Origin of the sequence: Mesorhizobium sp. Root552, assembly GCF_001427285.1 — a bacterium.
GTDB lineage: Bacteria > Pseudomonadota > Alphaproteobacteria > Rhizobiales > Rhizobiaceae > Mesorhizobium.
On sequence record NZ_LMFV01000056.1, the window covers coordinates 100955 to 156714 of the forward strand.

At 59.9% G+C, this 55760-nt stretch carries 57 protein-coding genes and 1 tRNA gene (1 of these 58 cut by a window edge); 20 read left to right on the forward strand and 38 right to left on the reverse strand.

Translation table 11 applies throughout. The features are described from left to right. From ASD50_RS18105 to ASD50_RS23280, 5 genes are all read left to right on the forward strand, one after another. Positions 1–1296: the 3' portion of a sigma-54-dependent transcriptional regulator gene (locus tag ASD50_RS18105; protein WP_056244184.1), read on the forward strand. The gene continues 60 nt to the left of window position 1, outside the view; the window shows 1296 of its 1356 coding nt (coding positions 61–1356); its start codon lies off the left edge, out of view; it ends in the stop codon at positions 1294–1296. Positions 1297–1509: 213 nt separating this feature from the next. Further along, on the forward strand, positions 1510–2487 hold the full coding sequence (locus tag ASD50_RS18110) for a tripartite tricarboxylate transporter substrate-binding protein (protein ID WP_056244186.1): 978 nt from the start codon (positions 1510–1512) through the stop codon (positions 2485–2487). Between the two features lie 90 nt (positions 2488–2577). Continuing rightward, positions 2578–3039 carry a tripartite tricarboxylate transporter TctB family protein gene (locus tag ASD50_RS18115; RefSeq protein WP_056244189.1) on the forward strand — a complete coding sequence of 154 codons (462 nt, stop codon included), beginning with the start codon at positions 2578–2580 and terminating at the stop codon, positions 3037–3039. 10 nt (positions 3040–3049) lie between these two features. Beyond that, positions 3050–4558 carry a tripartite tricarboxylate transporter permease gene (locus ASD50_RS18120; RefSeq protein WP_056244192.1) on the forward strand — a complete coding sequence of 503 codons (1509 nt, stop codon included), beginning with the start codon at positions 3050–3052 and terminating at the stop codon, positions 4556–4558. Positions 4559–4934: 376 nt separating this feature from the next. After that, positions 4935–5093, forward strand: coding sequence for a hypothetical protein (locus ASD50_RS23280; RefSeq protein WP_156465166.1), 159 nt, complete (start codon positions 4935–4937; stop codon positions 5091–5093). 128 nt (positions 5094–5221) lie between these two features. Here ASD50_RS23280 and ASD50_RS18125 read toward each other — a convergent pair. Continuing rightward, positions 5222–5307, reverse strand: a tRNA-Leu gene (locus tag ASD50_RS18125). A gap of 173 nt (positions 5308–5480) precedes the next feature. Between ASD50_RS18125 and ASD50_RS18130 the strand changes: the two genes are divergently transcribed. Both ASD50_RS18130 and ASD50_RS18135 read left to right on the forward strand, forming a co-directional pair. Further along, the gene (locus ASD50_RS18130; RefSeq protein WP_056244195.1) at positions 5481–6584 is read left to right on the forward strand and encodes an NADH:flavin oxidoreductase/NADH oxidase; all 1104 of its coding nucleotides are present in this window, start codon (positions 5481–5483) and stop codon (positions 6582–6584) included. 115 nt (positions 6585–6699) lie between these two features. After that, positions 6700–6939, forward strand: a complete 240-nt coding sequence (locus tag ASD50_RS18135) for a DUF2188 domain-containing protein (protein ID WP_056244197.1) — start codon at positions 6700–6702, stop codon at positions 6937–6939. Positions 6940–6996: 57 nt separating this feature from the next. On the opposite strand, the gene ASD50_RS18140 is transcribed toward ASD50_RS18135, so the two are convergent. From ASD50_RS18140 to ASD50_RS18165, 6 genes are all read right to left on the reverse strand, one after another. Beyond that, positions 6997–7764, reverse strand: a complete 768-nt coding sequence (locus ASD50_RS18140) for a YbaY family lipoprotein (RefSeq protein WP_056244200.1) — start codon at positions 7762–7764, stop codon at positions 6997–6999. A 107-nt stretch (positions 7765–7871) separates the two neighbouring features. After that, a complete protein-coding gene (locus tag ASD50_RS18145) occupies positions 7872–8348 on the reverse strand; it encodes a molybdenum cofactor biosynthesis protein MoaE (RefSeq protein WP_056244202.1) in 477 nt (158 codons plus the stop codon). Then, positions 8345–8596, reverse strand: a complete 252-nt coding sequence (moaD, locus tag ASD50_RS18150) for a molybdopterin converting factor subunit 1 (protein ID WP_056244204.1) — start codon at positions 8594–8596, stop codon at positions 8345–8347. Before moaD ends, ASD50_RS18145 begins: the two co-directional genes overlap by 4 nt. 4 nt (positions 8597–8600) lie before the next feature. Continuing rightward, positions 8601–9197, reverse strand: coding sequence for a CDP-diacylglycerol--glycerol-3-phosphate 3-phosphatidyltransferase (pgsA, locus tag ASD50_RS18155; RefSeq protein WP_056244207.1), 597 nt, complete (start codon positions 9195–9197; stop codon positions 8601–8603). A 109-nt stretch (positions 9198–9306) separates the two neighbouring features. Then, positions 9307–11349 (reverse strand): excinuclease ABC subunit UvrC, encoded by a 2043-nt coding sequence (uvrC, locus tag ASD50_RS18160; RefSeq protein WP_056244211.1) that lies wholly within the window; start codon positions 11347–11349, stop codon positions 9307–9309. Next, positions 11346–12110, reverse strand: a complete 765-nt coding sequence (locus ASD50_RS18165) for an SDR family oxidoreductase (RefSeq protein WP_056244214.1) — start codon at positions 12108–12110, stop codon at positions 11346–11348. The genes uvrC and ASD50_RS18165 overlap by 4 nt, the downstream gene beginning before the upstream one ends. A 405-nt stretch (positions 12111–12515) precedes the next feature. Here ASD50_RS18165 and ASD50_RS18170 point away from each other — a divergent pair, with 405 nt between their 5' ends. Then, on the forward strand, positions 12516–13178 hold the full coding sequence (locus ASD50_RS18170; RefSeq protein WP_056244771.1) for an outer membrane protein: 663 nt from the start codon (positions 12516–12518) through the stop codon (positions 13176–13178). Between the two features lie 62 nt (positions 13179–13240). Here the strand turns inward: ASD50_RS18170 and ASD50_RS18175 are convergent, their stop codons facing one another. The 6 genes from ASD50_RS18175 to ASD50_RS18200 all read right to left on the reverse strand — a co-directional run bounded on the left by ASD50_RS18175 (position 13241) and on the right by ASD50_RS18200 (position 18005). Then, complete coding sequence (locus ASD50_RS18175) at positions 13241–13837, reverse strand: glutathione S-transferase family protein (protein WP_056244216.1); 597 nt, start codon at positions 13835–13837, stop codon at positions 13241–13243. A gap of 119 nt (positions 13838–13956) precedes the next feature. Further along, positions 13957–14400, reverse strand: a complete 444-nt coding sequence (locus ASD50_RS18180) for a hypothetical protein (RefSeq protein WP_056244220.1) — start codon at positions 14398–14400, stop codon at positions 13957–13959. 65 nt (positions 14401–14465) lie between these two features. Beyond that, entirely contained in the window at positions 14466–15314 is an 849-nt protein-coding gene (locus ASD50_RS18185; RefSeq protein WP_056244223.1) for a 23S rRNA (adenine(2030)-N(6))-methyltransferase RlmJ, read from the reverse strand. Then, a complete protein-coding gene (locus tag ASD50_RS18190) occupies positions 15311–15937 on the reverse strand; it encodes a hypothetical protein (protein WP_056244775.1) in 627 nt (208 codons plus the stop codon). Before ASD50_RS18190 ends, ASD50_RS18185 begins: the two co-directional genes overlap by 4 nt. Positions 15938–16029: 92 nt before the next feature. Then, complete coding sequence (locus tag ASD50_RS18195; protein WP_056244225.1) at positions 16030–16479, reverse strand: DNA polymerase III subunit chi; 450 nt, start codon at positions 16477–16479, stop codon at positions 16030–16032. 20 nt (positions 16480–16499) lie between these two features. Beyond that, complete coding sequence (locus ASD50_RS18200) at positions 16500–18005, reverse strand: leucyl aminopeptidase (protein ID WP_056244228.1); 1506 nt, start codon at positions 18003–18005, stop codon at positions 16500–16502. A 314-nt stretch (positions 18006–18319) separates the two neighbouring features. Here ASD50_RS18200 and lptF point away from each other — a divergent pair, with 314 nt between their 5' ends. From lptF to rsmA, 6 genes are all read left to right on the forward strand, one after another. Then, positions 18320–19513 carry an LPS export ABC transporter permease LptF gene (gene lptF, locus ASD50_RS18205; protein WP_056244231.1) on the forward strand — a complete coding sequence of 398 codons (1194 nt, stop codon included), beginning with the start codon at positions 18320–18322 and terminating at the stop codon, positions 19511–19513. Beyond that, positions 19510–20598 (forward strand): LPS export ABC transporter permease LptG, encoded by a 1089-nt coding sequence (gene lptG, locus ASD50_RS18210; protein WP_200952436.1) that lies wholly within the window; start codon positions 19510–19512, stop codon positions 20596–20598. The genes lptF and lptG overlap by 4 nt, the downstream gene beginning before the upstream one ends. After that, positions 20598–23009, forward strand: coding sequence for an LPS-assembly protein LptD (locus tag ASD50_RS18215; RefSeq protein ID WP_056244236.1), 2412 nt, complete (start codon positions 20598–20600; stop codon positions 23007–23009). The genes lptG and ASD50_RS18215 overlap by 1 nt, the downstream gene beginning before the upstream one ends. 89 nt (positions 23010–23098) lie before the next feature. Next, on the forward strand, positions 23099–24028 hold the full coding sequence (locus ASD50_RS18220; protein WP_056244239.1) for a peptidylprolyl isomerase: 930 nt from the start codon (positions 23099–23101) through the stop codon (positions 24026–24028). A gap of 5 nt (positions 24029–24033) precedes the next feature. After that, positions 24034–25062 (forward strand): 4-hydroxythreonine-4-phosphate dehydrogenase PdxA, encoded by a 1029-nt coding sequence (pdxA, locus tag ASD50_RS18225; RefSeq protein ID WP_056244242.1) that lies wholly within the window; start codon positions 24034–24036, stop codon positions 25060–25062. Further along, a complete protein-coding gene (gene rsmA, locus ASD50_RS18230; RefSeq protein ID WP_056244244.1) occupies positions 25059–25880 on the forward strand; it encodes a 16S rRNA (adenine(1518)-N(6)/adenine(1519)-N(6))-dimethyltransferase RsmA in 822 nt (273 codons plus the stop codon). Before pdxA ends, rsmA begins: the two co-directional genes overlap by 4 nt. Before the next feature lie 27 nt (positions 25881–25907). Here rsmA and gmk read toward each other — a convergent pair whose 3' ends face one another. The 7 genes from gmk to fabD form a co-directional block, all read right to left on the reverse strand. After that, positions 25908–26564: a guanylate kinase gene (gene gmk, locus ASD50_RS18235; RefSeq protein WP_056244247.1), complete on the reverse strand. Its 657-nt coding sequence runs from the start codon at positions 26562–26564 to the stop codon at positions 25908–25910. 3 nt (positions 26565–26567) lie between these two features. After that, a complete protein-coding gene (locus tag ASD50_RS18240; RefSeq protein ID WP_056244250.1) occupies positions 26568–27458 on the reverse strand; it encodes a YicC/YloC family endoribonuclease in 891 nt (296 codons plus the stop codon). A 27-nt stretch (positions 27459–27485) separates the two neighbouring features. Continuing rightward, positions 27486–28682: an endolytic transglycosylase MltG gene (gene mltG / locus ASD50_RS18245; RefSeq protein ID WP_056244252.1), complete on the reverse strand. Its 1197-nt coding sequence runs from the start codon at positions 28680–28682 to the stop codon at positions 27486–27488. A 108-nt stretch (positions 28683–28790) separates the two neighbouring features. Continuing rightward, positions 28791–30053, reverse strand: a complete 1263-nt coding sequence (gene fabF / locus ASD50_RS18250) for a beta-ketoacyl-ACP synthase II (protein WP_056244256.1) — start codon at positions 30051–30053, stop codon at positions 28791–28793. Positions 30054–30087: 34 nt separating this feature from the next. After that, a complete protein-coding gene (locus ASD50_RS18255; RefSeq protein WP_006203723.1) occupies positions 30088–30324 on the reverse strand; it encodes an acyl carrier protein in 237 nt (78 codons plus the stop codon). Between the two features lie 199 nt (positions 30325–30523). Next, on the reverse strand, positions 30524–31261 hold the full coding sequence (gene fabG, locus ASD50_RS18260) for a 3-oxoacyl-[acyl-carrier-protein] reductase (RefSeq protein ID WP_056244261.1): 738 nt from the start codon (positions 31259–31261) through the stop codon (positions 30524–30526). Between the two features lie 53 nt (positions 31262–31314). Then, entirely contained in the window at positions 31315–32256 is a 942-nt protein-coding gene (gene fabD, locus ASD50_RS18265; protein WP_056244780.1) for an ACP S-malonyltransferase, read from the reverse strand. Positions 32257–32493: 237 nt separating this feature from the next. On the opposite strand from fabD, the gene ASD50_RS18270 reads away from it, so the two are divergent. Both ASD50_RS18270 and rpmG read left to right on the forward strand, forming a co-directional pair. Next, positions 32494–34392 carry an LTA synthase family protein gene (locus ASD50_RS18270; protein ID WP_413813906.1) on the forward strand — a complete coding sequence of 633 codons (1899 nt, stop codon included), beginning with the start codon at positions 32494–32496 and terminating at the stop codon, positions 34390–34392. A gap of 122 nt (positions 34393–34514) precedes the next feature. Continuing rightward, positions 34515–34682 (forward strand): 50S ribosomal protein L33, encoded by a 168-nt coding sequence (gene rpmG / locus ASD50_RS18275; RefSeq protein ID WP_006201775.1) that lies wholly within the window; start codon positions 34515–34517, stop codon positions 34680–34682. A 70-nt stretch (positions 34683–34752) separates the two neighbouring features. Here the strand turns inward: rpmG and lpxB are convergent, their stop codons facing one another. From lpxB to ASD50_RS18350, 15 genes are all read right to left on the reverse strand, one after another. Then, a complete protein-coding gene (lpxB, locus tag ASD50_RS18280; protein ID WP_056244265.1) occupies positions 34753–35940 on the reverse strand; it encodes a lipid-A-disaccharide synthase in 1188 nt (395 codons plus the stop codon). After that, the gene (locus ASD50_RS18285) at positions 35930–36829 is read right to left on the reverse strand and encodes an LpxI family protein (RefSeq protein WP_056244268.1); all 900 of its coding nucleotides are present in this window, start codon (positions 36827–36829) and stop codon (positions 35930–35932) included. The genes lpxB and ASD50_RS18285 overlap by 11 nt, the downstream gene beginning before the upstream one ends. After that, positions 36816–37649 carry an acyl-ACP--UDP-N-acetylglucosamine O-acyltransferase gene (lpxA, locus tag ASD50_RS18290; protein ID WP_056244271.1) on the reverse strand — a complete coding sequence of 278 codons (834 nt, stop codon included), beginning with the start codon at positions 37647–37649 and terminating at the stop codon, positions 36816–36818. Before lpxA ends, ASD50_RS18285 begins: the two co-directional genes overlap by 14 nt. 13 nt (positions 37650–37662) lie before the next feature. Further along, entirely contained in the window at positions 37663–38127 is a 465-nt protein-coding gene (fabZ, locus tag ASD50_RS18295) for a 3-hydroxyacyl-ACP dehydratase FabZ (RefSeq protein ID WP_056244274.1), read from the reverse strand. Next, positions 38120–39172, reverse strand: a complete 1053-nt coding sequence (gene lpxD, locus ASD50_RS18300; protein WP_056244275.1) for a UDP-3-O-(3-hydroxymyristoyl)glucosamine N-acyltransferase — start codon at positions 39170–39172, stop codon at positions 38120–38122. The genes fabZ and lpxD overlap by 8 nt, the downstream gene beginning before the upstream one ends. A gap of 74 nt (positions 39173–39246) precedes the next feature. Continuing rightward, positions 39247–41595: an outer membrane protein assembly factor BamA gene (bamA, locus tag ASD50_RS18305; protein ID WP_056244278.1), complete on the reverse strand. Its 2349-nt coding sequence runs from the start codon at positions 41593–41595 to the stop codon at positions 39247–39249. Between the two features lie 217 nt (positions 41596–41812). Next, entirely contained in the window at positions 41813–42955 is a 1143-nt protein-coding gene (rseP, locus tag ASD50_RS18310; RefSeq protein WP_056244280.1) for an RIP metalloprotease RseP, read from the reverse strand. Positions 42956–43050: 95 nt separating this feature from the next. Further along, entirely contained in the window at positions 43051–43866 is an 816-nt protein-coding gene (locus ASD50_RS18315) for a phosphatidate cytidylyltransferase (protein WP_056244785.1), read from the reverse strand. A gap of 11 nt (positions 43867–43877) precedes the next feature. Next, positions 43878–44597, reverse strand: a complete 720-nt coding sequence (locus ASD50_RS18320) for an isoprenyl transferase (RefSeq protein ID WP_082549736.1) — start codon at positions 44595–44597, stop codon at positions 43878–43880. Between the two features lie 41 nt (positions 44598–44638). Beyond that, positions 44639–45193 (reverse strand): ribosome recycling factor, encoded by a 555-nt coding sequence (gene frr / locus ASD50_RS18325; RefSeq protein WP_056244284.1) that lies wholly within the window; start codon positions 45191–45193, stop codon positions 44639–44641. An 86-nt stretch (positions 45194–45279) separates the two neighbouring features. Then, positions 45280–46002, reverse strand: coding sequence for a UMP kinase (gene pyrH, locus ASD50_RS18330; RefSeq protein WP_056244286.1), 723 nt, complete (start codon positions 46000–46002; stop codon positions 45280–45282). A 148-nt stretch (positions 46003–46150) separates the two neighbouring features. Further along, the gene (tsf, locus tag ASD50_RS18335) at positions 46151–47071 is read right to left on the reverse strand and encodes a translation elongation factor Ts (RefSeq protein ID WP_056244288.1); all 921 of its coding nucleotides are present in this window, start codon (positions 47069–47071) and stop codon (positions 46151–46153) included. Positions 47072–47188: 117 nt separating this feature from the next. Then, positions 47189–47971, reverse strand: a complete 783-nt coding sequence (gene rpsB, locus ASD50_RS18340) for a 30S ribosomal protein S2 (RefSeq protein WP_056244291.1) — start codon at positions 47969–47971, stop codon at positions 47189–47191. 217 nt (positions 47972–48188) lie between these two features. Continuing rightward, entirely contained in the window at positions 48189–48467 is a 279-nt protein-coding gene (locus ASD50_RS18345) for a DUF4031 domain-containing protein (RefSeq protein WP_056244294.1), read from the reverse strand. A gap of 15 nt (positions 48468–48482) precedes the next feature. Beyond that, a complete protein-coding gene (locus ASD50_RS18350; RefSeq protein ID WP_056244297.1) occupies positions 48483–49316 on the reverse strand; it encodes a cell envelope integrity EipB family protein in 834 nt (277 codons plus the stop codon). Between the two features lie 138 nt (positions 49317–49454). Between ASD50_RS18350 and ASD50_RS18355 the strand changes: the two genes are divergently transcribed. Genes ASD50_RS18355 through ASD50_RS18365 form a run of 3 tightly spaced genes read left to right on the forward strand, consistent with a single transcriptional unit; the run spans position 49455 to position 51951 of the window. Then, positions 49455–49919, forward strand: a complete 465-nt coding sequence (locus ASD50_RS18355) for a RidA family protein (RefSeq protein ID WP_056244301.1) — start codon at positions 49455–49457, stop codon at positions 49917–49919. An 11-nt stretch (positions 49920–49930) separates the two neighbouring features. Continuing rightward, a complete protein-coding gene (locus ASD50_RS18360) occupies positions 49931–50656 on the forward strand; it encodes a glycerophosphodiester phosphodiesterase (RefSeq protein WP_056244304.1) in 726 nt (241 codons plus the stop codon). A gap of 56 nt (positions 50657–50712) precedes the next feature. Then, positions 50713–51951, forward strand: coding sequence for a GNAT family N-acetyltransferase (locus tag ASD50_RS18365; RefSeq protein ID WP_056244793.1), 1239 nt, complete (start codon positions 50713–50715; stop codon positions 51949–51951). Here the strand turns inward: ASD50_RS18365 and ASD50_RS18370 are convergent. After that, complete coding sequence (locus ASD50_RS18370) at positions 51920–52255, reverse strand: DMT family transporter (RefSeq protein ID WP_082549747.1); 336 nt, start codon at positions 52253–52255, stop codon at positions 51920–51922. The genes ASD50_RS18365 and ASD50_RS18370 overlap by 32 nt on opposite strands. 74 nt (positions 52256–52329) lie before the next feature. On the opposite strand from ASD50_RS18370, the gene ASD50_RS18375 reads away from it, so the two are divergent. After that, complete coding sequence (locus ASD50_RS18375; protein WP_056244308.1) at positions 52330–52752, forward strand: HIT family protein; 423 nt, start codon at positions 52330–52332, stop codon at positions 52750–52752. A gap of 142 nt (positions 52753–52894) precedes the next feature. Here ASD50_RS18375 and clpA read toward each other — a convergent pair whose 3' ends face one another. Both clpA and clpS read right to left on the reverse strand, forming a co-directional pair. Further along, positions 52895–55354 carry an ATP-dependent Clp protease ATP-binding subunit ClpA gene (gene clpA, locus ASD50_RS18380; protein ID WP_056244311.1) on the reverse strand — a complete coding sequence of 820 codons (2460 nt, stop codon included), beginning with the start codon at positions 55352–55354 and terminating at the stop codon, positions 52895–52897. Between the two features lie 6 nt (positions 55355–55360). Further along, the gene (clpS, locus tag ASD50_RS18385; protein ID WP_056244313.1) at positions 55361–55687 is read right to left on the reverse strand and encodes an ATP-dependent Clp protease adapter ClpS; all 327 of its coding nucleotides are present in this window, start codon (positions 55685–55687) and stop codon (positions 55361–55363) included. Positions 55688–55760: the final 73 nt, after the last annotated feature.

Here is a 55760-nt window from a genome sequence, read left to right on the forward strand (position 1 = left end):
CAATCGCTTGATCTGGCAGGTTTCGCCGTGCGCGATCTGGCTAGTGCCGAACGCGCGCTCGATCTGGTCAATCCGGGCTTCAACGGCGTTGTCGTCACCGACATTCGAATGCCCGGCATGGATGGCATGACCTTCATGACCCGCATCCATGAAATCGACCCCGACATTCCCGTCATTATCGTTACGGGTCATGGCGACGTCCAACTGGCCGTGAAGGCGATGCGGGAAGGCGCCTACGACTTCATCGAGAAGCCCTTTACCACACAGAATCTTGCCGCGGTCGTCAGGCGTGCGCTCGACTGGCGAAGCCTTGTGCTCGAAAACCGGCTCCTGCGCGCGGTAGCCGGAAAGAGGGACGATATCGAAGGGCGGCTGCCGGGCCGCACCCCTGCGATGGTTGATCTCCGCTACCGTCTCCGCGCGGTCGCGGCCACAGATGCCGACGTGCTCATTGTCGGTGACACGGGAACCGGCAAGGAGGTTACGGCTCGCGCGCTGCACGACATCAGTTCGCGCGCGGGCAAGCCGTTCGTGGCGATAAACTGCGCGGCGCTTCCCGCCAATCTGATCGAAAGCGAGTTGTTCGGGCACGAGGCCGGCGCTTTCCCCGGCGCCATCCGCGCCCGCTACGGCAAATTCGAACACGCTCGCGGCGGCACCATACTGCTGGATGAGATCGGCATGATGCCTGACGATCTCCAGATCAAACTGCTGCGCGTTATCCAGGAGCGCGTGATCACGCGGCTGGGTTCCAACGAGCCTGTTCCTCTGGATGTCCGGTTCATCGCCACCAGCAAGACAGACCTGGAGCCGGAGGTTGCTGCGGGCCGGTTTCGCGCGGACCTGCTTTATCGGCTGAACGTCGTCACCTTGCGCCTGCCCTCTCTAACGGCAAGGCGCGAGGATATCCCGCTGCTCTTCCTCCAACTCGTGCGCGAAGCCGCAGCACGCTACCGTATCAACGAGATCGATGTGCCACCGCACGTGATCGCCGATATTTCCCGCCGTGAGTGGCCGGGAAATGTGCGCGAGTTGCGCAATGCGGCCGACCGGTATGTTCTCGGCCTCGACCTGAAAGCAGGGGAAGAAACCACGCCGGCATCTCCGGGTTCATGGCTTGCAGACCAGGTGGCCGACTTCGAAAAGAGCGTGATCTCCGGGGCGTTGCTTACCCACAAGGGCAGCCTGAAAGCGGTCTATCAATCACTGGGGATTTCGCGGAAGACACTTTACGACAAGATGCGCCGCTACGGCCTCGACAAGAGCCTGCCCGATTTCGATCTTCCACCGCAGTGATTGGCCAAGGTGCGAACGTGTGTGGATTCCCACACATGCATTTTCCGCCAATGTCACTTTTCCTACCCATCTCCACCAACAACTAGCGGCAAATACCGATTTGCCGCCTGTTTCGGTTTGCCGGAAGCCGAATGAGCTTTGCTTATGTGACCAACCATCATGGATGCAGGAGGTTTGCACCGGATGGCAAATGGAAGTCCCGGGAGGATCTAGATGAAGAAGCTCTTTGCCGCGCTTGGCGCGGTTGCCGCCCTTTCGCTCAGCACGACGTTTGCTGGAGCCCAAACTTATCCCGAGCGGCCTATCACAATTGTTGTCCCCTTCTCTGCCGGCGGACCAACCGACACCGTCACCCGCCTCGTCGCCGAAGCGATGTCGAAAGACCTTGGCCAGCAGGTCCTGGTGGAAAACGTCGGCGGCGCCGGCGGCACGCTCGGTGCCGCGCGCGTGGCCCAGTCCGAACCGGATGGCTATACGCTGCTGCTTCACCACATCGGCATGGCAACAAGCGCCACGCTATACCGCAAGCTGCCATACGACACGCTGAACGCCTTCGAATATGTTGGCCTCGTTACCGAAGTGCCGATGACGATCGTTACACGCAAGGACCTCGAACCGACCGACTTCAAGGCGTTGGTCGAGTACGCAAAAGCCAACAAGGATACCGTGACGGTTGCAAACGCCGGCATCGGTGCCGCTTCCCACCTCTGCGGCATGCTGTTCATGAGCGCCATCGACACGCCTCTGGTTACGGTGCCTTACAAGGGGACCGGACCGGCGATGACCGATCTGCTCGGCGGACAGGTCGACATCATGTGTGACCAGACCACCAACACGACCAAGCAGATCAAGGCCGGAACCATCAAGGCTTATGCCGTTACGACGCCGGAGCGGCTCGCCGTTCTGCCTGACGTGCCGACGACCAAGGAAGCCGGTGTCGACGGCATGGAAGTCTCCATTTGGCATGGCCTCTATGCGCCGAAGGGCACGTCCGCGGAAATCGTGGACCGTCTCTCCAAGTCGCTGCAGGTGGCCCTGAAGGATGAGAACGTGACTGCGCGGTTTGCCGAACTGGGCACCGCACCCTCCTCGCAGGAAGACGCCACGCCGGCGGGTCTCAAGGCGAAAGTGGAAAGCGAAATCAACCGCTGGAAGCCGGTGATCGAGGCTGCGGGTCAGTACGCGGACTGATAGCCGAAAGAGCGGGAGGCTCCATCGAGCCTCCCCTCGCCCATCCCTGAAATTCTGAGCCTTTCCTACGAATGGCGAACGGGGACCGTCATGAAATCCTATTCCATCGACAAGACGAACGGGCTTTGCGCCGCCTTCTTTATCGGCCTTGGCGTCTTCTTCGCGGCCCAGTCACTCGATCTCGACCTGGGCACCGCATTCCGCATGGGCCCGGGCTATTTTCCATTCATCCTTGCGCTGCTGCTGGTCCTGCTTGGCATCGTTGTGCTGATCAGCGCAATCAAGGAGGAAAGCGAACCGATCGGGCATATCGCCTGGCGGGGCATGTTCCTCATCCTGCCGGCTCCCATCTTCTTCGGGCTCACCGTGCGCGGTCTGGGCTTCGTACCTTCGATCTTCCTCACCAGCCTGATCGCCAGTTTCGCAAGCCAGAAGATGAAACCGCTGACCGCGCTGCTGCTTTCAGCAGGTCTCACTGTCTTTGCCGTCGCTGTCTTCAGCTACGCTCTTGGACTGCCATTCGAGCGGTTTGGACCGTGGACGAGATTCTGAGGACAAGCCAATGGATCTGTTTCACAATCTAGCGCTGGGTTTCGCAACCGCATCGACGCTCTGGAACTTGCTGTTCTGCCTGATCGGGGTGTTGCTCGGCACCCTGATCGGCGTGCTTCCCGGCATCGGCGCGACCGCAACCATTGCCATGCTGTTGCCGATTACGTTCCAGATCGGCGACCCTGTATCCGCCCTCATCATGCTTTCGGGCATCTATTACGGCGCCCAGTATGGCGGCTCGACGACAGCCATCCTCATCAACATGCCGGGCGAATCCTCGTCGGCGGTTACGGCGATCGACGGCTACCAGATGGCCCGCAAGGGCCGTGCAGGTGCAGCGCTGGCAATCGCCGCCATAGGCTCCTTCTTTGCCGGAACGGTCTCGACCTTCCTGGTTGCCCTGTTTGCGCCGCCACTGACGGCAATCGCGCTTCAATTCGGCGCCGCCGAATATTTCTCGCTGATGGTCGTCGGCCTCGTCTCGTCGATTGCGCTGGCGCACGGCTCGATCATCAAGGCGCTGGGCATGGTCGTTCTCGGCCTGTTGCTCGGCCTCGTCGGCACCGACATCTATTCCGGGACTCCGCGCTTTACGCTTGGCATTCGCGAATATGCGGATGGGTTGAACTTCGTGGCCGTCGCGGTCGGCGTGTTTGGCATCGCGGAAATCCTGCGCAATCTCGAAAACGAAAAAGGCCGCGACGTGCTGCTGGCCAAGGTCAGCAGACTTCTACCCTCGCGCGATGACATAAGGCGCATGGTCGGTCCGATCCTGCGCGGCACGGCGATCGGCTCGGCACTCGGCATATTGCCGGGCGGTGGCGCCATCCTGGCGTCGTTTGCCTCCTATACGGTCGAGAAGCGTGTCTCGAAAACGCCCGAGGAATTCGGTCGCGGGGCCGTCGAAGGTGTCGCTGGCCCGGAGTCGGCCAACAATGCCGGTGCGCAGACCTCGTTCATTCCGATGCTGACGCTCGGCATTCCGGCCAATCCGGTAATGGCGCTGATGATCGGCGCGATGATCATTCAGGGCATCGTGCCCGGCCCCAATGTGGCCACGGAACAGCCTGCCCTGTTCTGGGGCATCATCGCCTCGATGTGGATCGGCAACCTGATGCTGATCGTGCTCAACCTGCCGCTGATCGGCCTGTGGGTGAAGCTCCTGACGATCCCGTACTACGTGCTGTTTCCCATCATCATGGCGTTCTGCTCGATCGGTGTCTACAGCGTGAACTCCAACGTGTACGACCTCTATGCGGTCGCGTTCTTCGGGCTGCTCGGCTACGTTCTGTTGAAGCTGCGCTGCGAACCGGCGCCCTTGCTGCTCGGTTTCGTGCTCGGGCCATTGCTGGAGGAGAATCTGCGTCGGGCCATGATCCTGTCGCGCGGTGATCCGACGACGTTCGTTACACGCCCTATCAGTGCGATCCTGCTGGCAATATCGCTTGCCGTGCTGGTTATAGTGTTCCTGCCCAGCATCAAGAAGAAGCGCGAGGAAGTCTTCGTTGAGGAGGATTGACGATGCAAAGGCCGCGCAATTTCCAGTAGAGGGGCGAGGTCGCTCCTGTAATATTAACCTTAGCGGCTAAGATTAAGGTCGCATTTCTGTGGCATCCGGCCAGAGACTCTGACAAAACCGTGGCGGGGGCGCAGGGCATGCTTGCCGGAGCAAGGGGTATAGGGCTAACGCCAAGGGGTCTTGTGCCGGCCGCCTTGCGTCTCCACCGCGCGAACAACGGATCGGCCATGTTGTGCGGGCGACGGGGCGAACCCTAAATTTCAGACGCGTACGTCCTTGTTTAAGCGGCGCATTGCCGCACTACGGGCCGATTTCTTGAATGCAGCGGCGATATGTAATTCAGTGGAAACCGGACTATGACCGAAGGTGAATGGAAATGACTGTTGCGGTGATCCTGGTTCTGGCGCTGGTCGCATTCATTGCCGCGGGCCTCAGTGTCGGGTTCATTCAGACGTTGATCTGTGCGGCACTCATCGCGTCTGCGATAATGCTGACAACGCTGGTCGCCGTTTCGCTGACGCGCGAAGGCTACTGAGCTGACGCTGGAGGATGTCGTCGGGAGCCCGCCGAAGGGCGACTGCCTTGTAGCGCCGACCTTCGCGGATACCGTGTAGAACGACACGCGCTACAGGTCGACGCTTGTGTTTTCCCTGTTTTTCAATGTGGTGCGGACGACGGGGGTCGAACCCGTACGATCATGGATCGAGGGATTTTAAGTCCCTTGCGTCTACCAATTCCGCCACGTCCGCTTGCGGTCCTTTTCAATGGTGGCGCCCCGTGCGTCAAGCCCGCGTTCTTGTTCCATCGACCGGCAGGCCTTTGCCGGGTGGCCCAACAGTTTTAGCCCGCCGTCGGTGGCAGGCATCACCGTCGCCCACTACATTGCGCCACGATATTGCAAAGTGCGCATCCGGAGCTTTTCATGACGACCCCGCTTTTCCAGCCGATCACGCTCGGCAATCTGACTTTTCCCAACCGTATCGCGGTTGCGCCGATGTGCCAGTATTCGGCCGATGACGGGTCGGCGAGCGACTGGCATCTCCATCACTGGATGAACCTTGCCATGTCGGGCGCCGGGATGGTGACCGTCGAGATGACCGATGTCGAGCGGCGCGGACGCATCAGCCACGGCTGCCTCGGCCTTTATTCCGACGCCAACGAAGCGGCCGCCAAGCGTGCGCTCGATGCGGCCAAGCGCGTTGCCATGCCCGGCGCCCGTTTCGGCACCCAGCTCGCCCATGCCGGCCGCAAGGCCTCCAACCGCCGCCCGTGGGAAGGCGGCGGTCCGTTACAGCCGCATGAGGATCCCTGGCCCGTCGTGTCAGCCTCGGCGATAGCCTATGACAATGGCTGGCAAACGCCGCATGCGCTTACGGAAGACGAAATACTCGAGACGATCCGGCACTTTGCCGATGCCGCCAAACGGGCCGAACGGGCAGGCTTCGACTTCATCGAACTGCATGGCGCGCACGGTTACCTGATCTTCCAGTTTCTTTCTCCGCTTTCTAACCAGCGTACGGACCGCTGGGGTGGATCGCTCGAGAACCGCATGCGCTTTGCCGTGGAAATTGCAAAAGCGGTGCGCAAGGCGGCCCCTTCCCTCATGCTGGGGGCGCGGCTATCGGTAAAGGAATGGGTGGATGGCGGCTTTGACGTCGATGAAGCGATCGAGGTCGCCAGGGCGCTCAAGGCGGAGGGCGTCGCCTATATCTGCTGCTCCAGTGGCGGCAACTCACCGCTGCAGAAGCTGCCGACAGGCCCGGGTTACCAGGTGCATCTTGCCCAAGCGATCCGCAAGGGCGCCGACATTCCAACGCGTGCTGTCGGCCTGATTGCCGATCCCCAGTTCGCCAGCACCATCATTTCCGAAGGCTGCGCCGACATGGTCGCATTGGCTCGAGCATTTCTCGCCGATCCACGCTGGGGCTGGCGCGCTGCCGCAACTTTTGGCGAAGAAATCCATCCGGCACCGCAGTTGGCTCGCTCGGTGACGACCATGCAGCACTGGATGAAGGCGTCCGGCTGAACCGGACGCCATTTCGCCTCTGGTCCGATTTGGATTACTGTTGCAACCAACAGTTCGCCGTTTGCGTTTGGCAGGAGACACGTCGAGACTTTTTCACCCAGTCCGGAGGATCGAAATGGCGAAGCTTATCTACAAGATCGTCGAGCACGACGGCGGTTGGGCGTACAAGGTAGGAGAAACGTACTCGGAAACCTTCCCCACCCACGAAGATGCTCTTCGTGCCGCCGAGATCGCCTCCGCAGAACAACAGGTCGCAGGTTCATCAGATGGCATCCAGTACGAGGATGCCGACGGCAACTGGCACGACGAACTGGCCGATGGCCGTGATCGCCCGCAAACCGAAATTTCGGATTGAACGAACCCGGGAGGTCCGTCGTCGAATCCTTGCAGCCAGCTTTTCGTTTGAGCCGGATCAACCGGCCGGCACGAGCCGCAAGAGGTCGTGGCCGTCCTTGTCGACCATCGTCAGCGTGCTGCCGGCAAGCTTGTAAGACGCCACCCTGGTGAACGCCTGGAACAGGCCCTGTTCAGCTTTCATGAGTTCCGGTGCGCAGGCCATCATCGTCGCACCCGCCTGCCCGATAGTCATCTCCGAACCATCGATCTTCGCGTTGGCGAAATAGCCATTGCAAGGGCCCTTCCCCCCAATTCGACCGCTTTCGTCAATACGAAAAGTGGCGCGGGGCTCCGGCAACACGTCGATGCCGTCGATGAAATCCACCTTCCAATCCTTGCCGAAGATCGTTTCCGAGGTGGCGCTGCCATCTCCTGATACCTTGCGGACCATGATGATCTGCGGAGTATCTGCAAACGGATCGACCTGATGGCGGGTATCCGTAATGAACCAAAGCTGGTTGTCGACCGAGATGCGCGCCTGCAGCGCGTAAGTCATGTTCGGTTGAATGACTGACGGATCAAACTTGATTTCGAACTTAATCGGAACCTGACCCGCCGGGGAAATCTGCTGTTCGCCAATAATCGCAGCCGGAGCGTCCGCAAGCGAGACATCGGCAAGCTGAACCGTAACCTGTGCATTGGAGGGTAGCGCGATACGCTCGCGGTACGTGATTTCACCCTTCATGATCTTTTCCGATGCCACAGCATGATCCGGCGTCATCATCATGCCGACCACAAGGGGCATCAGCCCGAAGATCACCAATTCAGCAAGCTTTTCCAGCATATCCCGCCCTCATTTGCGAACACCAAAAACCTGGGTGCAAAAGAGCGGGCGAATGCGGAAAATCCAAGGCTGCCCCAAGGCATTCTTCGGGTAGTGCCAGCTTGCAGTCAGCGTTTCCAGCGTGCAAGGGCGTCCTCGTCGGCCTCCTTGGCATCGACCCAGCCACCCTCAGAGCCATCAGCCTGATGTTCCTTTTTCCAAAACGGCGCTTTGGATTTGAGGAAGTCCATTACGAAGCTCGCCGCCTCGAAAGCTGCCTGACGATGCGTCGAAGCCGCAACGACAAGGACGATGTTGTCGCCTGGGGAGATCTTGCCGTAGCGATGGATCGCGGCAAGCCCCTGCAAGGGCCATCGTTCAGATGCTTCGGTTGCGATCCGGGTGATTTCGGCTTGCGCCATGCCCGGGTAATGTTCGAGTTCCAAGGCAGCAAGACGGCCTGATTCATCCCGGCACAACCCCGAGAAAGTGACGATGGCACCGATGTCCGTGCGGCCCGCCGTCAGCTTCGCCACTTCCGCAGCAAGATCAAAATCTTCCGCCTGAATGCGGACGACCGGCTTGAAATCTGCCACGCTGTTCATCCCCCCGTCATTGGAGGAAAGAGCGCAATCTCCCTTGCAGCACCGAGTTTCTCGCGATGGTCGACATGCTCCTGATCGATGGCCACGCGGATCACATCAGGGTACTGCAATGCGTTCTCATACTCTTCGCCGAGAGACCGCAGCCACCGCAGCAGATCGGCAACCGTCTCTACGTCGCCCGGCAGGTCCACATCTTCCTGCGGCTTTCCGATCCGCTCGCGTACCCATGCAAAATAGATGAGCTTCATGGCATCACTCGTCGACGATGTGCTTCAAGCCTGCGCGGAAGTAATCATAGCCGGTATAAAGCGTAACCAGCGCCGCAACCCACAAAAGCACAAGACCGGTTTGCGTCGTGTATGGGAAAATCTTGTCGCCTGCAGGTCCGACCAGCAGAAAGGCGATGGACACCATCTGTATCGCGGTCTTCCATTTGGCAAGCTTGGTCACCGGCACACTCACCTTCAACGCGGCGAGATATTCACGCAATCCGGAAACCAGTATCTCACGGCACAGAATGATTATAGCTGCCCACAGCGACCAGCCGGCGATGCCGCCCCGCCAATCCGTGTCGGCTGCAAGCAGCAGCAGGCAGGTGGAAACGAGCAGCTTGTCGGCAATGGGATCAAGCATCCGGCCGATGTTCGAGGTTTGCTGCCAGGCACGCGCCAGATATCCGTCGAAATAGTCGGTGATGCTGGCGGCCAGGAAAATTGCCAGCGCCGACCACCGTGCGAAATCACTCGACTTCAGGTGCCCTTCCAGGAAAAAGCACAGGACCACCAGCGGCACCGCAATGATGCGGGCGTAAGTCAGCATGTTGGGCAGGTTGAATGCGCGTCTGGCCATGTTGTGCGGACTCTTGTTTTGCGTCTGACTACTCAAATCAGAAGGCGGTGTCAGGGGTCAACTGTCGAAAGCCGACTGGCCTATGAAAGAGGCGCAAATCTGACATCCGTCAGCGGTTCTCGTGGAAATGATCGTAGACCAACCGCGCCACGCGTTCGGAAATGCCTTCCACGGTCATGAGATCCTCAACCGCCGCTCGACTGACGGCCTTGGCCGTGCCGAAATGAAGGAGCAGCGCGCGCTTGCGCCCCGGCCCGATGCCACTGATCTCATCCAGTGGGCTCTTGATCATTTCCTTCTTGCGGCGGGCGCGGTGCGAGCCGATCGCAAAACGGTGCGCCTCGTCCCTCAAACGCTGGATGAAATACAATACGGGGTCGCGCACCGGCAATGTGAACGACGCTTTGTCCCTCTGGAAGAAGCGTTCACGGCCCGCTTCACGATCCTGACCTTTTGCAATGCCGATAGCGACAACCCGATCTTCAATACCGAGGTCCGCCAGAATTTTGCGCACCGCGGTCATCTGCCCCTGACCGCCGTCGATCAGGATGACATCGGGCCAAGCTGGAAAACCATCTGAGGCCGGTTCTTCCAAGGCCTCGCCTTGTTCGTCCCCATGTTCCTTCAGCAACCGGGAGAACCGACGCTCCATCACTTCGCGCATCATGCCGAAGTCGTCGCCCGGCGTAATGTCGGTCGAGCGGATATTGAACTTGCGATACTGGTTTTTGACGAAACCCTCTTGGCCCGCAACGACCATTGCGCCGACGGCGTTGGTGCCCATGATGTGGGAGTTATCGTATATTTCGATCCGCTGCGGCGCGTTTTCCAGCCCGAATGTCTCAGCAAATCCCGCCAGCAGCCGAGCTTGGGTAGACGTCTCGGCCAAGCGCCTGCCCAACGCCTCGCGGGCATTCTGCAAGGCATTGTCCGCCAAGTCCTTTTTCTCTCCCCGCTGTGGAACCGATATGGAGACTTTGCGCCCTGCCCGCGTGGTCAGGGCTTCGGCCAGCAGGTCCTGCTCATCGACAGCATGCGAAAGCAGCACGCTTCGCGGTGTCGGCTTGTCGTCGTAGAACTGGGCCAGGAACGACCCCAGCACTTCCGCCGCCTCAAGTGCGGGGTCGGCCTTCGGGAAGTAGGCGCGATTGCCCCAATTCTGCCCAGTGCGGAAGAAGAACACCTGGATGCAGGTCTGGCCACCTTCCTGGTGAATGGCGAAGACATCCGCCTCCTCGATCGATTGCGGGTTGATGCCCTGATGGCTCTGGACATGCGACAACGCCGCCAGACGATCGCGGTAGATAGCTGCCCGTTCGAAATCGAGTTCGTCGGACGCATGCTGCATAGCGACCGAAATTTCGGATTTCACCTTCTGGCTGCGACCGGACAGGAAGTCTTTCGCCTCTGATACAAGGGCTGCGTAGTCGGCGTGCGAAATCTCGCCCGTGCAAGGTGCCGCACAACGCTTGATCTGAAACAGAAGGCAGGGGCGCGTTCGATTCTCGAAGAAGGAGTCCGTGCAGCTTCGCAAGAGAAACGCCCGCTGAAGCGAATTGATGGTGCGGCCAACCGCTTGCGCGGAAGCGAACGGGCCGAAGTAGTCGCCCTTTCGCGAACGTGCGCCGCGATGCTTGTAGATGCCGGGCGACGGGTGATCATCCGTGATCAAGATGTAGGGAAAGGACTTGTCGTCCCGCATCAAGACATTAAAGCGAGGTCGCAACCGCTTGATAAGATTAGCTTCAAGAAGCAAAGCTTCAATTTCGGTTCGCGTAACAACGAATTCCATGGTCGCGGTTTCGCGAACCATTCGCCCGATGCGATTGGTGTGGAACCTGCCTTGCGCATACTGGGTTACGCGCTTCTTCAGGCTACGGGCCTTGCCGACATACAACACATCGCCGGTGGCGTTCATCATGCGATAAACGCCGGGCGCATTGGGCAGGCGCTTGACGAGCGTCTGGATGACCTCCGCGCCTACCTTGCCGTCAGCGTCGCCGGCATGGGAACTCCAATCTATGGCGGTGAAAGATACGTCAGGACCAGTAGGCGCTACAGCTTCGTCAACCGCATCATCGTCGAGATCGGTTTCCGGAAGATCGTCCGCTGCGGCACGGCCACGGGCCTTGCCGTTTTCGCCAATAGTCATTCTACAATGCCTGCCACATCCGGCGTCTGCCAAGCAAGATGCTGGCCGCCGTCAAGCGCAATCATCTGGCCGGTTACAGAATGCGCCTGCCAAAGGTAGCGGATGGTTGCCCCGAATTCGGAAAGGTCGGGGCTTTGCTTCAGCAGCAAGGCATCGACCTGTTTGCGGAAGTCGCTGTCATCTTGCCGCGTGTTCCTCAAGGTTGGCCCCGGCCCGATAGCGTTGACGCGAATGCGCGGCGCCAGCGCCTGCGCCATAGTTTGAGTCGCGGTCCAAAGCGCGGACTTCGACAGCGTGTAGGAAAAGTATCGTGGCGAGAGACGCCATACGCGCTGGTCAATGACATTCACGATCAAGCCGTCCGTGGCTTCCGGCAAGGCCTCGGCGAACTTTTGAGCCAAAAGCACCGGCGCCTTCAAATGAATGTCGAAATGACGATCCCATTCCGGCCAATCGAAGTCGAGCACCGAATCGTCCTCGAACAAGGACGCATTGTTGACCAGAAGCGATACCGGCCCCAACGCACGTTCCGCCTGCCAGACAACTTTGGCCACGGCAGACATGTCGGTGAGGTCGGCCACGACAACCGCTGCCTGCCCGCCGGCCTTCTTTATATCTGCGGCAAGAGCGGAAGCCTCATCTGCGGAGCTGTTGCTGTGAATGGCCACTGCGAATCCGTTCGCGGCAAGATCCTCGACAATTGCCCGGCCGATCCGCCGTGCGCCGCCCGTTATCAATGCAGTCCCAGCGAGTCGTGTCATTTTTCACTTTCCATATCTGGCCGAACCGCGCCCTGACGGCGCAGCTTTCCGACTAGATGCGTTCAGACACCGTTCGTTCCTGAGGCAGCAATGTGGCAAAAGCGGCCTTGCGGGATGTGATTCGGTTCATCACGGATGTTCGACATCGCCAATATAGAGGTCGCAACGCCTTGCACCAAGCGCCGTGCAGCAATCGCGGGCAAAGGCTCCTGACAGGGCTGTTGCCTCGATGCAACGTCAAGCTTCAGCCTCATTTGCGCCGGGGAATGACCCAAGTTCAGGTTCGGTTCCGCCGCATTTGATCACCAAATTCCGGAACCGATGAAAGACGGGATCGTTATCTCCCAGTTCGACCGCCTTTCAGGTCAAGGAAGCCAGTGTCTGTGGCTCAAGGAGTTAGAACCAATGACTACCAATCTCAAATTCGCAAAGCCGGCAGCCGTTGCCCTTGGGCTGATTGCCTTCGCTTCTGCGATCCCCGCATATGCCGCCGACGTTGTCATGGAAGAGCCGCCGGCGCCCGTGGCGCCAGTTGCCGAACTTCCCGTCGCCTCGTGGGCCGGTCCTTATGCCGGTGTGAACATCGGCTACGGCTTCAGCGGTCGCGTTGAAGAGCCGGGCAACACCATCAACACGGATGGTTTCCTCGGCGGCGCGTTCGTCGGCTACAACTACCAGATGGACAACTTCGTCGTCGGTGCCGAAGGCGACATCGGATACAACGGCGTAAAGGGCGACAATGCCGGCGTTGAATCCGAAGGTGGCGTTGAAGGCTCGCTGCGTGCGCGCCTCGGCTATTCGATCAGCCCCGACATCCTGCTCTACGGTACAGCCGGTGGCGCAGGCCAGAGCGTCAAGATCACCGACGCCGTCGGCAGCGATCGCAACACCATGTTCGGCTGGACTGCCGGTGTCGGCACCGACATCAAGCTGACCGACAATGTGTTCGGCCGCGTGGAGTACCGCTACACCGACTACGGCAGCCAGGACTTCAATACTGGTGCCGGTGCGCGCGACTTTGACGCCCGTGACAACCGCGTCACCTTCGGCGTTGGCATGAAGTTCTGATCTGACGATCGGAATGAAAACGAGAAGCCGGGGCTTTCACCCCGGCTTTTTGTTGTGCCGGCTCAGGAAGGGATGCATCCCTTCAACTCGGGAAACTTCTCATCGAAGCGCGCGGCCCAACGCGTCAGCCGTCCGCGCCCCTTCTCCCATTTGCCTTGAAATCGCAGCGAAAGATAACCCAGCGTAGCGCGCAAGGCGATCTGGCCGACCGTGATCTTCTTCGGCAGCTTGGGTGGGTTGGCATTGAGATGATCCAGCGAGCGGGTCACCTTTTCCCACTGCTTGTCGATCCAAGGCTGGAAAACAAACTGCTCGGGCCGCAGCCGCCGCTCGTAGACAATCGAGAGCGCGCAATCGCAGATGCCGTCGGCCAATGCTTCCAGAACCTCCGCTTCAGTCCGCTTTTCGGGATTGCGCGGAAACAGCGCATTCTTGGAAAGACGGTTCAGATATTGCGTGATCGCACGGCTGTCATAGACGACGGCGCCATCATCGAGCAGGAGTGTAGGAATTTTCCCGAGCGGGTTTGCCCCTACCAGCACCGTGGGCTGATCGTCCGTCTTGGTCGGAACGGCGTCTATGGCGATGCTGGCATAGGCGGCGGCCATCCGAACCTTGGCGCTGTAGGGCGAAGCTGAGGCGTAGAGCAGTTTGGGCATAGTCGTTTCCTGTTATTGGCAGCGGCACATTATTCCGCGCTTTGCTCAAAGCAACGGCCAATGACAGGAATTCAGCCGATTAGACGCTGAAACCGGACCTATCGGAACGTATTGGCGGTTCAGCGCAGGACGCGGCAGCCGCCGTTGTAGACCATCCAGCGGTCGAACCCGGAAACGCAGAACTCGACATTGTCGCCAATGGAGGCCAAGCCCTGCCCTTCCTCGATCAGATACCAGATGTCGCGATCGCGGCCGTCCGACAAGGTGACGGTAGCGCCGCAATAGTGGCGCGCAATCGGCCACCTTTCGCTCGCAGGCAGGCTGCGGTGCAAATGGATACGGCTGAAATCGGTGATCGCCACGTCCGGAAGGTTCGGCACGTTGTGGACCTGATGGTCGAACCGGCTTGTGATGCGGCTCAACACGGCGGGCATGTTGCAGACGCTCGCATCTCCTTCGTCGACATAGGTCGAAAGGTCGGCCGCGTGCGCTACCGACGACAGGGCCACGGGTGCGCAAAGGCAGGAGAATGCAAGGAATGCAGACTTTATGGCGCGGATCATATCAGCCTCTCGAAGCGATTTGGCCGCACTGTGAGGATTTCAGCGGTCGCGGTCAAGCGTCAGATTCAACCCGGCGTCAGCCACCTGACGGACCAGGGCGCTCCGGGCTCCTCAGCCAGTAATCCATGCAAGGCAGGAAGCGCGCCTCGCAGTTCTTCTTCCAGTGTGAAAGGCGGATTGACCACCACCATGCCACTGCCATCCAACCTCGGTTCCCTGCCCGATGGCCGGATATCGAAGCTGATATCGAGGATTTTGGGGATGCCGCTCTCGGCCAACCCTCGCCGAAACCCGGCAACTGCGTCGCGGTCCTTGATCGGATACCACAAGGCGTAGATCCCGCCCGGCCAACGCTGGTGCGCCTTGCTCAACCCATTCAACAAGCGATCGAATTCGCCGGCCTGTTCGAACGGCGGATCAACCAGCACAAGTCCGCGCTTTTCCTTTGGTGGCAGATGAGCGCCAAGGGCAAGCCAGCCATCGAGCTCAATCACCCTCACCTGAATGTCGCCGGCGAACACCGCCTTCAGCCGTGAAGCATCCTGCGGGTGCAGTTCGACGGCCGACAATCGATCCTGCTTGCGCAGCAAGTGGTGCACGACAAAGGGCGAACCCGGATAGTGCGCAAGTTCACCCTGCGGATTGGCTGCACGTACCGCGTCGAGATATGGGGCCAGGAACGCCGACAGATTCGGATCAAGTTCGGCGCCCATCACCCGGCCAACGCCGCCGTGCCACTCGCCGGTCTTGCCGGACTCCGGCGAAGACAGATCATACAGGCCGATGCCGGCATGGGTGTCGATCACCCGGAACGCCTTGTCCTTCTGTTTCAGGTATTCGACGATCCGGGCCAGTACCGCATGCTTGACGACATCGGCAAAATTTCCCGCGTGATAGGCGTGCCGGTAGTTCATTTCCCGTCGATGCCACCACCCCTGCCCCAACGCGGAGGCGGCGGTTGCGAATTCGGATTCTGCGGATTGCCCGAACGCTTCCGGCGAAATGCCAGCACGAGCCCGATGAAGCCGACTGCCATCAGGGAAATCCCGATCGGCTGGAAGCGCGCATCGACCTCGCCCGAACCAGCCCGCAAGACCAGATCGACCGCCTTGATATGCGGACCCTCGGCGTCGCCGCGGCCGACGTTGAACCGGTAGGTGCCGTCATGCACCACCGCGATCAGGCCGGCATCGTCGCGCGCAACCTTTTGAGCGACTTGCGGGCTCTTGTCGCGAATTTGCGACTCGCCCGCGAACCGAAGCGTCTCTGCAAGAACCGTTTTGCCGTTCTCCGAGGCTGTTATGGTCAGCACGGCTCCAACAGGGGCAAACAGATCGTTGGCGTCGGTTGTCAGGTCCAACAGAACGCGCACCGGTGCGTCGGTCGGCGACAGTTGAACCTCGACCGGCTCAAAGCGACCTTGGCGATAAACCGGCCATGTTCCGATCTCCCGGCCCGAGAAGTTGCTAACAGACCACGGATAGACAAAGCCCATCCCGAGACCAGCCAAAAGCACCAACAAGAAAAACAGACGCATCAGCTGTTCCCAGATCACCTACGAGCACGGGTGGAGGCTATCCACCTCAACCGGCACGATTTGTCCAGAAGCCTGACGCCGGTGTGCCGCAATCACGCCTTTCGTTCCCATCTGTTGTCCGCCGTTTGCTGCCAGTAAGTCACTGCATGGCCGGCCGACTTCATCGTTTTCCAATGCTGCCGGGCAGCTTCAACTTGTGTCGTATCGTGACCGTCGAACAGGAAAACCGCACGCTCATAGCCAGCAAGATCAGGCGGTTCGGCGCCATCTACCAGGAACCTGATCTGCGCGTCGTTCTGGTTGCCGTCGCCGGTGGTCAACAGGATCGGCTGCTCTTGTGGGAAGGCCTCGCGATCACTTGCATGGGCCAGGAAGGAATCGTCGCGGAACGTCCACAGATGCTGGTCGAGCGCATCGCGCCGGTCTTCGCTACCGGTTTGGACGACCGCGCGCCAACCACGACCGATACTGCGTTCCAGCAGGCCCGGAAGCGCATCTTCAAGCGTGGACTCCGTCAAATGGTAGAAAAGGATCTCGGTCATAACCGGCAATCAGCACAAAGTCATTGGCGTTCATAGTGGTCGCGAACGAGCCGATCGAGCAACCTGACCCCGAATCCCGAGCCCCACGACGTATTGATCTCGCTTGCCGGCGCGCCCATTGCCGTGCCGGCAATATCAAGATGCGCCCACGGCGTGTCCCTGACGAAGCGTTGAAGGAACTGGGCCGCCGTGATCGCGCCGCCATAGCGGCCGCCGATGTTCTTCATGTCGGCGTTCTTCGATTCGAGCAATTTGTCGTACTCGCTACCTAGCGGCATGCGCCAGAGCCTTTCCTGCGTCGCCGTCCCCGCTCCCACCAGCCGGTCTGCCAGTTCGTCGTCGTTGGAGAACAAGCCCGCATGATGCTGGCCAAGCGCGACCATGATGGCGCCTGTCAGCGTCGCCAGATTGACCATGAACCGTGGCTGGAAGCGGTCGTTACAGTACCAAAGCGCGTCGGCCAGAACGAGGCGCCCTTCGGCATCCGTGTTGAGTACTTCGATGGTCTGCCCGGACATCGAGGTCACGATGTCTCCGGGCCTTTGCGCATGCCCGTCGACCGAGTTTTCAACCAACCCGACGATGCCAACGACATTGGCCTTGGCTTTCCGCGCAGCCAGGGCGTGCATCAATCCTGTGACAGCCGCCGCGCCACCCATGTCTCCCTTCATGTCTTCCATGCCGGATGCGGTTTTTATTGAATTGCCGCCGGTGTCGAATGTCACGCCCTTGCCTACGAAAGCCACCGGCTTGTCCTTGGCGCCGCCGCCATTCCACTGCATGACGGCCAACCGCGCCCCGCGCGGAGAACCCTGGGCCACGCCAAGCAGGGCTCCCATCCCCAGCTTCTTCATCTCCTTTTCCGTCAGGATTTCGACCGCAACACCAAGTGCTTCGAGTTCCTTGATGCGCGTGGCAAACTCCACCGGCCCAAGGATATTGGCCGGCTCGTTGACGAGATCACGCGCAAGCAACACCCCGTCTACCGTTGCCTTGGCGGCGGCGAACGCCTTCCTGGCCGATGCAGGATCGGCACACATGATTGTTATCTTGGCGGATTTCTTCTTGGCATCGGCTGCATCACCGTCGCCGTTCGAGGCGCGGGTCTTGTATTTGTCGAAAGCATAGCCGCGGAGCAAACCGCCTGCGGCTGCATTGGCCGCATCGACACCGCTTACGACAGTATCCGGCAAATCGAGAATGATGGTTGCTTCGGCGGCTTTGCCGAGCGAACCCGCAATGATTCCGCCAAGCTTTGTCCAGGCATGTTCATCCAGGCCGGCAAGCTTGCCGACGCCTATCACTGTAATCTTGTCGAGTGGCGTGTCGTGCGGCGCCAGAATTTCCACCTGAGTCCCGAGCTTGCCGGAGAAATCGGCCGCCGCAAGCGCGCGTTCAACTGCCTTTACGGGCACATATTTCGACGTTTCGGGTCCGATGCCCGCCTCCTCGGCCGAAAACACGTACACAGCTCCCTTTTTGGGCGCTGCAAACCTGGAAAACGTCACGGAAGATATCGAAGCCATGAAGACCTGCTTGGCGGTTATTCTGAAGGGAACGCGACATTTCGTCGTTTTCCGTCATTTGGCAACCCGTGTTGCGCAAAGGCTTGCTAAGACCATGCTAAAGGACGTTTGGCCGTAACCCGACGCACGTTTTCGCCACAAGCCATCATTAACCATGAGCCTTCGCGCTTTCTTATCCATTCTCCGCGACATTGGCGCGGGCGAGAAAGCATGCTCCCGAGAGACCGGTGAATGCATTTGTTGAACAGGCATGACCGGACGGATAATCAGTTCTGAGGCGCGATGCCGGAAAGCCAATCGAGAATCCCCACTGCATGAAGGTTATCGAACGCTACATATTGCGGCGTGCGCTCGTGTTGTTCCTCGGCGCCTTGGTCTGGACGTTGGCAATCGTCTGGACGACGCAGGTATTGGCTCGCATAGACCTCGTGACCGATAGCGGGCAATCAGCTTTGACTTTCTTTGAGGTTGCCACCCTCATCCTTCCAACGGTCATACCGATTGTCGTTCCGTTCGCGCTTGCAGGTGCAGTTGCGCAAACCCTGAGCTCGATGAATGCCGATTCGGAACTTGTGGTGATAAATGCTTCGGGCGCATCCAGGGTCACCATCGTGAAGCCCATATTGATGGTTGCGGTGGCGGCGAGCATTCTCTGCTTCGTGGTTCAGAACGGCGTTGAGCCCTACGCTCGCCAGAAGAACCGTGACCTCGTTGCCAGCGCCCGCGCCGACTTCCTGTCGCTGGTGATTCAGGAAGGCACGTTCCGGAAGGTTGAAAACGGCCTGTTCGTGCAAATCGGCGAGCGCCTGCCCGGCAACCAGCTAGGCGGCATCTTTGTTGCCGATAGCCGGCAGGAAGGAACCGACCTGGTCTATTACGCCAAGCGCGGCGCCGTAATCGATCAGGGTGACGACAAGGCTTTGTTGATGACGGACGGCGTCATCCACCGCAAATCCGTCGACGGCAATGTCTCGTTGGTTCACTTCACCTCCTACGCATTCGATCTTTCCGCTTTCGGTTCCAACACGGGCGGTGTCGTGCGCCTGCCGAAAGACCAGACCACCCAGTATCTTCTCAATCCCGATCCCAACGATGACGCCTACAAGAAGGCTCCGGGCACCTATCGCAGCGAGATCAACAAGCGTTTTTCGGAATGGTTGTTTCCGATAACCTTCGCGCTGATCGCACTGGCGGTGGCCGGGGATGCCAGATCGCATCGCGAGGCTCGCATCCATCCTCTGGTTACGACCATCTGCATTGCCCTTCTTGTTCGCTGGATGGCGTTCTTTGCCGAAGGGCAATCGAGAACTGAACCGATATTCGGCTACCTGATGTATGTCATTCCTGTCGGGATGGCGCTCGTTTCGATCTGGTTCATCAGGACGCAGCGAGCGATGGAGCTCCCAATCGGATTGATCGATATGGTCGTCGGGTTGGTGGGCCGCGTCCTTGGCACGTTTGCTTCCTTCCGGTATCGCTCCGTCAATTCAAGACGAGGGTCGGCTTGATGGGCTGGACACTCGGACGATATTTCCTGTTTCGGTACGCCACCATCACGACGTGGTTCTTCCTGGGCATTTTTGCGCTGGTGTTCCTGATCGATTTTACGGAGCTCACCAGCCGGACGTCACGCATACCTGGATTCAGCTACCAGATCGGCGCACTCATTTCCGCGCTTCGCGTTCCGATGCTTGTCCTCCAGACCGTCCCCTTCGTCGGCTTGTTTGCCGCAATGGCGACGCTGGTTTCGCTTAATCGCAAGTATGAGCTGGTCGTGGCGCGCGCCGCCGGCATATCGGCCTGGCAATTCCTGCTGCCGGTTTGCCTTGGCGCACTATTGTTCGGCGTGCTGGCCGTAGGCGTCCTCAATCCCCTCGCCGCGCATGGCCTTTCCCGCTCTCAGCACATCGAAAGTCTCCTGCGTTCGGGTAGCTCCAATGCTGTCGATGAGGACTCCACACCCTGGATCCGGCAAAAAACCACCTCGGGCGACACCATCATCGGTGCCCGCGCCATCTTGAACCAGGGACTGGAGATGGCCGATGCCACCTTCTTCGTTCTCGACAAGAACGGCGATATCGTCGAACGCAAGGACGCCAAGCGCGTTTTTCTGCGCGACGGATATTGGGAACTCCATGACGTCAGCACCATGACGGATGCGGGAACCAAGCAAATCCAGAAGCTTGCCCAGATTCCCACCGACCTGAAGCCGGAGTTCGTTCAGGAAAGGCTGGCACGACCGGAAACCATTCCTTTCTATGACTTGCCGGGCAAGATTGAGGTTGCCCGCTCATTCGGCCTCAGTGCAAATGCCTTCGCGATGCAGTTCGATTCGCTAGTGGCCCTGCCTTTCCTTCTGGTGGCCATGACGCTGATCGCTGCGACGGTTTCGATGCGTTTTGCACGAATGGGCCAATCGGCAACGATGATTCTAGGTGGCGTTGTCGCCGGGTTTCTGCTTTATGTCGTTTCGGTTCTCGTCAAAGCATTTGGCGTGGCTGGTTTTGTGCCGACTTTGATTGCGGCATGGTTTCCAGTTGTTGTGGCAATGTTTTTCGGGGTAACGTTCCTTTTGTATAAGGAAGACGGCTAGTGAGGGGGGCGGGTTTGCAGAACGGACGGTCGAGCCGTTTCGCGCTCCTGTGTGGAGTGAGCGGGCTTGCATGCCTGCTCGCCGCTGGTGCCGTGACCGTTCCATCCTGGGCGCAGGAAGTGCCCGACTTGTCTGCGGAAATTCCGGCAAATGCGCAGATGCTGCTGGAGTCCGATACGCTTGTCTATGACAACGACGCTCAGACTGTCACGGCAGTAGGCGGGGTGCAGATCGACTACGGTGGCAACCGGCTGGTCGCCCAGCGCGTGGAATATAATCGCAAGACCCAGCGCCTCGTGGCGAGCGGCAACGTGCAGATCGTCCAGAGCGATGGGACGAAGATCAATTCCGAGCACATCGACATCACCGATGACTTCGCTGACGGCTTCGTCAACGCGCTGCGTGTCGAAACCGTAGACAAGACCTATTTTGCCGCGGAAAGCGCTGAGCGTATGGGCGGCGTTTTGACGACATTCCACAATGGCGTCTACACGGCCTGCGAACCTTGCGAAGACAAGCCCGACCAGGCCCCCATCTGGCGCGTGAAAGCGCGCAAGATCATCTGGAATGGGCAGAAAAAGACGGTTCGCTTTGAGGATTCCAACTTCGAGTTCTTCGGCTTCCCGATCGCCTATCTGCCCGCGTTCGAAATCGCAGACCCGACGGTCAAGCGCAAAAGCGGATTCCTCTTCCCTTCGGTCAGCTACAACACCGAACTCGGTGCTGGCGTCGGCATCCCCTACTATTTCGCGCTGTCGCCGACCTACGACCTGACGGTCAAGGGCAACTACTTCACCAAGCAGGGTTTTCTTGGCGAAGCGGAATGGCGTCAACGGTTCAACAACGGCCAGTACAGCTTGAAAATTGCCGGCATCCACCAGCAGGATCCGGATGCCTTCCGGACTACGAGGGATACGGTCGATAGCGGTGCTGCGGGAGACCCGAACAAGCTTCGCGGCATGATGGGCACCAAGGGCCAGTTCGCCATCAATTCGAGATGGGATTTCGGCTGGGACATCATGCTCCAGTCGGACAAGAACTTCGCCCGTACCTACAATATCGATGGGTTCAACGATTACGTCCACCGCTCCGAAGTGTATCTGACCGGCCTGAACGATCGGAATTACTTCGACCTGAGGGGCATGAAGTTCGAGGTTCAGGAGAACCTCCTGGACACCCATCCGCGGGCCAGGAACGACGAGCAGCCTTGGGTCCTGCCCTCATTCGACTACGCCTATATTCCGGATACTCCGCTTGCGGGCGGCCAGCTTTCGGTAAATCTCAACGCGCGGGCAATTCACCGCAGCAGTCTGGACACGGCTGACTCCCTCACCAACCCCGGCTTTTTCGAGAGCGTTCGCGGCATCGAAGGCGAATCCGGCCGTCTGACCGCCGAAGCGGAATGGAAGCGGTCGTTCGTCACCGATGGCGGCATGGTTTTCACGCCGCTGCTGGCATTCCAGGCCGATGGCAATTTCGTCAACGCTTCGTCGGCATCGCTCGCCGCAATCGACAATATGGCCTTGAACCCGGACATCAATACCAATGCGGACGTGCGTTCGTCGTTCTTCCGCAGCATGGCTACGCTGGGTCTCGAATGGCGCTTCCCGATCCTGTTCTCCAGCGTCGGCTCGTCACATGTATTCGAGCCAATGGCGCAGTTGTTCGTTCGCCCGAACGAGACTTATGTGGGCGGGCTCGCCGTTCCGAACGAAGATGCGCAAAGCTTCGTCTTCGACGCCTCGACGTTGTTCGAGCGTGACAAGTTCTCCGGCTATGACCGCATCGAAGGCGGCACGCGCGCGAATCTGGGCATCCGCTACTCGGGCAGCTTCGAAAACGGCTGGACGACGAACGGACTGTTCGGCCAATCCTACCATCTGGACGGCCACAATTCCTTTGCGGAACCGGACATGGTCAACGTCGGGGCAAATTCAGGCCTTGAAACCGACCGCTCCGATTTCGTCGGTCTTGTCGGCATAGCGAGCCCCACCGGCCTTTCGGCTTCATTGAGCGGCCGCTTCGACGAACAGACCCTGGAAGTACGGCGCTCCGAGGTGAAGCTTGGCTTCACCGGGCAACCGATTTCGGTTTCGGCCAAGTATGCCTTCATCCAGAAGCAGCCGCTTTACGGATTTGCCGAAGACCGGCACGAAGTCATGCTTGGCGGTTCGGCTCAGCTTAGCGAAAACTGGCGTGTCTTCGGTTCGGGCACCTACGATCTGCAAACGAATGTTCTGGTCAAGGACGGCATCGGCTTCGGTTACGCCGACGACTGCTTCACCTATCTGATGACATTCTCCGAGACACGGGACCGGGACACGAAGGAAGTGTCGCAAAGCATCGGATTCAATATCTCGTTCCGTACTCTGGGCGACTTTGGATCGGCGACAAGCTCCTTTACTGAATAGTCAGCCACAGGTGTCGACACGGTTTTGCCGCATAGAGCAGGCATGAGTTGGCATACCGTAATAAACGAAGAACAATCCGGATTGCCTTGATGCGGAAGTACATCTTTTCAGCAAGCTTCGCCCTTCTCGTGGCAGCCACGGCGGTTTCATTCACCTCGATGACGCCTCCGGCTATGGCCAGCCAGATCAAGTACATCGTCAACGATGTTCCGGTCACCAGCGGCGACATTCAGCACAGGTCCGCATTCCTGCGCCTGCAGCGCCGCAAGGGCGATGCGGCCAACGAAATGATCGAGCAGACGATACGTTTGACCGAAGCCCGGCGGCTCGGCATCCGTGTCACCGACCAGCAGGTCAACGATGCCTACGCCCGCTTCGCCTCCAACAACAAGATGCAGTTGAAGCAGCTCGACGGCGTCATGGCTCAGGGCGGCGTCACCAAGGAACACTTCAAGGAGTTCATCCGGGCCCAATTGGCTTGGAACCAGGCGCTTAGTGCGCGTTATCGCGCCGAGCAAGGCGGCGGCAATGGCCTCAGCCAGCAAGACGTCGTGCGCAAGATGCTGGACAATGGCGGCACCAAGCCCACAGCCACGGAATACATGCTGCAGCAGGTGATTTTCGTTGTGCCCGCTTCCGAGCGCAGTGCAACGCTCGGCAAGCGCAAGCGCGAAGCGGAAGCCATGCGCGGGCGCTTTAACGGCTGCGGCACGACGCACGAGTTCGCCAAAGGCCTGATTGACGTCACCGTTCGTGACCTTGGACGGGTGCTTGCGCCGCAACTCCCCCCGGATTGGGCCGAGCAGATCAAGAAGACCAAGACCGGTGCGGCTACAACCGTTCGCGAAACCGAACGTGGCGTGGAGTTCATCGGCGTGTGCAGTGCGCGCGAAGTTTCCGATGACAAGGTCGCGCAGATGGTCTTCCAGAGTGAAGGCGATGCCACCGGCAAGACCGACGAGTTCAGCAAGAAATATCTGGACGACCTGAAGAAAAAGGCCCGTATCGTCCAGCGCTGAACAACATGGAAAAAATTGGCGTTCCGCTTGCCGTCAGTATCGGCGATCCGTCGGGTATAGGTCCGGAAATTGCTATTGCAGCGTGGCAAATCCGGCAACGCAACGGTATCCCTCCGTTCTATCTTCTCGCCGACCCAGCCCTGATCACTTCACGCGCGCGAATGCTGGGCGCCGATATCCCGCTATCGGAAACCGAGCCTTCACGGGCTTGCGATCTGTTTTCGTCCAGCCTGCCTGTCGTTTCCCTTTCCTGTCGTTTCAGTGACCAACCCGGCACTCCCGACAGCACCAACGCCAAGGGGGTGATCGAGGCGATCGATCGGGCTGTTGACGACTGCTTTCACGGCAAGGCAGCCGCAATCGTAACCTGTCCCATTGCCAAGAAGCCGCTTTACGACGCCGGATTTCGCTTTCCCGGCCACACCGAATACCTCGCGCACATCGCATCGCAGCGCATCGGCAAGCCGGTCATGCCAGTGATGATGCTGGCAGGCCCTGACCTGCGCACCGTTCCCGTGACTATCCATATCCCGCTTTCGCAAGTGCCTCAGGTACTGACAACCGAGTTGATCGTATCCACAGCACGCATAACGGCTGCCGACCTGCGCGATCGCTTCGGCATCAAAAAGCCGCGCCTCGCCATCTCGGGACTCAACCCGCATGCCGGCGAAGGCGGCTCAATGGGCGCGGAAGACAAGGATATCGTTTTACCGGCTGTCACCGCTTTGCGCGCTGACGGCATCGATGCCTTCGGGCCGCTGCCTGCCGACACGATGTTTCATCCCCGCGCCCGCGCAGGCTATGACGCTGCACTGTGCATGTATCACGATCAGGCACTGATCCCGGCTAAGGCGCTGGCGTTCGATGAAGCGGTCAATGTCACGCTTGGACTTCCTTTCATTCGCACGTCGCCAGATCACGGCACGGCGTTCGACATTGCCGGCAAAGGCATCGCAAGGCCGGACAGTTTGATTTCCGCACTGAAACTTGCCAGCCAGTTGGCCAGCACCATCAGTGCGAACGAACGCCAATGAGTCTGGATGGCCTGCCGCCTCTGCGTGAGGTCATCGACCGTCACGGCCTTCAGGCGAAGAAGGCACTTGGGCAAAATTTTCTGCTAGACCTCAACCTGACCGGAAAAATCGCACGTGCTGCAGGCGATCTCACCCAGACGACGGTCATCGAAGTCGGGCCTGGTCCCGGGGGTCTGACGCGGGCGCTGCTGGCAAACGGCGCACAGCGCGTCGTTGCCATTGAACGCGACGAGCGCTGCCTTCCTGCGTTGGCTGAGGTATCGGCCCACTACCCGGGGCGGTTGGAAATTGTGTCCGGGGATGCCCTTAAGACCGATTTCAGCCGGCTGGTGGGCGAGCCGGCCAAGATCGTCGCCAACCTGCCGTACAATATCGGTACGGAACTGCTTGTGCGCTGGCTGACTGTTCCCAAATGGCCGCCCTTCTACACATCGATGACACTGATGTTCCAACGCGAGGTCGCACAACGCATCGTCGCCTCACCGGGCAGCGAGGCATATGGCAGGCTGGGCGTTCTGGCCGGTTGGCGAACGGATGCCAGGATTTCGTTCGACGTTCCGCCGCAGGCTTTCACGCCGCCACCGAAAGTCACCTCGTCCGTCGTGCATCTCGTGCCGCGAGCGCAACCACTCGATGCCGACGTGAAGAAGCTCGGCCGCGTTACGGAAGCAGCCTTCGGCCAGCGTCGCAAGATGCTGCGGCAAAGCCTGAAAAGCCTTGGCGGAGAGGCCTTGCTGCAAGCCGTGGGCATCGATGCCACTCGAAGGGCCGAGACACTGAGCGTCGAAGAGTTCGTCAACCTGACGAACGCGATCTAGGCGCGACGGTCTGTTCTCGCGAACAGGTCAGTCGGTACTCTCGTCGAGCAGACCGGAAACGAAATCGAAAAGGCCCGGCCGCCTGTCGCGGCGCAGCCGCTCCGCCGTCACGATTGATCTGACTTCGGAAAAGGCGCGATCGAGGTCGTCATTGATGACGACGAAATCGTATTCGGTCCAATGTTCGATTTCCGTGCGTGCATTTTTCAGCCGCGTTTCAATCACGGCTTCCTGATCCTCAGCCCGCCGCTTCAGCCGTGCCTTCAATTCCTTCATCGAAGGCGGCAAAATGAAAATTGAAACAATGTCGCCGCGCACCTTTTCCTTCAGTTGCTTGGCGCCTTGCCAGTCGATGTCGAACAGCATGTCCCGCCCTTCGGCCATCGCCCTTTCGGCAGGCTCGCGCGGCGTCGCGTAGAAATTGCCATGTACTTCGGCCCATTCCAGCAATTCATCATTGTCTCGCAGGATTTCGAAGTCTCGCCTGGATCTGAAATGGTAGTGCTGGCCCTCGATTTCACTGCCGCGCCTTGGCCTCGTCGTCACGCTAACCGAAAGCTCGAACTCCGGGTCGCTCTCGATAAGGTTGCGCGCGATTGTGGATTTGCCTGCGCCGGACGGCGACGACAGTACAAGCATCAAGCCACGGCGGCGGATGCGGGAGCCGGCATCTTTGGCGGGCATCTGTTACTCCAGATTCTGGACCTGTTCGCGAAACTGATCGACGACTGCCTTCAACTCCAGCCCAATGGCGGTGACGGCGGCTGCGTTCGATTTCGAGCACAACGTATTCGATTCGCGATTGAATTCCTGCGCCAGAAAATCAAGCTTTCGGCCAACGGCGCCGCCGGCATCGAGCAATGAGCGGCCAGACACGACGTGCGTTTTCAGCCGATCAATCTCCTCGCGGATGTCCGCCTTGGTCGCCAGGAATGCAGCCTCCTGGTAGAGCCGGGCTTCGTCCAGGTTGGCGCCCGGGTCCAGCAGGAGCTTGACCTGCTCGGTGATCCTTGACCGGATTGCAGCGGGCTCGCGGGAGGGATCTGCTTCTGCCCGCAGCGTCAGTGCTTCGATCGAGCTTAGGTGACCTGCCAGGAGCGAGCGAAGTGCTTCGCCTTCGGCTTGCCGGGCCTGCTGAAGGTTGACCAGCGCTACGTCCAGCGTTGCATGGATCACCGCGTCGAGGGCAGCGCGCATGTCTTCCGTCTCGGTCACCTCTGGAACATCCAGAACACCGCGCAAGGAAAGCAAGCCGTCAGCACTGGCCGGCGCGATGCCGAACTGCTCTTGCAGCCGCTTTGCCAAACCGGCCACATCCTTCAAAAAGGCCTCGTTGACGACGGGTTGAGACTGCATGCCAGAGGGCCGCGTGAGGGTGAGAGTTGCCTGAAAGCTGCCGCGCGCAAAGCGCCTCTGGACGGCTTGGCGCACCGATACCTCGATCCGTTCGAAGCCCGGAGGCATACGCAGCCGAACCTCGGCGCTCTTGCCGTTGACGGACTTGACCTCCCACGCAACCGCATTGCCGTCGTGTTCGGCAATGGCGCGTGAAAACCCGGTCATGCTTTGCAGATTCATTGCAGTCCCCCGGCCGCAAACGCCCCGCTATTGTGCAGGCGCGGCTCCATCAGTCCCAGTCGCGGGCTGCTGGGCGCCAGTCTTGGCCGCCTCCTCCGCCTGCTTTTTCTGGAATGCGCGATAGCGTGCCACGTTCTCGTTATGCTCGTCCAAGGTGGCGGCGAATACGTGCCCGCCAGTGCCGTCCGCGACGAAATAAAGATCATCGGTCTTCGACGGATTGGCCACAGCTTCAAGCGCGGCGCGGCCCGGATTTGCAATAGGAGTCGGTGGCAAACCATTGATAGTGTATGTGTTATACGGCGTCGGCTTATCTATGTCGGACTGATAGATTGGCCGGTCAACCGGCTTTCCCTTGCCGCCGAACAAACCGTAGATGATCGTCGGATCGGATTGCAGCCGCATACCCTTGGCAAGCCGGTTCAGGAACACGCTGGCGATCCGCGAGCGCTCGGTGCTTTTGGAGGTTTCCTTCTCCACGATCGAAGCCAGGGTGACGAATTCCTGCTCATTTGCGAGCGGCAAATCCGGAGAACGGCGGGCCCAGACTTCAGCCACCAGTTCCTTCTGGTCGGCAAGCAGTTTGTCGATCATCTGCTGGCGCGTTGCACCGCGCGTGAAGCGCAACGTATCGGCTGCGAGGCTCCCCTCTGTCGGAAGGGTAGTCGGCATGTCGCCAGTCAAAGCCTCCTGTGATGCCACCCGCTGGAAAGCCTGTTCGACCGTCATACCTTCAGGAACCGTCAGCGAATACATGACCGACTTGCCGCTTTTCAGCAGTTCCATGATTTCATGCATCGAGGCTTGCGGCTTGATCTCGTATTCGCCTGCCTTCAGCGACTGGTCGTTATCGTAGGCACGGACACCAAGGCGAAATATGCGCGCATCGCTGATAAGCCCTCGCCGCTCGAGTTGATCGGCAATCTCCTGGACACCCGTGTTCGGTTTGACGAGGAACGTGTCCGCATTCGCCGATGGACCCGGCTCATTGAAGGCTTGCTTGCCAAAGTAAAGAGCGAGGCCGGCCCCGACGATCACCAGAAGCACCAGCGTCACGAGGAAATTCATGAAAACGACGACCTGGCTGCGCGATGCGCGCGAGCGCTTCGGCGGCGGCGTTCCGGCTTCGGGGCGCAGAGCCTCGTTAGCGGTCTTGGGCACGATCGGACCTGCCGGTGCCGGCCGCTGGCCAAACTCCCCGTTACCCCCAGGATTGGTGTTCATTGCACCCTACAATTTGATGTCGCGACGAATCCCCTCCTGCACAGTAGGAGCGAATATGGCAAAATTGGCAACATTCCAGCTTCACCGGAGGCAATTCCGGCCGGCTTGTCAGCCATTATAGCGCTGGAAAACGAGCGAAGCGTTGGTTCCACCGAAGCCGAACGAGTTCGACAAGGCCACGTCAATCTGCCGGGCGCGGGGCTTGTTCGGCACCAAATCGATTGCGGTTTCCCGTTCGGGGTTCTGCAAATTGATCGTGGCAGGCGCGATGTTGTCCCGGATCGCTAGGATCGAGAAGATCGCTTCGGCAGCGCCAGCCGCTCCCAGCAAGTGCCCGATTGACGACTTGGTAGACGACATGGAAATCTTCGATGCCGCATTGCCGACGAGCCGTTCGACAGCTCCCAGCTCGATCGTGTCGGCCATTGTCGATGTGCCGTGCGCATTGATGTAGTCAATGTCGGCGGGCTTCAGGTTGGCGCGCTTGAGTGCTGCCGTCATGCAGCGGAAAGCGCCGTCGCCATCCTCGGACGGCGCGGTGATGTGGTAAGCATCGCCCGTCAGGCCGTAGCCCGTCACTTCGGCATAGATCTTGGCGCCGCGCGCCTTGGCGTGCTCCAATTCTTCAAGCACGACAACGCCGGCGCCCTCGCCCATGACAAAGCCGTCGCGGTCGCGGTCATAAGGCCGCGACGCAACTTCCGGCGTGTCGTTGCGTTCCGTCGATAGAGCACGGCAAGCAGCAAACCCCGCGAGCGACAGGCGCGTAACGGGAGCTTCCGCGCCGCCTGCCAGCATCACGTCGGCATCGCCCCACATGATCAGGCGGGCTGCGTCACCAATTGCATGCGCACCGGTGGAGCAAGCCGTCACGACGGCATGGTTCGGGCCTTTCAGGCCATGGCGAATCGAAACCTGGCCCGAGACCAGGTTGATGATCTGTCCTGGAATGAAGAACGGGCTGATGCGGCGCGGGCCACGCTCCTTGAGCGTTATGGCATTTTCTGCGATGCCTTCGATGCCGCCTATGCCGGAACCGATCAACACGCCGCTAGCGAACTGCTCGTCCGGCGTCTTTGGTTCCCAGCCGGAATCCTTCAGCGCTTCGTCGGCGGCCGCAATTCCGTAAAGGATGAATTCGCCGATCTTGCGCAGTTCCTTCGGTTCAAGCACGGCTTCGGGATTGAATGTCCCGTTCGTGCCATCGCCGCGAGGAATGATGTGCGCGATCTTGCAAGGCAGATCGTCAACCTCGAACTCGGTAACCCGCCGCGCAGCACTACGACCGGTCAGAAGTTCCTTCCAACCGTGCTCGTAGCCCATACCAAACGGAGAAAGCAGGCCGAGGCCTGTGACGACCACTCGCCTCATCGCAGAATCTTCCGGATGTTTATCGCTGGGAAGATCAGGCCGATGCCTTGTCGATGTACTTCACGGCGTCGCCGACCGTGAGGATCGTCTCTGCTGCGTCGTCGGGGATCTCGACGCCGAATTCTTCTTCGAACGCCATGACGAGTTCGACGGTGTCAAGGCTATCCGCGCCCAGGTCATCGATGAAGCTCGCCTGTTCCGTTACCTTGTCGGCATCAACGCCGAGATGCTCGATAACGATCTTCTTGACGCGCTCTGCGGTGTCACTCATTTGGGCATCCTCGTCTTCAAGTTTGTCTGTCTTCGTTAGCGGTCGGAATGACGCTAATCAAGCTGAAAGATGGTTCTACTGAAAACTCCACACCGGCGAACCGGTTGTTACCCGAACCATCAAGATGCGGGCCAGTTACACGAAAAACCCCGCCGGTCCAAGGCAAAAGGCGAATCCGCCTCCAAGGGTGGGACCGATCCTAGATCATCGCCATGCCGCCATTCACATGGATGGTCTGGCCGGTGATGTAGGCCGCCTCATTCGAAGCGAGATAAGCCACCGCCGACGCCACTTCCGCGCCGGTCCCCATGCGCTTGGCGGGAATCGCCGCCATGATGGCTTCTTTCTGCTTGTCGTTCAGCTTGTCGGTCATGGCCGATTCAATAAAGCCCGGCGCAACACAGTTGACCGTGATGCTGCGGGTGGCGATTTCCTGCGCCAGCGACTTGGAAAAGCCGATCATACCTGCCTTCGACGCACAGTAGTTTGCCTGCCCCGGATTGCCGGTAACGCCGACGACGGAAGTGATGTTGATGATACGGCCATGACGACGGCGCATCATCGGGTGCGTCAGCTCCCGCGTTAGTCGGAAAACAGCGGAAAGATTGATGTCGATCACGCTGTCCCAATCCGCGTCGGACATGCGCACGAACAGGCCATCCTTGGTGATGCCTGCGTTGTTGACGAGGATATCGACGCCTTCCAGTTCCGCTTCCGCCTTCTGGCCAAGCGCCTTGACCTCGTCACGGTCGGCGAGGTTGGCCGGAAACAGCTTTACCCGCTCACCAAGCTCGCCAGCCAGCGTTTCCAGCTTTTCCACGCGCGTGCCATGCAGGCCAACGATGGCGCCTTGGGCATGCAGGATACGCGCAATCGCCTCACCAATCCCGCCGGTGGCACCCGTCACCAGCGCCTTGCGGCCAGTCAGATCAAACATTCCCATCTCCTCAAGAGCGCACCCTTTTCCCGGGTGGGGTCGATTGGATTGCCTCAGCCCAATGCTGCCAGGGCCGCATCGACATCGGCGGCTGTGCCGATGGCACCCACTGCGATATCACGATTGATGCGCCGCGCCAGCCCGGAGAGCACTTTTCCCGCGCCAACCTCGTACAAGGTCGAAACGCCATTGCCTGCGAACCATTCGACGGTTTCGCGCCAGCGGACCCGCCCGGTCACCTGTTCGATCAGCCGGGCGGTTATCACGTCAGGGTCGCTGGTAGGCTCGACCGATACGTTGGAAACCACCGGAACGGCCGGAGCATGTCTCGCCACATTTGCCAGCGCCTCGCGCATCGCGCCAGCCGCCGGCGCCATAAGCGCCGAATGGAAAGGGGCCGAAACCTGTAGCATCAAGGCGCGCTTGGCGCCCTTCTCGGTGCAGATTTTCGCTGCGCGTTCAACGGCTTCCTTCGTTCCGGAGATGACGAACTGGCCACCGCCATTGTCGTTCGCGATCTGGCAGACCGAGCCGTTCGCGGCTTCGGCACACGCGGCTTCCACGTCCGCCTGTTCCAAACCGATGATTGCAGCCATGGCCCCTTCGCCCGGCGCCACCGCAGCCTGCATGGCGTTGCCGCGTATGCGCAACAACCGCGCGGCGTCGGCCACCGACACAAAGCCCGCTGCGGCGAGTGCAGAATATTCGCCAAGCGAATGGCCCGCGACATACGCGACCTTGTCCTTCAAAGAGAACCCCCGCGCCTCGAGCGCCCGGATCGCTGCAAGCGATACAGCCATCAGCGCCGGCTGCGCATTGGCGGTCAGTGTCAACGTCTCTTCCGGCCCTTCCCACATCAGGCGCGAAAGCTTTTCGCCAAGCGCCTCGTCAACCTCTTCGAAAACGCGGCGCGCTTCTGGAAACGCATCGGCGAGATCCTTGCCCATGCCAACGGCCTGGCTGCCCTGCCCTGGAAAAGTGAATGCGATTGCCATGATCAGCCTCCGTCCCTGCTTTCCTTGCGTGTCGCCCATCCCGGCAGTTCAAGTCAAGCCTGCCCTGGCGCAGCTGCACCTGCCAAACGCATATAGACACAAGGCTTTTTTGATCACGCATCGTTAAAATCAAACACGATTTGTTCGCCGGCTCTTCCCAATTTTGCCACAAGCTCTAGCTTTTCGTGACAATGAGGTGACAGTTTCGTGACGCTGCGTGTGGCCGGGGAAGTTGAGTTGGCAAAAAGTGGACGATACGCCCTTGTGGCGAGAAGCGATGACCAGCCTCGCGCAGCGATGGCGGGCATGCGTTATGGCGTAATTACGCTGCTCGCTTCAGCCATCCTGGTGTTTGCTATCGAATGGATATTCCGCGGCGACCTGTGGGGTACCATCGCCTTCTTCGCCCAGCCGTTCAAACCGGGCTGGACCACCATCATCCTGTTCGCACTCATCCTTGTTGGCCTCGATGCCCTGCTCGGCCGCATCTACCAGGGACTTCTGGTGGTTGCGCCGCTTACCCTGACGCTCGCCTTTGTCGGGCACCAGAAGTCGCTTTATCTTGGCGACCCGCTCTACCCGACTGATTTCCTTTACGCCCGCCAGATTTTCGAGCTGATGCCGCTTCTGGTGCGCGAACGGCCGCTGACAGGCATCGCAATGGCCCTTGGCATCGTCGGCGGGCTCACCTTGCTTGTCTATGTCTGGCGGCAATGGCGCCGGCGCGTCTGGGCCATGAGCTACAAGGGACGCGCGGCCCGCTTGCTGCTCACGCTGCCGTTGCTTGCCTTCTTCGTCTCGCTCATGGACTACGCGACGTTTTCCTGGACGCGGGACAGGTTGCAAATCATCCCCATGATGTGGGACCAGAAGGAAAACTACGCCAGCAACGGCTTTGCGCTCGCCTTCGCCCTGAATGTTCCGATGGCGCATGTCACCGCGCCGAAGGACTATTCCGACAAGGCAATCGCTGCGATCCAGAAGCCGACCGTCGCTGCTTCGCTTCCAGACGAGAAGCCCGACATCATCATCGTCATGAGCGAGTCCTTTTGGGACCCGACCAAGCTGCCCGGCGTCGCCATCACTCCGGATCCGATCCCCAGCGTGCGCAAGCTCCAGTCCGGCGAGGTGTTTTCGCCGGAATTCGGCGGCATGACGGCGAATGTCGAGTTCGAGGCCCTGACCGGCTTTTCGAATGCCTTCCTGCCGGCCGGCAGTATCCCATACCAGCAATATGTGCGTGCGCGCGTGCCGTCGATGGCCACGTTCCTGCGCAGCGAAGGATACGAAACGCGCGCCATTCATCCGGGCACGAACTGGTTCTGGAACCGCACGCCGGTCTACGCGGCGTTCGGTTTCGATGAGTTCAAGTCCGAGGAAAATCTTGCGTACATGAAGAAGCGAGGCCCGCTTGCTTCCGACGAGTCGATGACCGACGAGATCATGCGTGAAGCGGACGCGACCGAAAATCCTTTCTTCTTCTTCGCCGTCAGCCTTCAGAACCACGGTCCGTATGAGCCGAACCGCTACGGCGATGCCACCCACAAGGTGAATGCGCAGACCAGCCAGTGGGCGCGCGATTCGTTGCAAAGCTATGCGGAGGGAGCAGCCGACGCCGACCGTAACCTGCAGCGGCTTATCGACTGGGCGAGCAAGCGCGAACGCCCGACCGTTATCGCCTTTTTCGGAGACCACCTGCCGCCGCTCGGCCCGGTTTATGTCGAGACGGGATTCCTCAAGGATAACGTGGCGCCACGCAAAGAATCGGCGGAGAACATGCAGCTCCACCGTGGAACGCCGCTCGTTGTCTGGTCGAACCGCACCGGCCCGGCTGAGAATATCGGCACCGTCAGCCCGTCGTTCCTGCCGCTTCACGTGTTTGAAGCTGCGGGCATCACGCACCCCTACTACACCGGTTTCCTGAAAGACCTTAACAACCGGTATGACGTGATCGACCGCAATCTGCTTTTGAGTGGCGCAGGCCAGGCCACGCCCGATTGGTCGAGGCAAAAGGAAATCGATCCGGCAGTCCGCGATTATCGTTACCTGCAATACGACATGATGTTCGGCAAACATCATGGTGCGCCGGACTTCTTCCCGGAAACCGTGAACAAGCTGGTCGCCCACACGAGTTGAGGCATTGTGCCGAAGGCTTGACTTTTCAGGCGCAATCTTTATGTGTCGCGCCAAGTTTCCGCGTCGGGGCAAAGGCCCATGCAGTTGCGGCTCAACCCCAAGAATACTAACGGATAGAAATCATGGCTAAAGCCGCGAATATCAAGATCAAGCTCTTGTCGACCGCCGACACCGGTTTCTTCTACGTAACCAGCAAGAACAGCCGTACCAAGACGGACAAGCTTTCGTTCCGCAAGTACGACCCGGTTGCCAAGAAGCACGTCGAATTCAAGGAAACCAAGATCAAGTAATCACTGGTTTCAGTGGTGCTGATGTTTCCAAACCCCGGCTTCGAGCCGGGGTTTTTGATTCTAGAGCCGCCTAGACAGATTTTCCAACGGCCTTCTTGCGAATGGCCTTCAGCACCACATCGGCGGCCAGTTCGCCGGCCGGGCGATCAGTGCGCATGCGCCGCCTGACTTCCTCAAATCCCGCAACCTGCCAATGCCGCATGCCGCTATCCGACCACAGCGCCTCGATGTAGCGGGCGAGCGACTGCGGGCGAACATACTCGTTGTACACTTCCGGCACGACCGGGCGATCCGCGATCAGGTTGGGCAGCAGCCCCGACCAAATGGGCACGAATTTTTGCAGGACACGCCCACCGGCATCCAGCTTATAGGTCGACATCATCGGAACGCCCGAAAGGGCCAGTTCCAGCGAGACGGTCCCGGAAGCAATCAGCGCGGCGTCCGCACGTCCATACGCCTGCCATTTCCGATCAGGCTCGATAACGATCTCGGGCTGCTGGTCCCACGCGGAAACCCGCTGGCGCACCTGCTCTTGAACATGTGGCACGGTCGGCAATATCAACCGCAGGCGATGGCCGCGCGCCTTGAGGATCGAGACCGTTTTGCCGAACGGCTCAAGCAACCGGCTTACCTCGCCGTTGCGCGAGCCCGGCAGCAACAGCAAGGTCTTCACGCGGTCGTTCGACAGGTCTCGAGGCGCGGCTTGTGCTTCGGCGGCTTTCAAGACTCCAGCCTCGTGAGTCAAACGATGGCCGACATAGGTGCCGTTTGGCCCTTTGAGGCGTTTCAGCGCCTCGACTTCGAAGGGCAGGATGCACAGAATATGGTCCACGAACTGGGCCATTGTAACGGCTCTGCCGGGCCGCCATGCCCACACGCTGGGGCAGACATAGTGGATGATCGGCATATCGGGCGCTGCCGACCGCACCCTTTTGGCAACCCGCAACGAAAAGTCAGGGCTATCTATAGTGACAAGGCAATCCGGCGCTTCAGCCACGATCGCCTTTGCCGCCTGCCCTATGCGCATCATCAGGCGCGGCAATCCACGCAGCACGGCGCTGACGCCCATCAATGCAATCTCATTGGCGTCGAACAGCGATGAGAGCCCAAGAGCTTCCAGATGCCGGCCGCCCACGCCAACCAGGCGCACTTCCCGCCCGGTGGCCTTCGACAAGGCGCGCACCAGGTCCGCGCCAAGCAAGTCCCCGGATTCTTCGCCCGCGATAACGGCAATCTTCAACGGGCGTTCAGTTGCCATCTTGCGGCTCCCCTGCCCGCAGGCCGATCACGAAAATGCCAAGCGCATTCGCCCGCCTGACCATTTCCGGCCCGTCGAGCACAAGCGAGTGCCCTGCTTGTACCGCGATCCCGGCCAGGCCCGCGGCATGTGCACCATCCACAGTTTGCGGCCCGATCGAAGGGAGATCCGTGCGCATCTCTTGCCCCGGCTTGGCGCACTTGACCAGAACGCCCCTGGTCTTGCCCGCCAGCCGCCCGTGACCGCGCAGGCCTTTTACCCGGTCGAGCAGGCCATCGGTGCCCTCAATGCCTTCAAGCGCGATAGCACGCCCGCCTATCGCGACCGCGCCCTGGCCGATGTCGAGCGCGCCGATAGCCTCCGCGGCCTCATAGGCGGCCTTGATATCGCGCCAATCCGCCTTCTGGGGAGAGGTCTTGGTAAAACAACCCTCGGAAGCAATCAGCTCCGGCACGAGTTCGTGCGCGCCGACCACCTTGGTGCCTTGCCGCTCCAGGTATCGTAGCGCCACCCGCAATAGCGCATCGTCGCCGCGCGTAAGACCGAGCACGATATGAGGCAACATTGCCAAAAGGCCGGCATTCCACCGGATTGCCGACAGACGCGGCCTGCGCTTCACCTCGCCGGCCATCACCATGTGCGTGACGTTGTTGCGCTTTAGCCGCGGAACCAGACTGCCGATCTCTTCAAGACGCATTTGTTCGTGGGGATACTTGCCTAGCGGTCCGGTAGGGTCCGCTTCGCCTTCCAACACCACCACGAACGGCTGATGACCGTTCTCATCAAGATGAGCGGCGATACTGACGGGAAGGTTTCCACCGCCGGCAACGATGCCGACCCTGGAACCGGGGCCAAGCTGAAGTCCCGGCGGACTATCAGTCCTCGTCATCGGGTCCGTCGCCGGCCCCGCCCTTGAGCGGCGGCACCGCATAGTGCCGTTTGCCACGGCTAGTGATGAACTCGATGATCTTCATGGCAATCGGCGAAGCCGCGAACTCGGCCTTGGCCACTTCAATGTTTTCGCCCACTGCATGAGTGCGGTCGAAGATTGTGTTGTAGCACTTGCGCAGCAGGTGGATTTCAGAACGTGGCAGGCCTGCCCGCTTCAAACCGATGATGTTCAGCCCGCGCAGCTTGGCGCGGTTGCCGACGGCGATCGCATAAGGAATGACATCGCCCACGACAGCCGAGCAACCGCCGAGGAATGCGTTGTCGCCCACGCGCACGAACTGGTGCACTGCCGTCAATCCACCGATGTTGACGTTGTCGCCGATCTCGCAGTGTCCACCCAAGGTAGCGCCATTTGCGAAGGTGGCATTTTTTCCAACGACACAGTCGTGGGCGATATGGGCATAGGCAAGGAAGTTGCCATTCTCGCCAACCACCGTCGTGCCGAGGCTGGTGTCGGTGCCTGTGTGCATCGTCACGCCTTCGCGAATGGTGCAGTTCGCGCCAATGACAAGCGTTGTGCGACCGCCCTTGTGCTTGGCGTTCTGCGGCGCAGCACCGAGGATTGCCATCGGGAAAACCTTACTCGACGCACCGATCGTCGTTGCGCCTAGAACAGACACATGGCTGATCAGTTCGACGTTGTCGCCGAGCGTTGCATCGGCGTTGACGTAGCAGAACGGACCGACGCGGACCCCTGTTCCAAGGCGCGCACCCGGTTCGACAACCGCCGAAGGATGAATGACTGTCTGGTTTTCCATAGGCACCTGAATTCTAGCCGTTCTCGACCATCATGGCGGAGATTTCGGCTTCTGCGACCTTTGCGCCATCGACAAGGCCTTCGCAGGCAAATTTGAGAAGATTTCCCCGCTTCTTAATTTTCTTGACGTGAATACGCAACTGGTCGCCCGGAACAACGGGCTTGCGGAATTTCGCATTGTCGATGGTGAGGAAATACACCAAAGACGGCTTCGACGCGCCGACAAGGCGAATGCAGATCGCGCCGGCTGTCTGCGCCATCGCCTCCACGATCAGTACGCCCGGCATCACCGGCTGGTCCGGGAAATGGCCCTGGAAGTGCGGTTCGTTGATGGTGACATTCTTAACACCGACGGCTGAATCGTCGCTGTCTATTTCCACGATCCTGTCGATCATCAGAAACGGATACCGATGTGGCAACAGCTTCATCAGTTCGAGGATTTCGACGGTCTCAAGCGTGGAGCCGGCGGCGTCAGCCATTCTTCTCCCCCTTTGAATGTTTGGTAAAGGCCCGGATCGCCGACAACTCCCGGAAGAAGTCGCGCATTGGCTGCGCCGGCATCCCCGCCCAGCGCTCTCCCGCTGGAATGTCGTACATCAAGCCCGAAGATGCGGCCACCTGAACACGGTCGCCGACCGTTATGTGATCAGCGATGCCCACGCGCCCGCCCAGCATGACGAAGTCGCCCAGCGTAACCGAGCCGGATATGCCGCACTGGCCAGCGATGACGCAGCCTCGGCCGATCCGCACATTGTGGGCGATCTGAACCAGATTATCGATCTTGGTGCCTTCGCCTATGATGGTGTCGGCCATGGCGCCGCGATCGACCGTGGTGTTCGCCCCGACCTCGACATCGTCCTGGATCACGACGCGACCGATCTGGGGCATGCGCTCGGGGCCTTTCGCGCCGGGAACGAAGCCAAACCCATCCTGGCCAACCCTTGCGCCCCCGTGGACGATGACGCGGTTGCCGATCAGGGCATACTGGATGGTCACGCCGGGGCCGATATAGGAATCGCGTCCGATCCGGCACGATATTCCGATGACGGCATTGGGTGCGATAACCGTGCCGGAACCTACGGCGACATTCGGCCCGATGACCGCGCCCGCCTCGACAATCGCACCCGCTTCGATCGTTGCGCTTGGATCAACATGCGCCTGCGGCGACACACCTCGTTCGGACGTCATGGGTACTGGCGTCGATGCGGCTGGAAAAAGCAGGCGGCCGATCATGGCAAACGCTTGCTGCGCCCTCGGATTGACAAGAACTGCAATCCCGGTCGGCGCCTGTTCCGCCAGTTCTACAGGACAAAGCACCGCTGCCGCCCGCAGCGCCGGCATCAGTGCGGCGTTGCGCTTGCCCTCGACGAACACGAGCGCCTTGTCGCCACCATCGGTGGCCGAAGCTATCGTCTCGATAGGCGTATCGGCATAGGCAGGATTGCTCAGCGTCGAACCGGTGAGAGTCGCTACCTCACTCGCCGTGTAGCGACGTGACGGCACAAAAAACACCGGGTCGGTCATTCCAGATCACTATCCAGCTGGATCGGATCACTCCATTCCGGGCGCAATTGCCCGGAAGTGTCGTCACCCACTGTTTAGAAGCGGGTCGAGATGCCGAAGTTGAATTCCTGCACGTCGTCCGTTGCTTCCTTCACGACAGGCACAGCGTAGTCGATGCGCAGCGGACCGAACGGCGACGCCCACATCAAGCCAACACCGACGGATGCACGCCATTCCATATCGGCTCCAGCCACCACTAGGCCGGGCGCGCTAACTTTGCTTCCATAAAGCGTCGCGGCATCGGCAAATACTGCGCCACGAAGGCCAAAGCTTTCTGGAACCAGCGGCATCGGGAACTGCGCTTCGGCGGAAGCGTTGAAGTAGGTTGTGCCGCCGAGATGGTCGCCCGTAGCTGTATCGACAGGACCAATGCCATTGTAGTCAAAGCCGCGGATCATGCGGTCGTTGCTGCGGAAGTGGTCGAATACGCGAAGGCTACTATCGCCAAAGCCCTGGATATGGCCGGCTCCTGCCGAAACCAAGCCAACGATATCCATTTCTTCCGACAGAGTCTGATAGATGGAGGTGCGAGCTGTGAATTTCACGAACTCCGCATCGCCGCCCAAGCCCGCAACCTCGGTGCCGAAATTGGCGTAGATGCCAAAATGCGGGTTCTTCATGTCGTCGATAGTGTTGTAAACCAAATTACCGCTGACCGACGACTTTACCCATGTGCCAGCGGTGATTGCGTCCTGAATCGCAACAGACAATCCGCACGGCGCCGCGCAATCCTCATCGTAACTGTATTCTTCTTGCGAGAGGTTGTAGGCGAGCTGCGTCGAGATATTTTCGGTAATGGGCAGACCAAAACGCACCGTTCCCGCGGTCGTCTCACTGTCATACTGATTGTCGAAGTTGCGCGTCGACTTGGAGATATCGAATCCCGCAGCGATACGACGCCCGAGGAAATAAGGCTCCGTAAACGAGAACGAATAGTCGCGCGAGTGCTTGCCACCGCCAGCCGAGAAGCGAATGAACTGGCCGCGACCGAGGAAGTTGCGCTCGGTGACCGAACCCTGCACGGACGGGCCGGGCGATTCGCCGCCGGTCGAGTAGCCGGCGCCAATCGAGAATTCGCCGGTCGACTTCTCGACCACATCAACCACGAGGATGACCTGATCCGGTTCGGATCCCGGCGCCGTCGAAATCTCGACGCGCTCAAAGTAATCCAAGGCTTCCAGACGCTTCTTCGCGCGCTGAATCAGGACCTGATTGAAGGCGTCGCCTTCGCTGACGTCGAACTCGCGACGAATAACATAGTCGCGCGTGCGGGCATTGCCACGAATCTCGATGCGCTCGACATAGGCCTTGGTGCCCTGGTCGATCGTGTAGATCACCGAAATGGTGTGATTTTCGAAATTGCGGTCGCCGCGTGGCGTCACCTGGGCAAAGGCATAACCCTGGCCGGCAACGCGCTCGGTCAGCGCGATAATGGTGTTTTCGACATCACGGGCATTATAAGTGTCGCCCGTATGTGTCTCGACCAGCGACTCCAGCGACTTGCTGTCGACTTCCGGAATCGAGCTGTCCACGCTGACATCGCCGAACTTGTAGCGCGCGCCTTCCTCCACCGTGATGGTGACGGTGTACTGGTTGGTTGCGTCATCCAGTTCCCCGAAGGCGGAAACGACCTGGAAATCTGCATAGCCGTGATTGTAATAGAAGCGGCGCAGCAGTTCCTCGTCAGCCTTGAGTTTGTCTTCGCTGAACACGTCGTCGCGCATCACGAACGACAGGAAATTGGAGCGCTTGGTGTTGATGACGTCGGAAAGCCGACGACTGCTGTAGGCGCTGTTGCCGACAAAGTTGATGGCAGCGATCTTGGTGCGGCCGCCTTCATTGATGTTGAAAACGACGTTCACGCGGTTGTCACCAAGATCCATGATCTGGCTGGTCACCGTCGCGTCATCGCGGCCGATATTGCCATAAGCCGCCTTGATGGACTCGATGTCGGCATCAACCGCGGCCTGCGAATAGGAGCTGCGCGGCTTCAACTGCACGGCGTTGGCAAGGGCTGCATCCTTGAGCTTCTTGTTGCCCTGGAACAGCACCTGGTTGACGACCTGATACTCGGAAACCGTCACAACCAGCGCAGAGCCGGACTGTGTGATCTGAACATCGGAGAACAGGCCCATGCCGAACAAAGCCTTCACGGCCTCGTCGATGTCGGCGCTGGAAAACGCCTTACCGGGCTTGATCGAGATATTGTTGCGGATCGTGTCGGCATCGATGCGCGAATTTCCACGCACTTCAACTCGGCTGACAACAGCGGCCTCGGCAGCGGAAATGGAGGCCATTTCCACAACGATAGCACCGGGCACAACGAGCGCCGCAGACAAAGCTGCCGCGGACGCGGCGCTCAGAAACTTGGATACTGCCTTCATCGGGCTATATAACCTTTTCTCGTAGTCCCCACGGCGAGAAAACCGGACGTGCGGTAAATTCCCATACCGTATTAACCGGATTTTCCCTACACGCAAGGCTTCTGGTTAATTAGTGTTTACTTCGCCTTCCGGCGTTGCTTTCGCGTCACGCATATCCCCAGCCATGGTAAACGACGTCTCAATGCGGGCGACGAAGAGTTGGAATTTGTTCATGATTTCAGCACCCAAAGAGGTCGTTCCAAAATACGAAGGCCATGAAGGCAAGAACCAGCAGCATGCCCGTACGGTAGACCGCCTCCATCATCCGTTCCGAAACGGGACGCCTGATGACCGCTTCAATGGCATAAAACATCAGATGCCCGCCATCGAGCGGCGGAATCGGCAGCAGATTTAAAATACCAATGCCGACGGACAGCAACGCGACCAATTGAACCAACCAGTCAAAACCCAACCTGGCGGCTTGGGCGGACATGCCGGCAATCTTTACCGGGCCGCCCAACTGGCACTTGTCTTCGCGCCCGACCGCGAATCGCGTGAGAAATTGCCCGGTGCGCTCGACGATATGTCCGGTCTCCTCGACCGCCGCCCCGATTGCGCCTATCGGACTGTAGGTAATAAGCCTCGGCTGGCCCAGTTCCTGGTTGTTAACGACGCCGATGACCGCAACCTTGATCTTGTTGCCGAGCGCATCTTCCTGCTCCATCGGCTGGGGCGTTGCCACCAGGCTGACCTCGGCGCCGTTGCGCAACATGACAAATGTCAACGGGTCGCCTGCCCTGCCGGACACCAGGCGCTGCACGTCGGCAAAGGTATCGACCTTCTCGCCATTGACGCTGACGAAACGGTCGCCCGGTTGAATGCCTGCTACTGCAGCCGGGCTGTCCGGGTTCACCGATGCCACCATCGGTTCCGCGACGTAGCGCCCGTGTATCGAAAACAGCACGGCGAAAACCGCTATCGTCAAAAGGAAATTGAACGCCGGCCCGGCAAACACCGTGGCTGCACGTTTCCAGACCGGCTGGGTGTGGAAAGCAACCTTGCGCTGGGCTTCATTCAGAGCCGCGATCTCATCTGAACTGGGCTGGCTCGAGCTGGCGTTCATGTCGCCGACGAACTTGACATAACCACCAAGCGGAATGGCGCAAAGCTTCCAGCGGGTGCCGCGCCTGTCGTTGAAGCCAATGAGTTCCGGTCCGAATCCGATTGAAAAGGCATTCACCCCGATGCCGCAGGCGCGGCCGACAAGGTAGTGTCCCATTTCATGAACGAAAACGACAACGGTCAGCACGAAAAGGAACGGCACCAAAGTGCCGATCACAAAACCCTGCGTGCTGAACAGCGCATGTAAAAGCTCGTTCAAATTCCGTCCTCAACTCACCCGACAAGCCGGCGGCTGCCTGACTGTGGCTTGAAAACCGGCAAATCCGTGGCGGCTTTCGTTGGCCCCGAACTCGCTCAACCCGCAAACAATCCATGAGCCGGATTGTCGGCCGACGCTGCCAGACACCCGATCACGTACAGGGCAAATGCCGCCACAACAAGCCCGTCGACGCGATCCATCACACCTCCGTGCCCAGGAATGATCTGGCTGGAATCCTTGCGGCCATGCCGGCGCTTGACCCAGGATTCGAACAGGTCGCCGGCCTGAGAGACAATCGACAGCACCAACGCAACCACGGTCAGGAACGTCAGGTTTTCCGCTCCAGCCGCCACAGCCACAACAAGACCGGCGACGACACCGCCAATCGTGCCGCCAAGTGCGCCGCTTTGCGTCTTGCCGGGCGAAATGGAAGGCGCAAGTTTCGGCCCACCCACGGCGCGGCCTACGAAATAGGCTGCGATATCGGTTGTCCACACCACTGCAAACAGGAACAGGATTGCGAGCAGGCCCGGTTGATCGCCGTCGCGCAGGTAGGCAAGCGAGAAACCGGAAAGCGCAGCATAGGCTAAACCGGATGCATCCCATTGCCCCGCCCCGCGCTGCGCCGAAGAGGCAGCAGCGATGATCACAGCCAAGGCAATGCCGACCAGAAGCATCGGCGCCGGTATTCCAACAACCAGGGCCAAAAGCAAAATGACCATCAGTGCTTCGGGCAAAAGACCGATGCCTGTTGCCGGTAAACGGCGGGACATGCGGGTCCATTCATAAAATACCGCGCCAGCGATAACTGCCGAGAGCAGCCTGAACGGCAGCCCGCCGAGCCATGTCAACACCAGCACAACGGCGGCCATCACAATGGCGGACATGATCCGGAGTTGCAGGTTGCTCACGGCTTTACCGCTCATGAGGCCGCTTCGCGCGGCGCAAGGCCGCCGAAACGGCGCTCGCGTCCGGCAAAATCGCGCAGCGCATCGGCAAGGTGATCCTGGCTGAAATCAGGCCAGTAGCAAGGCAGGAAAACCAGTTCACTATAGGCAGCCTGCCAAAGCAGGAAGTTCGACAGGCGCAGTTCGCCGCTGGTGCGGATCACCAGTTCCGGGTCGGGAATGCCAGCCGTATCGAGGGACGCGGCGAAACTCTCCGTCGAGATGGAGTCAATACTGATTTCGCCGCGAACCGCCGCCAGCGCAAGTTTCTGGGCGGTCCGCACGATCTCATCGCGGCCGCCGTAGTTGAACGCGATCACCAGCGTGAGCGCATCATTGTTGGCGGTGAGCGTCTCTGCTTCCTCCAGCAGTCCACGAATATCGGTCTGCAGGCTGGCCTTGTCGCCGACCACCCGCACCCTCACGCCGTTCTGGTGAAGTTCGGCAAGGTCACGGCGAATGAACAGCTTGAGCAAACCCATAAGGTCGCTCACTTCCGATTTCGGCCGCGACCAGTTCTCTGACGAGAAGGCGTAGACAGTCAGGTAGGAAATCCCCAGTTGCGGAGCCGCGCGCACTGTTTTGCGCAAGGCCTCCACGCCGGCGCGGTGGCCGGCAACACGCGGCAGGCCCCGCGCCTTCGCCCAGCGTCCGTTACCGTCCATAATGATCGCGACATGCGCCGGGCTTGTCATGCTTCCGCTTTCAGATCAGCCGCTCAGGTCCTGACCGCAGGTTAAACCTGCATGATTTCCGTTTCCTTCTCGGAGAGCAGGCTGTCGATCATGCTGATGGTTTCGTCAGTCAGTTTCTGAACCTGGTCGGAACGCTTGCGATGATCGTCTTCGCCGATCTCGCCGTCTTTTTCTGCCTTCTTCAGCCCGTCCATGCCGTCACGGCGCACATGCCTTGCGGCGACGCGGGCGTTTTCGGCATAGGTGTGGGAGATCTTGACCAGTTCCTTGCGGCGCTGCTCGTTGAGTTCGGGCAGAGGAATTCTCAGGTTGGTGCCATCGACGATCGGGTTGAAGCCGAGATTGGCCTCGCGAATGGCGCGGTCGACGGAACTCACCATCGACTTGTCCCAGACGGACACCGAGATCATGCGCGGCTCCGGAACGGAAATGGTCGCGACCTGGTTGACCGGCATGGCCGTGCCGTAGGCCTGGACCTGGATGGCATCGAGAAGATTGCTGGATGCACGCCCGGTGCGCAGCGATGCGAGATCGTGCTTGAAGGCGGCAATTGCGCCATCCATGCGCCGCTTCAGGTCATCGAAATTGCCGTTCATTATCTTCTCCTAGGCCGGTTCGTTCAGGGCAGTACCGATACGCGCTGCCGTTCAGGCGCACATACGGTCGCGGCAGTGAACCCTGATCAGTTGTCCGCGACGATCGTGCAACGACCGCCGCCTTTCAGTATCTCGCCAAATCCACCCTTCTCATGAATGGAATAGACGATTATCGGAATGTTATTTTCGCGCGCAAGCGCAATCGCGGCGGTATCCATTATGGAAAGCCCGCGATTTATCACTTCCGCATGGCTGATGCGCTCGAAGCGGGTCGCCTTCGCGTCCTTCTTCGGGTCTGCCGAATAGACGCCATCGACCTGCGTGCCCTTGAACAGGGCATCCGCGCCAATTTCGGCAGCGCGCAAAGCGGCGGCCGAATCAGTGGTGAAGAATGGATTTCCGGTGCCGCCGGCAAAAATCACCACCTTGCCCTGGTTCATGTAGGCGGTGGCCTGGCGCTGGGAAAAGCTTTCGCAAAGCTCGGGCATGGCGATTGCCGAGAGCACGACCGCCTCGACGCCGATCTTGTTCAGCGACGTGCGCAAGGCCAGCGAGTTGATCACCGTGGCCAGCATGCCCATGTGGTCGCCGGTCACGCGATCGCCACCCTTGGAGGCAACGGCCACGCCGCGAAATATGTTGCCGCCGCCGATGACGACGCCGACCTCGACACCAAGCGCGCGGGCTTCCGCGATATCGGAAGCGATGCGGTCGACGACGGAAACGTCGATGCCGAAATGCTGCTCACCCATCAGCGCTTCGCCCGACGCTTTCAACAAGACACGTCGGTATAGGGGCTTAGCCGTCATCTGTTCCTCGGAATTGGCCAGACAGTCCCGACGCCGCAACCGGTCGCTCTGTCCACTGCCTTCAATTGATTGGCTGACCCGATACACGAAGGGCGTCGCGATGTCACGCGACGCCCTTCGTATGAATTGATGGAGCGGCTAAGTGCCGTCAGTTCTTCACAGCCGCGGCCACTTCCGCGGCAAAATCGGTCTCTTCCTTCTCGATGCCCTCGCCTAGCGCAAAGCGCAGGTAGGCGCTGACCTTGGCTGGCGCACCGATTTCCTTTTCGGCGTCCTTCAATGCCTGCTCCACCGTCACGTCGGGGTTCAGCACGAAAGCCTGCTTCAACAGCACCACTTCCTCGTAGAACTTGCGCAGGCGGCCTTCGACCATCTTTTCGATGATGTTTTCCGGCTTGCCGGACTGGCGGGCCTGGTCGGCAAAGATCGACTTCTCACGCTCTACCGCTGCCGGATCGAGTTCGTTGGTGTTCAGCGCCAGCGGGTTCGTCGCGGCAACGTGCATCGCGACCTGGCGGGCAAAGGCGCCTGCCTTGTGCGCATCGCCGGTGGTCTCGATCGCAACGAGCACGCCAAGCTTGCCGAGATTGTCGGCAACGGCATTGTGGACATAGGTCGCGACCGCGCCGTGCTCAACCTTGAGCTTGGCCGAGCGGCGGAAACCGAGGTTCTCGCCAATCGTGCCGACGGCATCCTTGACGGTGTCGGTAACCGACTTGTCCGAACCCGGATATTTGGCGGCCGCCACGGCTTCGGTCGCGCCGAAAGCAAGCGAGACCTTGGCGATGTTCGAGACGATTTCCTGGAAAGCGGCGTTGCGCGCAACGAAATCGGTCTCCGAATTCACCTCGACGATAGCCGCTTCGCGCAGGCCCTGCTCGACGCCGATCAGGCCTTCGGCTGCCGTGCGGCCCGCCTTCTTGTCGGCCTTGGAGATGCCCTTCTTGCGCAGCCAGTCGACTGCGGCTTCCATGTCGCCATTGGTTTCGGCCAGGGCTGCCTTGCAATCCATCATGCCTGCGCCAGTCAAGTCGCGGAGCTCTTTGACCTGTGCTGCTGAAATGCTCATTTTTTGCCTCTTTGTTCAAATGGCATACGCATCACCGGGGAACGGTGATGCGCCAATGCCAGACGCATAGCGCGTCAATATAGTGGGAATGCGAAGGCCAGAACCGGCCTTGGCAGATTACGCCTCGGAAGCGTCGCTGGCGGGCGTCTCGTTGAGAGCCGGCTCGACAGGAGCTTCAGCCGAAGCGCCGACGTCGACACCCAGCGCACCCTGCTGGCGGGCGATGCCGTCGAGGGCAGCCTTGGCGATCAGGTCGCAATAGAGCTGGATAGCGCGAGCCGCGTCGTCGTTGCCGGGGATCGGGAAGTCGATCTTGTCCGGATCGCAGTTCGAATCGATGATGGCAACGACCGGAATGCCGAGACGCTTGGCCTCGAGAATGGCGATCGCTTCCTTGTTGGTGTCGATGACGAACATCAGATCCGGGGTCGAGCCCATGTCCTTGATGCCGCCGAGCGCCTTGTTCAGCTTCTCGCGCTCGCGGTCGAGGTTCAGGCGTTCCTTCTTGGTCAGGCCCTGTGCCTCACCGGCCAGAAGCTCGTCCAGCTTGCGCAGGCGCTGGATCGAATTGGAGATCGTCTTCCAGTTGGTCAGCATGCCGCCGAGCCAGCGGGAGTTGACATAATACTGGGCCGAACGCTGGGCAGCATCGGCGACGATGTCGGAAGCCTGGCGCTTGGTGCCGACGAACAGGACGCGGCCGCCACGGGCAACGGTGTCGGAAACCTGCTTCAGGGCCTGATGCAGCAGCGGAACCGTCTGCGACAGGTCGATGATGTGGATGTTGTTGCGGGCGCCGTAGATGTAAGGCGCCATCTTCGGGTTCCAGCGGTGGGTCTGGTGGCCGAAGTGTGAACCAGCCTCAAGAAGCTGGCGCATGCTGAATTCTGGCAATGCCATTCTTTAGTTCCTTTCCGGTTGACCTCCACGGACACTTGACGGTTTCGGATTCGCCGGATCGAAAAGCTTGCGCATTTCGGAGCTTGTCTTGACCGCCACCGGAGGTTTCAGCCGGATTTCTCCCGGGCAGACACCAAAGTCCGTGTGTGGAATGTGCGCGCATATAGAGGCTTGCGCCGCGAAACGCAAGCAGCACGCCCACGCAAGATGGAAACGGCTACCGCGGCTTCTTGCCGTTCGGCACCTTCACCCGCCGGAATATGGCGACGATCTCCTCGCGGCTGCACTCGATCGCGCCCAGCCTCACGGCGCGGTCGCGCTCGAAGCCCGTGATATCGTAGTGCGGTGCCGACGTCTTCGGCGGTCCTTGATAAGACGAGCGCTTGAGTGCGAGTTGCCCGGCGAACCGGTGCAGTTCATCGGTGTCGTCCGCCAGCAGATGGCACCAGCGCCGGCCGGCCCAGTTCCAGATCGCCGCATCGACATAGACCGCCATCGGCAATCGGCAGGGTTACTGGTTGCAGGTTTTCTGCGGCGCGGGATCGAAAAGCGACAGGTTGACCAGCTTGCCGGTCATTGAGAAATCCCCGTAGTCCATCATCAGGTCGCGCGTCAGGCCGTTTTCGTGCAGCTTGAAGCTAATGCGGTACTGCGGCATCTCCTCGCCGCCGTCCTTTTCGGATTCGTCGAAATAGGCGATGTCGACCGGCCAATACTTGTCGCCGCCAAGCTTGGCGAGTGCCGGAAGCTCCGGGTCGTCCTTGCCTGCCACCTCGGGCTTGCCCACGACCACAGTTGTGGTCATTACCTTGTCGGCGTCTTCGGAGCCGTCGAAAAGGCTGGTTTCATAGAAGTTTTCGCCCTTCTCGGCCTTGTCGATCAATTCTACCAGATGCTGCGTGGGAAACTGCGTTGCCGAAAGTTCAACCGTATTGCGCTGGGGCTTGTCCAGTTCAACCTTCAGTCCGCCGGCTTCCTTATGCGCGGTGCCCTTGACCTCCTTGTCGAGATCCTGGTCGACGAAGGATTTGGTGACAAACGAGAAGGTCTTGCCTTCTGCATCCTCGAACGTCGTCGTCTGCTGGTCGGTCAGCCTTGTGCTGTCGTTGGCCGCGATCTGGGTCACGAAGCGGAACTTTACCGTGTAGCCGTCGCAGGGCGAGCCGTTGAACTCATAGACCATGCGGCCGGAAATCCCGGTGATGCCGGAGCGGTCGGAAGCCTTCTCGAGCGACAGATCGTAGACCGCGCGATGCGGTTGCAGCACCGGCACCGCTATTGCGGGCGCGGTGGACAAGATGATCGGCAGCAGCACGGCAGTGTATGCAAGGCGCGTTGCGCGCATATAGAAGCTCCGATCGTGGCCGCTGAGGCAGGCCGTATGTAAGAGTGGTCCAGCTTAAAAAAAGTCGTGGCGGAAGCGAGGCAAAAATAGCAATTTCAGCCCGTCCCTCACAGCGATATCAAGCAATAAGGAATTACCATGGGCGAAACAATCGAAAAGCGGCTTAGCGATATGGGCGTTACACTGCCTGCGGCAGCCGCACCTGCTGCCAACTATGTTCCATTCGTGAGGAGCGGCAATCTGTTGTTTCCGTCCGGGCAGTTGCCGATGAAGGATGGCAAGCTCGCGGTGACCGGCCTGCTCGGACGCGATCTCGATGTCGCCGCCGGGAAAGAGGCCGCAAGGCTTTGCGCGATCAACATCCTCGCCCAGGCAAAAGCTGCGCTCGGCGATCTGGAGAAGATTCGGCGGTTGGTGAAGATCAATATCTATGTGGCGTCTTCGCCCGACTTCACCGAACAGCATCTGGTCGGCAATGGCGCATCCGATTTCTTCGCCGAAGTCCTCGGTGAACGCGGCAAGCATGCGCGGGTGGCCGTCGGCATGGCCGCGCTGCCGCTCAACGCTGCAGTCGAAATCGAATCCATCCTCGAAGTCGATTGAGCATCCCGACTATGAGCAATCTCTCCTGGCTGACCGCGAGGCCGATCGCGCATCGCGGTTTTCATGACCTCAACGCAACGCGTTGGGAAAACACGCTGTCAGCATTCGCGGCGGCAGCTGATCGCGGCTACGCGATCGAGTGCGACGTGCACCTGTCAGCAGACGGCGTTCCGGTCGTCATCCACGATGGCGACCTGAAAAGGCTGACCGGGCAAGACGGTTTTGTTTGGCAGCGCACGTCAGCGGAGATTGCTGCGCTCAGGGTCGGCGGAACCCAGGACCATCCGCCGACGCTCAGGGAATTGCTCAAGCTGGTCGATGGCCGGGTGCCGCTGGTCATCGAGGTTAAAGGTACGCCCGGCCGCGACGAAGGTCTCGTCGCGGCTGTCGGCCGTCATTTGAAGAACTATGACGGCAAGGCCGCGATCATGTCGTTCGATCATTGGCTGATCCGCGACTTTTCAAAAGACGCGCCCGGCGTCCCCGGAGGACTCACCGCATACGGTACGCGCGACCACGAAATTGAAGCTCACTTCACCATGCTGGCGCACGACATCGCTTTCACGTCCTATGCCGCAGGAGACCTGCCGAACCGCTTCGTCAGCTTCGTGCGCAAGAAGCTCGGAATGCCCGTGATCACTTGGACGGTGCGTGATCAGCCGGCAGTGGATTTGACCTTCAAATATGCCGACCAGATGACTTTCGAGGGTTTCGAGCCGAGCAGCGCCGTGGCCTGAACCGGCCTTGCGCCAGGCCCCTTGCGCCAGTGCGGGCATGTCATAAGTAAATGGCCATGGATCAAGGCGACAACGAAGTGGAAACGGGCGCGGCAGACTATGCCGTGCGCGTCGCCACGAGCATTGGTGCGTTCACAGCCGAGGAGTGGAGTAGGCTTCACGGCACGACCAGAGAGTCGGAAAACGGCTATAACCCGTTCCTTTCATTCGCTTTCTTGAGTTCGCTTGAGGAGTCCGGCTGTGCTACGCCGCGCAATGGATGGCAAGGAAATCACCTGCGGCTCGAGACTACGGACGGCGCGCTTTTAGGTGCCGTTCCTTGCTATTTGAAATCGCACAGCCAGGGTGAATACGTCTTCGATCACGGTTGGGCCGACGCTTTCGAGCGCGCTGGCGGGCAATATTATCCGAAGTTGCAATGCTCAGTCCCGTTTACGCCCGTGACCGGCCCTCGCCTGCTGGTCGAAGCCAGGGAAAACAACGATGCCATCAAGGCGGGACTGGCAGCAGCCCTCAAGGCGGTAACCGAAAAATACGGCGTGTCGTCAGCTCATCTCACCTTCCTGCAACAGGACGACCTCGAGGTGCTGCGCGCTGCCGGCTTCCTCCACCGCACCGACCAGCAATTCCATTTCTTCAACGAAGGCTTTTCGTCCTACGACGACTTTCTCGGCACGCTTGCCTCGCGCAAGCGCAAGGCGCTGAAGAAGGAGCGGCGCGAGGCGCTTTCCTCTGACATTTCAATCGAGTGGCTGACCGGAAAAGACATCACCGAGCGGGCCTGGGATGACTTCTACGCATTCTACATGGATACGGGCGGCCGCAAATGGGGGCGTCCCTATCTCAACCGCACCTTCTTTTCCCTGGTTGGCGAGCGTATGGCCGACGACATCCTGCTCGTCATGGCCAAGCGCAATGGGCGCTACATTGCAGGCGCAATCAACTTCATCGGCTCGGACACGCTTTACGGACGCAACTGGGGCTGCATCGAAGACCACCCCTTCCTGCATTTCGAGGTCTGCTACCATCAGGCCATCGATTTTGCGATTGAGCGAAAGCTGAAAGTCGTCGAGGCCGGAGCGCAAGGCGAACACAAGCTGGCGCGGGGCTACCGGCCTGTAACGACGCATTCGGCCCACTACATCGCTCATCCGGGTCTCAGGCGCGCAATCGCCGACTATCTCGAGCGCGAGCGGCGCGAAGTGGCCATGACCAGCGACTACCTCGAAGACCACACGCCCTTTCGCAAGGGCGAATTGCCGCTCAATGAACGAGCGTCTTCGAAAACAGATTGATGACCATGACGCCTGCCATGATCAGGCCCATGCCGATCAACGCCGGCGCATCGAGCGCCTGGCGAAACCACAGCCAGCCGATGGCGGTGATCAGGATGATGCCCGCGCCGCACCATACGGCATAGACGACGCCGACCGGCATGGTGCGCAACGGCAGCGACAGGAAATAAAACGCAAACGCATAGCCGGCGACCGCGACAAGCGACGGCACCAGCCGGGTAAAGCCCTGCGTCTCCTTCAAGGCGGTTGTCGCGACAACCTCGAACATGATCGCAACCAGCAGGTAGATATAGTTCCAGAGTATCACGGCTGACCCCTTGATTCGCGCGCTTGCGCAAGACGATTATGCCTACCCAAAGACACGGTGAGAGACAAACAATGGCCTATGACAACAACAACATCTTCGCCAGGATCCTGCGCGGCGAACTGCCCTCACACCGCGTCTACGAAGACAACGACACCGTGGCTTTCATGGATGTGATGCCGCAGGCGACCGGCCATACGCTGGTGTTGCCGAAGGCTCCTTCGCGCAACCTTCTCGACGCCGATCCGGCCGTGTTTGCCTCGTTGTTTGCCACCGTCCAGAAAGTCGCAAGCGCTGCGAAAGAGGCTTTCGATGCCGATGGCGTGCTGGTCTCGCAGTTCAACGAGGCAGCTGCCGGCCAATCGGTCTACCACCTCCATGTACACATCATTCCCTGCTTCGAGGGTGTGCCGTTGAAGCCTCATACCGGTGAGATGGAAAAGCCGGAGGTTTTGGTGGCGAATGCCGAGAAGCTTCGCGCTGCGCTGCAGCGATAAGTTTGGCGCATATTGACGTCAGCGAGCGCCAGTTCGCTGACGCGACGACCGGGCTTCCCGCCACGCAAGCATTCGAGAAGCCCTGCGAATAGCCAAAGAAAAAGCCCCGTTTCCGGGGCTTTTTCGTTACCTGGCGCGGTTGTCAGCTTTTGCGCGGCAATTGCGGCACGAGGCTGCGCTTGCCGCCGTCCTTGGCCTTCGGTGTCGGCTTTTGTGCCGCTGCCTTCTTGGCAGCCGCCTTTTTCGCCGGCGCCTTGCGTGGCTTCGCCGTTTCTTCCGGTTCCTTCTTCGGCTTGATCTTGGCCTCGTCGGCAACCGATTCCAGCTTGAGGCCGGTTTCGCCGGTGTCCTTCTTCTCGACCGTCACCTTGACGATGCCGCCCTTCTTCAACTTGCCGAACAGAACCTCTTCGGCGAGCGGCTTCTTGATGTACTCCTGGATGACGCGGCCCAGCGGACGCGCGCCCATGCGCTCGTCGTAGCCCTTGTCGGCCAGCCAGGCGATGGCTTCCGGCGCGAGGTCGAAGGTGACGCCGCGCTCGGACAACTGCGCCTCGAGCTGCATGACGAACTTCTGCACCACCTGATGGATGACCGGCACCGGCAGCGAGCCGAACGGGATGATCGCATCGAGACGGTTGCGGAACTCCGGCGTGAACAGGCGGTTGATCGCCTCGACGTCGTCGCCTTCGCGCTTGGTCGAACCGAAGCCGATCGCCGCACGCTGGGCATCGGATGCACCGGCATTGGTGGTCATGATCAGGATCACGTTGCGGAAATCGATCTGCTTGCCGTTGTGATCCGTCAGCTTGCCGTGATCCATGACCTGCAACAGGATGTTGAACAGGTCCGGATGCGCCTTCTCCACCTCGTCGAGCAGCAGCACGCAATGCGGATGCTGGTCGACGCCGTCGGTCAAAAGGCCGCCCTGGTCGAAGCCGACATAGCCGGGAGGTGCGCCGATCAGCCGCGAGACGGTGTGGCGTTCCATGTATTCCGACATGTCGAAGCGGATCAGTTCGACACCGAGCGACGCCGCCAGCTGCCGCGCAACCTCGGTCTTGCCGACGCCCGTCGGGCCGGAGAACAGGTAGGAGCCGATCGGCTTTTCCGGTTCACGCAAGCCCGCTCGCGCCAGCTTGATCGCCGACGTCAGCGCCGTGATGGCCGTATCCTGGCCGTACACAACCCGCTTAAGCTCAGTCTCCAGACCGGCCAGAACCTTCTCGTCGTCGGCCGAAACCGTCTTCGGCGGAATGCGGGCCATCGTGGCGATGGTCGCCTCGATCTCCTTGATGCCGATGGTCTTCTTGCGCTTGCCTTCCGGCACCAGCATCTGCGAAGCGCCCGTCTCGTCGATCACGTCGATCGCCTTGTCCGGCAGCTTGCGGTCGTTGATGTAACGCGCCGAAAGCTCGACCGAAGCCTTGATCGCCTCGGCGGTGTACTTGACCTTGTGGAAGTCCTCGAAATAGGGCTTCAGGCCCTTCATGATCTCGATGGCATCCTCGACGGTCGGCTCGTTGACGTCGATCTTCTGGAAGCGGCGCACAAGCGCCCTGTCCTTTTCGAAGAACTGCCGGAACTCCTTGTAAGTCGTTGAACCAATGCAACGAATCGCACCAGACGACAGCGCCGGCTTGAGCAGGTTCGAGGCATCCATCGCGCCGCCGGAGGTCGCGCCGGCGCCAATCACCGTATGAATCTCGTCGATGAACAGCACCGCGCCCGGATACTCCTCGAGTTCCTTGACGACCTGCTTCAAGCGTTCTTCAAAATCGCCGCGGTAGCGGGTGCCTGCAAGCAGCGTGCCCATGTCGAGTGCGAAGATCGTGGCATCCGCCAGCACTTCCGGCACATCGCCTTCGACAATGCGCTTGGCCAGGCCCTCGGCAATCGCCGTCTTGCCGACGCCCGGATCGCCCACGTAAAGCGGGTTGTTCTTGGAGCGGCGGCACAGAACCTGGATGGTGCGGTTGATCTCGGAGGCGCGCCCGATCAGCGGATCGATCTTGCCGGCGCGGGCCTTGGTGTTGAGATTGACGCAATAGGCGGTCAGCGCGTCCTGCTGCTTCTTCTTGCCGCCATCTTCCTGCTGGTCGCCGTTCACGCCGGACTGCTCGTCCTCGGCGCCCCGCGGCGGCCGGCTTTCGGACGAACCGGGGCGCTTGGCGATGCCATGCGAGATGTAGTTGACCGCGTCGTAGCGCGTCATCTGCTGTTCCTGCAGGAAATAGGCGGCGTGGCTTTCGCGCTCGGCGAAGATCGCCACCAGGACGTTTGCGCCCGATACCTCCTCGCGCCCGGACGACTGGACGTGGATCACCGCGCGCTGGATAACGCGCTGGAAGCCTGCCGTCGGCTTCGAATCCTCATCGTAGCCGGTGACCAGATTGTCCAGTTCGGTATCGATATAAGTCAGCACAGTCTGCTTCAGGTCATCGAGATCGACGTTGCAGGCGCGCATAACGGCTGCCGCCTCGGCGTCGTCGATGAGCGCCAGAAGCAGGTGTTCAAGAGTTGCATATTCATGGTGGCGCTCGTTGGCGAGCGTCAGTGCCTGGTGAAGTGCCTTTTCCAAGCCTTGGGAGAAAGCCGGCATATTACCTCACTTCTTCTCCATCACGCATTGCAGCGGATGCTGATTCTGTCGGGCGAAATCCATGACCTGAGACACTTTGGTCTCGGCCACCTCGAAAGTATAGACCCCACACTCTCCCACTCCGTGATTGTGAACATGGAGCATGATGCGTGTGGCCGCTTCGCGGTCCTTCTGGAAAAACCGTTCCAGCACGTGAACGACGAATTCCATGGGGGTGTAATCGTCGTTCAGGATAAGGACGCGATAAAGGCTGGGCTTCTTCGTCTTGGTTTTGGTGCGCGTGATGACTGCCGTTCCGCGACCGGCCCCATTGCCGTCGCTGCCATTTTGCATTCGCGCTACCTTAGTCGTGGCAACCAGACTGCTAGTCACTTAACCCTGCCTCTCGTCCAGCCCCCATGCGAAA

Coding starts and splice junctions, on each gene's coding strand:
- ASD50_RS18110 (WP_056244186.1), top strand. CDS start 1,510: ATGAAGAAGCTCTTTGCCGCGCTTGGCGCGGTTGCCGCCCTTTCGCTC.
- ASD50_RS18115 (WP_056244189.1), top strand. CDS start 2,578: ATGAAATCCTATTCCATCGACAAGACGAACGGGCTTTGCGCCGCCTTC.
- ASD50_RS18120 (WP_056244192.1), top strand. CDS start 3,050: ATGGATCTGTTTCACAATCTAGCGCTGGGTTTCGCAACCGCATCGACG.
- ASD50_RS23280 (WP_156465166.1), top strand. CDS start 4,935: ATGACTGTTGCGGTGATCCTGGTTCTGGCGCTGGTCGCATTCATTGCC.
- ASD50_RS18130 (WP_056244195.1), top strand. CDS start 5,481: ATGACGACCCCGCTTTTCCAGCCGATCACGCTCGGCAATCTGACTTTT.
- ASD50_RS18135 (WP_056244197.1), top strand. CDS start 6,700: ATGGCGAAGCTTATCTACAAGATCGTCGAGCACGACGGCGGTTGGGCG.
- ASD50_RS18140 (WP_056244200.1), bottom strand. CDS start 7,764: ATGCTGGAAAAGCTTGCTGAATTGGTGATCTTCGGGCTGATGCCCCTT.
- ASD50_RS18145 (WP_056244202.1), bottom strand. CDS start 8,348: ATGAACAGCGTGGCAGATTTCAAGCCGGTCGTCCGCATTCAGGCGGAA.
- moaD (WP_056244204.1), bottom strand. CDS start 8,596: ATGAAGCTCATCTATTTTGCATGGGTACGCGAGCGGATCGGAAAGCCG.
- pgsA (WP_056244207.1), bottom strand. CDS start 9,197: ATGGCCAGACGCGCATTCAACCTGCCCAACATGCTGACTTACGCCCGC.
- uvrC (WP_056244211.1), bottom strand. CDS start 11,349: ATGACTATTGGCGAAAACGGCAAGGCCCGTGGCCGTGCCGCAGCGGAC.
- ASD50_RS18165 (WP_056244214.1), bottom strand. CDS start 12,110: ATGACACGACTCGCTGGGACTGCATTGATAACGGGCGGCGCACGGCGG.
- ASD50_RS18170 (WP_056244771.1), top strand. CDS start 12,516: ATGACTACCAATCTCAAATTCGCAAAGCCGGCAGCCGTTGCCCTTGGG.
- ASD50_RS18175 (WP_056244216.1), bottom strand. CDS start 13,837: ATGCCCAAACTGCTCTACGCCTCAGCTTCGCCCTACAGCGCCAAGGTT.
- ASD50_RS18180 (WP_056244220.1), bottom strand. CDS start 14,400: ATGATCCGCGCCATAAAGTCTGCATTCCTTGCATTCTCCTGCCTTTGC.
- ASD50_RS18185 (WP_056244223.1), bottom strand. CDS start 15,314: ATGAACTACCGGCACGCCTATCACGCGGGAAATTTTGCCGATGTCGTC.
- ASD50_RS18190 (WP_056244775.1), bottom strand. CDS start 15,937: ATGCGTCTGTTTTTCTTGTTGGTGCTTTTGGCTGGTCTCGGGATGGGC.
- ASD50_RS18195 (WP_056244225.1), bottom strand. CDS start 16,479: ATGACCGAGATCCTTTTCTACCATTTGACGGAGTCCACGCTTGAAGAT.
- ASD50_RS18200 (WP_056244228.1), bottom strand. CDS start 18,005: ATGGCTTCGATATCTTCCGTGACGTTTTCCAGGTTTGCAGCGCCCAAA.
- lptF (WP_056244231.1), top strand. CDS start 18,320: ATGAAGGTTATCGAACGCTACATATTGCGGCGTGCGCTCGTGTTGTTC.
- ASD50_RS18220 (WP_056244239.1), top strand. CDS start 23,099: ATGCGGAAGTACATCTTTTCAGCAAGCTTCGCCCTTCTCGTGGCAGCC.
- pdxA (WP_056244242.1), top strand. CDS start 24,034: ATGGAAAAAATTGGCGTTCCGCTTGCCGTCAGTATCGGCGATCCGTCG.
- rsmA (WP_056244244.1), top strand. CDS start 25,059: ATGAGTCTGGATGGCCTGCCGCCTCTGCGTGAGGTCATCGACCGTCAC.
- gmk (WP_056244247.1), bottom strand. CDS start 26,564: ATGCCCGCCAAAGATGCCGGCTCCCGCATCCGCCGCCGTGGCTTGATG.
- ASD50_RS18240 (WP_056244250.1), bottom strand. CDS start 27,458: ATGAATCTGCAAAGCATGACCGGGTTTTCACGCGCCATTGCCGAACAC.
- mltG (WP_056244252.1), bottom strand. CDS start 28,682: ATGAACACCAATCCTGGGGGTAACGGGGAGTTTGGCCAGCGGCCGGCA.
- fabF (WP_056244256.1), bottom strand. CDS start 30,053: ATGAGGCGAGTGGTCGTCACAGGCCTCGGCCTGCTTTCTCCGTTTGGT.
- ASD50_RS18255 (WP_006203723.1), bottom strand. CDS start 30,324: ATGAGTGACACCGCAGAGCGCGTCAAGAAGATCGTTATCGAGCATCTC.
- fabG (WP_056244261.1), bottom strand. CDS start 31,261: ATGTTTGATCTGACTGGCCGCAAGGCGCTGGTGACGGGTGCCACCGGC.
- fabD (WP_056244780.1), bottom strand. CDS start 32,256: ATGGCAATCGCATTCACTTTTCCAGGGCAGGGCAGCCAGGCCGTTGGC.
- rpmG (WP_006201775.1), top strand. CDS start 34,515: ATGGCTAAAGCCGCGAATATCAAGATCAAGCTCTTGTCGACCGCCGAC.
- lpxB (WP_056244265.1), bottom strand. CDS start 35,940: ATGGCAACTGAACGCCCGTTGAAGATTGCCGTTATCGCGGGCGAAGAA.
- ASD50_RS18285 (WP_056244268.1), bottom strand. CDS start 36,829: ATGACGAGGACTGATAGTCCGCCGGGACTTCAGCTTGGCCCCGGTTCC.
- lpxA (WP_056244271.1), bottom strand. CDS start 37,649: ATGGAAAACCAGACAGTCATTCATCCTTCGGCGGTTGTCGAACCGGGT.
- fabZ (WP_056244274.1), bottom strand. CDS start 38,127: ATGGCTGACGCCGCCGGCTCCACGCTTGAGACCGTCGAAATCCTCGAA.
- lpxD (WP_056244275.1), bottom strand. CDS start 39,172: ATGACCGACCCGGTGTTTTTTGTGCCGTCACGTCGCTACACGGCGAGT.
- bamA (WP_056244278.1), bottom strand. CDS start 41,595: ATGAAGGCAGTATCCAAGTTTCTGAGCGCCGCGTCCGCGGCAGCTTTG.
- ASD50_RS18320 (WP_082549736.1), bottom strand. CDS start 44,597: ATGACAAGCCCGGCGCATGTCGCGATCATTATGGACGGTAACGGACGC.
- frr (WP_056244284.1), bottom strand. CDS start 45,193: ATGAACGGCAATTTCGATGACCTGAAGCGGCGCATGGATGGCGCAATT.
- pyrH (WP_056244286.1), bottom strand. CDS start 46,002: ATGACGGCTAAGCCCCTATACCGACGTGTCTTGTTGAAAGCGTCGGGC.
- tsf (WP_056244288.1), bottom strand. CDS start 47,071: ATGAGCATTTCAGCAGCACAGGTCAAAGAGCTCCGCGACTTGACTGGC.
- rpsB (WP_056244291.1), bottom strand. CDS start 47,971: ATGGCATTGCCAGAATTCAGCATGCGCCAGCTTCTTGAGGCTGGTTCA.
- ASD50_RS18345 (WP_056244294.1), bottom strand. CDS start 48,467: ATGGCGGTCTATGTCGATGCGGCGATCTGGAACTGGGCCGGCCGGCGC.
- ASD50_RS18350 (WP_056244297.1), bottom strand. CDS start 49,316: ATGCGCGCAACGCGCCTTGCATACACTGCCGTGCTGCTGCCGATCATC.
- ASD50_RS18355 (WP_056244301.1), top strand. CDS start 49,455: ATGGGCGAAACAATCGAAAAGCGGCTTAGCGATATGGGCGTTACACTG.
- ASD50_RS18360 (WP_056244304.1), top strand. CDS start 49,931: ATGAGCAATCTCTCCTGGCTGACCGCGAGGCCGATCGCGCATCGCGGT.
- ASD50_RS18365 (WP_056244793.1), top strand. CDS start 50,713: ATGGATCAAGGCGACAACGAAGTGGAAACGGGCGCGGCAGACTATGCC.
- ASD50_RS18375 (WP_056244308.1), top strand. CDS start 52,330: ATGGCCTATGACAACAACAACATCTTCGCCAGGATCCTGCGCGGCGAA.
- clpA (WP_056244311.1), bottom strand. CDS start 55,354: ATGCCGGCTTTCTCCCAAGGCTTGGAAAAGGCACTTCACCAGGCACTG.
- clpS (WP_056244313.1), bottom strand. CDS start 55,687: ATGCAAAATGGCAGCGACGGCAATGGGGCCGGTCGCGGAACGGCAGTC.